The organism is Microcoleus sp. AT8-A3, assembly GCF_036705675.1.
In the GTDB taxonomy this organism is placed as follows: Bacteria; Cyanobacteriota; Cyanobacteriia; order Cyanobacteriales; family Microcoleaceae; genus Microcoleus.
Window position 1 is genome coordinate 403 of record NZ_JAUBVD010000036.1, and the last position, 57,671, is coordinate 58,073.

At 46.0% G+C, this 57,671-nt stretch carries 43 protein-coding genes and 1 other RNA gene (1 of these 44 running past the window's edge); 26 read left to right on the forward strand and 18 right to left on the reverse strand.

The window, feature by feature from the left end; translation table 11 throughout:
* The 4 genes from QUB51_RS19705 to QUB51_RS19720 all read right to left on the reverse strand — a co-directional run.
* A partial coding sequence (locus QUB51_RS19705) for a DUF4347 domain-containing protein (protein WP_333262411.1) occupies window positions 1–3,450 on the reverse strand: 3,450 nt, incomplete at its 3' end.
* A 905-nt stretch (window positions 3,451–4,355) separates the two neighbouring features.
* A complete protein-coding gene (locus QUB51_RS19710; protein ID WP_333262414.1) occupies window positions 4,356–6,467 on the reverse strand; it encodes a prolyl oligopeptidase family serine peptidase in 2,112 nt (703 codons plus the stop codon).
* A gap of 450 nt (window positions 6,468–6,917) precedes the next feature.
* Window positions 6,918–7,511, reverse strand: coding sequence for a recombination mediator RecR (recR, locus tag QUB51_RS19715; protein ID WP_333051368.1), 594 nt, complete (start codon window positions 7,509–7,511; stop codon window positions 6,918–6,920).
* A 276-nt stretch (window positions 7,512–7,787) separates the two neighbouring features.
* Window positions 7,788–8,156, reverse strand: a complete 369-nt coding sequence (locus QUB51_RS19720; protein ID WP_333210938.1) for a translation initiation factor — start codon at window positions 8,154–8,156, stop codon at window positions 7,788–7,790.
* Window positions 8,157–8,556: 400 nt separating this feature from the next.
* Here QUB51_RS19720 and trpB point away from each other — a divergent pair, with 400 nt between their 5' ends.
* From trpB to QUB51_RS19735, 3 genes are all read left to right on the forward strand, one after another.
* A complete protein-coding gene (gene trpB / locus QUB51_RS19725; RefSeq protein WP_333262417.1) occupies window positions 8,557–9,804 on the forward strand; it encodes a tryptophan synthase subunit beta in 1,248 nt (415 codons plus the stop codon).
* Between the two features lie 69 nt (window positions 9,805–9,873).
* Entirely contained in the window at window positions 9,874–10,380 is a 507-nt protein-coding gene (locus tag QUB51_RS19730) for a CAP domain-containing protein (protein ID WP_333051374.1), read from the forward strand.
* Between the two features lie 157 nt (window positions 10,381–10,537).
* Entirely contained in the window at window positions 10,538–11,170 is a 633-nt protein-coding gene (locus QUB51_RS19735; protein WP_333262453.1) for a ribonuclease D, read from the forward strand.
* A 526-nt stretch (window positions 11,171–11,696) separates the two neighbouring features.
* Here QUB51_RS19735 and QUB51_RS19740 read toward each other — a convergent pair.
* Entirely contained in the window at window positions 11,697–12,722 is a 1,026-nt protein-coding gene (locus QUB51_RS19740; protein WP_333051376.1) for a hypothetical protein, read from the reverse strand.
* Window positions 12,723–13,506: 784 nt separating this feature from the next.
* Window positions 13,507–14,634, reverse strand: a complete 1,128-nt coding sequence (locus tag QUB51_RS19745) for a HetZ-related protein 2 (protein ID WP_333051377.1) — start codon at window positions 14,632–14,634, stop codon at window positions 13,507–13,509.
* 145 nt (window positions 14,635–14,779) lie between these two features.
* Here QUB51_RS19745 and glyS point away from each other — a divergent pair, with 145 nt between their 5' ends.
* Window positions 14,780–16,945 (forward strand): glycine--tRNA ligase subunit beta, encoded by a 2,166-nt coding sequence (glyS, locus tag QUB51_RS19750; protein ID WP_333051379.1) that lies wholly within the window; start codon window positions 14,780–14,782, stop codon window positions 16,943–16,945.
* Between the two features lie 696 nt (window positions 16,946–17,641).
* Window positions 17,642–18,988, forward strand: coding sequence for a UDP-N-acetylmuramoyl-L-alanine--D-glutamate ligase (murD, locus tag QUB51_RS19755; protein ID WP_333051381.1), 1,347 nt, complete (start codon window positions 17,642–17,644; stop codon window positions 18,986–18,988).
* A gap of 197 nt (window positions 18,989–19,185) precedes the next feature.
* Here the strand turns inward: murD and QUB51_RS19760 are convergent, their stop codons facing one another.
* From QUB51_RS19760 to QUB51_RS19775, 4 genes are all read right to left on the reverse strand, one after another.
* Window positions 19,186–19,371, reverse strand: coding sequence for a hypothetical protein (locus QUB51_RS19760; protein WP_333233722.1), 186 nt, complete (start codon window positions 19,369–19,371; stop codon window positions 19,186–19,188).
* A gap of 36 nt (window positions 19,372–19,407) precedes the next feature.
* Window positions 19,408–19,767, reverse strand: coding sequence for a hypothetical protein (locus QUB51_RS19765; RefSeq protein WP_333051385.1), 360 nt, complete (start codon window positions 19,765–19,767; stop codon window positions 19,408–19,410).
* Window positions 19,736–19,918, reverse strand: coding sequence for a hypothetical protein (locus tag QUB51_RS19770; RefSeq protein WP_333051386.1), 183 nt, complete (start codon window positions 19,916–19,918; stop codon window positions 19,736–19,738). The genes QUB51_RS19765 and QUB51_RS19770 overlap by 32 nt, the downstream gene beginning before the upstream one ends.
* 172 nt (window positions 19,919–20,090) lie before the next feature.
* Window positions 20,091–20,507: an MAPEG family protein gene (locus QUB51_RS19775; RefSeq protein ID WP_333051388.1), complete on the reverse strand. Its 417-nt coding sequence runs from the start codon at window positions 20,505–20,507 to the stop codon at window positions 20,091–20,093.
* Window positions 20,508–20,668: 161 nt separating this feature from the next.
* Between QUB51_RS19775 and QUB51_RS19780 the strand changes: the two genes are divergently transcribed.
* The 5 genes from QUB51_RS19780 (at window position 20,669) to QUB51_RS19800 (ending at window position 25,523) form a co-directional block, all read left to right on the forward strand.
* Window positions 20,669–20,842, forward strand: a complete 174-nt coding sequence (locus QUB51_RS19780; RefSeq protein WP_333051389.1) for a hypothetical protein — start codon at window positions 20,669–20,671, stop codon at window positions 20,840–20,842.
* Window positions 20,843–21,105: 263 nt separating this feature from the next.
* Complete coding sequence (locus QUB51_RS19785; protein WP_333051391.1) at window positions 21,106–22,026, forward strand: DUF389 domain-containing protein; 921 nt, start codon at window positions 21,106–21,108, stop codon at window positions 22,024–22,026.
* Window positions 22,027–22,060: 34 nt separating this feature from the next.
* A complete protein-coding gene (locus QUB51_RS19790; protein WP_333051392.1) occupies window positions 22,061–23,638 on the forward strand; it encodes a sodium:proton antiporter in 1,578 nt (525 codons plus the stop codon).
* A 527-nt stretch (window positions 23,639–24,165) separates the two neighbouring features.
* Entirely contained in the window at window positions 24,166–24,945 is a 780-nt protein-coding gene (locus QUB51_RS19795; RefSeq protein ID WP_333051394.1) for a class I SAM-dependent methyltransferase, read from the forward strand.
* Window positions 24,946–25,187: 242 nt separating this feature from the next.
* Window positions 25,188–25,523 carry a cupin domain-containing protein gene (locus QUB51_RS19800; protein WP_333051396.1) on the forward strand — a complete coding sequence of 112 codons (336 nt, stop codon included), beginning with the start codon at window positions 25,188–25,190 and terminating at the stop codon, window positions 25,521–25,523.
* Window positions 25,524–25,755: 232 nt separating this feature from the next.
* Here the strand turns inward: QUB51_RS19800 and QUB51_RS19805 are convergent, their stop codons facing one another.
* Complete coding sequence (locus QUB51_RS19805; protein WP_333051397.1) at window positions 25,756–26,457, reverse strand: Crp/Fnr family transcriptional regulator; 702 nt, start codon at window positions 26,455–26,457, stop codon at window positions 25,756–25,758.
* A 45-nt stretch (window positions 26,458–26,502) separates the two neighbouring features.
* On the opposite strand from QUB51_RS19805, the gene QUB51_RS19810 reads away from it, so the two are divergent.
* The 5 genes from QUB51_RS19810 (at window position 26,503) to QUB51_RS19830 (ending at window position 31,896) form a co-directional block, all read left to right on the forward strand.
* Entirely contained in the window at window positions 26,503–27,012 is a 510-nt protein-coding gene (locus tag QUB51_RS19810) for a CdiA C-terminal domain-containing protein (RefSeq protein WP_333051398.1), read from the forward strand.
* 208 nt (window positions 27,013–27,220) lie between these two features.
* Entirely contained in the window at window positions 27,221–28,027 is an 807-nt protein-coding gene (locus tag QUB51_RS19815) for a thiazole synthase (protein ID WP_333051818.1), read from the forward strand.
* A 69-nt stretch (window positions 28,028–28,096) separates the two neighbouring features.
* Window positions 28,097–28,264, forward strand: a complete 168-nt coding sequence (psb34, locus tag QUB51_RS19820; RefSeq protein WP_106333461.1) for a photosystem II assembly protein Psb34 — start codon at window positions 28,097–28,099, stop codon at window positions 28,262–28,264.
* Between the two features lie 563 nt (window positions 28,265–28,827).
* On the forward strand, window positions 28,828–31,098 hold the full coding sequence (locus QUB51_RS19825; RefSeq protein WP_333051400.1) for a hypothetical protein: 2,271 nt from the start codon (window positions 28,828–28,830) through the stop codon (window positions 31,096–31,098).
* Window positions 31,099–31,203: 105 nt separating this feature from the next.
* The gene (locus QUB51_RS19830) at window positions 31,204–31,896 is read left to right on the forward strand and encodes a response regulator transcription factor (protein WP_333051401.1); all 693 of its coding nucleotides are present in this window, start codon (window positions 31,204–31,206) and stop codon (window positions 31,894–31,896) included.
* 118 nt (window positions 31,897–32,014) lie between these two features.
* Here the strand turns inward: QUB51_RS19830 and hemG are convergent, their stop codons facing one another.
* Complete coding sequence (hemG, locus tag QUB51_RS19835) at window positions 32,015–33,502, reverse strand: protoporphyrinogen oxidase (RefSeq protein WP_333262421.1); 1,488 nt, start codon at window positions 33,500–33,502, stop codon at window positions 32,015–32,017.
* 34 nt (window positions 33,503–33,536) lie between these two features.
* Between hemG and QUB51_RS19840 the strand changes: the two genes are divergently transcribed.
* The 6 genes from QUB51_RS19840 to QUB51_RS19865 all read left to right on the forward strand — a co-directional run bounded on the left by QUB51_RS19840 (window position 33,537) and on the right by QUB51_RS19865 (window position 43,411).
* Entirely contained in the window at window positions 33,537–33,674 is a 138-nt protein-coding gene (locus QUB51_RS19840; protein WP_333233720.1) for a hypothetical protein, read from the forward strand.
* 703 nt (window positions 33,675–34,377) lie between these two features.
* Complete coding sequence (locus QUB51_RS19845; protein ID WP_333051404.1) at window positions 34,378–38,613, forward strand: PAS domain S-box protein; 4,236 nt, start codon at window positions 34,378–34,380, stop codon at window positions 38,611–38,613.
* Between the two features lie 76 nt (window positions 38,614–38,689).
* Complete coding sequence (gene corA / locus QUB51_RS19850) at window positions 38,690–39,874, forward strand: magnesium/cobalt transporter CorA (protein ID WP_333051405.1); 1,185 nt, start codon at window positions 38,690–38,692, stop codon at window positions 39,872–39,874.
* Window positions 39,875–40,446: 572 nt separating this feature from the next.
* An RNA gene (gene rnpB / locus QUB51_RS19855) (RNase P RNA component class A) lies at window positions 40,447–40,880 on the forward strand.
* A 295-nt stretch (window positions 40,881–41,175) separates the two neighbouring features.
* Window positions 41,176–41,883 (forward strand): ribonuclease III, encoded by a 708-nt coding sequence (gene rnc, locus QUB51_RS19860; protein WP_333051407.1) that lies wholly within the window; start codon window positions 41,176–41,178, stop codon window positions 41,881–41,883.
* 322 nt (window positions 41,884–42,205) lie between these two features.
* Window positions 42,206–43,411 (forward strand): Gfo/Idh/MocA family oxidoreductase, encoded by a 1,206-nt coding sequence (locus tag QUB51_RS19865; RefSeq protein ID WP_333051409.1) that lies wholly within the window; start codon window positions 42,206–42,208, stop codon window positions 43,409–43,411.
* 31 nt (window positions 43,412–43,442) lie between these two features.
* On the opposite strand, the gene QUB51_RS19870 is transcribed toward QUB51_RS19865, so the two are convergent.
* Both QUB51_RS19870 and QUB51_RS19875 read right to left on the reverse strand, forming a co-directional pair.
* Complete coding sequence (locus QUB51_RS19870) at window positions 43,443–45,488, reverse strand: ATP-binding protein (RefSeq protein WP_333210956.1); 2,046 nt, start codon at window positions 45,486–45,488, stop codon at window positions 43,443–43,445.
* A 235-nt stretch (window positions 45,489–45,723) separates the two neighbouring features.
* The gene (locus QUB51_RS19875; RefSeq protein WP_333233718.1) at window positions 45,724–45,990 is read right to left on the reverse strand and encodes a hypothetical protein; all 267 of its coding nucleotides are present in this window, start codon (window positions 45,988–45,990) and stop codon (window positions 45,724–45,726) included.
* 162 nt (window positions 45,991–46,152) lie between these two features.
* On the opposite strand from QUB51_RS19875, the gene QUB51_RS19880 reads away from it, so the two are divergent.
* From QUB51_RS19880 to QUB51_RS19890, 3 genes are all read left to right on the forward strand, one after another.
* The gene (locus QUB51_RS19880; protein ID WP_333262425.1) at window positions 46,153–46,812 is read left to right on the forward strand and encodes a class I SAM-dependent methyltransferase; all 660 of its coding nucleotides are present in this window, start codon (window positions 46,153–46,155) and stop codon (window positions 46,810–46,812) included.
* Between the two features lie 89 nt (window positions 46,813–46,901).
* On the forward strand, window positions 46,902–48,407 hold the full coding sequence (locus tag QUB51_RS19885; protein ID WP_333051415.1) for a cryptochrome/photolyase family protein: 1,506 nt from the start codon (window positions 46,902–46,904) through the stop codon (window positions 48,405–48,407).
* A gap of 564 nt (window positions 48,408–48,971) precedes the next feature.
* Entirely contained in the window at window positions 48,972–49,229 is a 258-nt protein-coding gene (locus QUB51_RS19890) for a DUF2811 domain-containing protein (RefSeq protein WP_050813024.1), read from the forward strand.
* 399 nt (window positions 49,230–49,628) lie between these two features.
* Here the strand turns inward: QUB51_RS19890 and groL are convergent, their stop codons facing one another.
* Window positions 49,629–51,320: a chaperonin GroEL gene (gene groL, locus QUB51_RS19895; protein ID WP_333262428.1), complete on the reverse strand. Its 1,692-nt coding sequence runs from the start codon at window positions 51,318–51,320 to the stop codon at window positions 49,629–49,631.
* A gap of 614 nt (window positions 51,321–51,934) precedes the next feature.
* On the opposite strand from groL, the gene QUB51_RS19900 reads away from it, so the two are divergent.
* Entirely contained in the window at window positions 51,935–53,683 is a 1,749-nt protein-coding gene (locus tag QUB51_RS19900; protein ID WP_333232791.1) for an ABC transporter ATP-binding protein, read from the forward strand.
* A gap of 367 nt (window positions 53,684–54,050) precedes the next feature.
* Here the strand turns inward: QUB51_RS19900 and QUB51_RS19905 are convergent, their stop codons facing one another.
* Complete coding sequence (locus QUB51_RS19905; RefSeq protein ID WP_333298326.1) at window positions 54,051–55,166, reverse strand: fatty acid desaturase; 1,116 nt, start codon at window positions 55,164–55,166, stop codon at window positions 54,051–54,053.
* A 551-nt stretch (window positions 55,167–55,717) separates the two neighbouring features.
* Here QUB51_RS19905 and QUB51_RS19910 point away from each other — a divergent pair.
* Window positions 55,718–56,185, forward strand: coding sequence for a hypothetical protein (locus QUB51_RS19910; RefSeq protein WP_333051426.1), 468 nt, complete (start codon window positions 55,718–55,720; stop codon window positions 56,183–56,185).
* 135 nt (window positions 56,186–56,320) lie between these two features.
* Here QUB51_RS19910 and QUB51_RS19915 read toward each other — a convergent pair whose 3' ends face one another.
* Window positions 56,321–56,524, reverse strand: a complete 204-nt coding sequence (locus QUB51_RS19915; RefSeq protein WP_333232785.1) for a hypothetical protein — start codon at window positions 56,522–56,524, stop codon at window positions 56,321–56,323.
* A gap of 125 nt (window positions 56,525–56,649) precedes the next feature.
* Window positions 56,650–57,671, reverse strand: the 3' portion of a protein-coding gene (gene thiO / locus QUB51_RS19920) for a glycine oxidase ThiO (protein ID WP_333232783.1). It continues 76 nt past the right edge of the window; 1,022 of the gene's 1,098 nt are visible here — the last part of the coding sequence; its start codon lies off the right edge, out of view; its stop codon occupies window positions 56,650–56,652.

The following is a 57,671-nucleotide window of genomic DNA, read 5'->3' on the forward strand; positions in this document are numbered from 1 at the left end:
AGTTGGACTTGTAGTCGGTGTGGGAGTTGGACTTGTAGTCGGTGTGGGAGTTGGACTTGTAGTCGGTGTGGGAGTTGGACTTGTAGTCGGTGTGGGAGTTGTAGTTGGTGTGGGAGTTGTAGTTGGTGTGGGAGTTGTAGTTGGTGTGGGAGTTGGAGTTGGTGTCAGAGTTGTGGTGAATGTAGATGCGTTGTTGCCTGGAGTGGGGTCAGCGGTAGTTGAGGTACTTCTGGCGGTGTTGGTGACGCTGCCGGATGCAGGTGCGATGAAGCGGACTGTGTTGTTGACGGTGACACCGCTGGCTAAGCTGGGAACGGGCGCGAAGGTGACTATACCTGTAACCCGATCGTAGACGCCGCCGTCGGAGGGGATGACTCCTGTTAAGTCGGGAAGGATGGTGTCGGTAATGGTGACGTTTGCGGCTGTGCTTGGGCCGTTGTTGACTGTGGAAATTGTGTAAGTAACTACTTCACCCGGTGCAGCCGCCGCAGTCCCGGTTTTGGTGGTAACAACGTCGGCACTAGGTGTCAGAGTTGTGGTGACTGTAGATGCGTTGTTGCCTGGAGTGGGGTCAGCGGTAGTTGAGGTACTTCTGGCGGTGTTGGTGACGCTGCCGGATGCAGGTGCGATGAAGCGGACTGTGTTGTTGACGGTGACACCGCTGGCTAAGCTGGGAACGGGCGCGAAGGTGACAATGCCTGTATTGGGATCGTAGACACCGCCGTTGACTTCTGTTGCGCCCCCAACGATGCTGTCAGTAATTGTGATGTTTTCCGCTGTGCTTGGGCCGTTGTTGACTGTGGAAATTGTGTAAGTAACTACTTCACCCGGTGCTGCTGCCGCAGTCCCGGTTTTGGTGGTAACAACGTCGGCACTAGGTGTCAGAGTTGTGGTGACTGTAGATGCGTTGTTGCCTGGAGTGGGGTCAGCGGTAGTTGAGGTACTTCTGGCGGTGTTGGTGACGCTGCCGGATGCAGGTGCGATGAAGCGGACTGTGTTGTTGACGGTGACACCGCTGGCTAAGCTGGGAACGGGCGCGAAGGTGACAATGCCTGTAACCCGATCGTAGACGCCGCCGTCGGAGGGGATGACTCCTGTTAAGTCGGGAAGGATGGTGTCGGTAATGGTGACGTTTGCGGCTGTGCTTGGGCCGTTGTTGACTGTGGAAATTGTGTAAGTAACTATTTCACCCGGTGCTGCTGCCGTAGTCCCGGTTTTGCTGGTAACAACGTCGGCACTAGGTGTCAGAGTTGTGGTGAAGGTAGCCAGCGGATCAGTGCCGTTGTTGTTTTCAGGAAAAGGATCTGGGGTAGCTGAGGTATTTCTGGCGGTGTTGCTGACGCTGCCGGATGCAGGTGCGATGAAGCTGACTGTGTTGATGGCAGGAGGAGCACCGGAAGGCAAGCTGGGAATCGCTGGGAAGGTGACACTCCCAGTCTCTGCATTGTAAACAGCGTCGTTGGGTAGACTAACTATATTTAAACCGGGAACAATGCTGTCGGTAACGGTGACGTTTGTGGCTGTGCTTGGCCCGTTGTTGACTGTGGAAATTATGTAAGTAACTGTTTCACCCGGTGCAGCAGCCGCAGTCCCGGTTTTGGTGGTAACAACGTCGGCAAGAGCAGCAACAATTGTAGTTGAGACTTGAGAGATGGGTTGGGAACTATTGTTGTTAGCTAGATTTGGGTCGAAAGTGCTGGATGTGCTATAGGCAGTGTTGGTTAAGGGAGCTGTGACTGTTGGGGAAACTGTGGCTGTGATGGTGCGGGTTTGGCTAGCACCGTTAGCCAGAGTCGGAATCACCGGCCAGATGACCGTCCTCGTTGTGGGATTGTATGTGGCGAGGTCGGAGGCGCTGACGAAACTTAAGCCTGCAGGCAGGGGATCTTGAATCAGGACGCTTTCGGCGCTGTCTGGCCCGTTATTTGTGGAGGTAATCGTATAGGTAATGGTGCTGTTGGGTGTGGCGAACAGCGGGCCTTTTTTAACAATGGAAACGTCGGCGCGGAGTGCAGGCTCATCTATACTTTGGACGATGACATTGTTAACTTCGTGAATGTTTGTGTTTCCCCCTGTCGAAGCAGCAAAGCCAAATTTAAAAGTACGTGGCACTTCTCCGTTTAGGGCTTCCAAATTTGGTATGTCGATCGGTGTTTCGCCCGCATCATTAAAGTCGCCGTCGCCGGTCAAATCGAAGGCAACTGTAAGACGATGGTTAGGTGTTGCTGAACTCGTCGGGAATAATGTAATTTGGACGCTTCTTTTAGTATTAGGAGTAGTGCGACTGGGCGCCATTGTATTATCTATACCAATGGCAATGGGAGTGCTAGTTAAAAATTTATAAGATGTGTTTTCGCTGCCTCTAATTCCTAATGAATCCGGCCTCTGCCCCGGGCCGCCCACACGCCCTCCCGATCCTGATTGACTGGCAGAAAAAAAGCCAAACTCGTCTAATCCGATACCTAAATAACCTCCTTTAATACCCGGTACAATTCCATCCCTATTATTCTGAGCATAGCCGAGAGAGCCGCCAAAGCCTCCCGCTTGTGTTGGCGTAGCTGTTCCGTCAATGAGGAAAAAACTAATGCCATCCGCACCAAGGAGCTCACCATTCGGATCAGGGACAGTACCTCTGTTATAGGCAAAGAAATCAAAGGTAATTCTCAGACCCTCAGTGGCGGAGATGGGGTTGTTGTAGATTACAAAAGCTGCTTGGTCAAAGGCGTTTGATGTTAATCTCAAAGCACCGGATCCGGGTGGATCGACTGGCCCTCCGACTACACCGGGAATAACGCCGGGGCCGGTGCCTGCGGTTAAGCCAGGAGGTGAACCCTCCGTATTATAAATCCAAGGCCCGATCGCTGTTGGATTTTTAAATTCTTCAGCCGCTAAGGTAGCCAGGACTGATGTGTAGCCTTCTAGGACTTCTTTTTCAAAGGCTATTTCGGTATTTATTTGTCCTGTAGTAATTTCTAATTCCCAGTCGCCGCCTAATGCTGCACTCCCTGTTAGATTGTTGGAAGCTGCAACATTTGCTCCTGTTATTTGGCTGAGTTTTTGTATGAATTTTAGACCAGATTCCCCTGCGCCTGTGTTGCAACTTAACAGCAGAATACTACCTGTTTCGTTGAGAGCTTTACCCCACTGCTGCAATTGGCTGGAATAGGTTTCTATATTGTGAATATTGAGTTCGGCCCGGCCGATTTCTACTGATGCTGATGCGCCGTGAGCAACTATTTGAATGCTGTTGAGGCTGTGCCTTGATGCTGTTATTTCGGCAATTTGTTCGATTCCATCCCGGAATCTATCGAGCAGGATTACTTCTGTATCGCTTTTCACTCCCCTGAGCAACTCTTGGTAGTTTTCTACTTTTGAATCCACAATCGCTAGATTTTTTCGGCTAGCCGTCTCTGCTTTATGGCTAGCTTGTCTCAAGATTTTAGTTTCCATGTTGGTAGATTTCCGTGTTTGTGTAGATGACAAAATTGACAGATTTGGGATGGTTCTTATTGTTGGTTAATTTGGTTGCTAAATCTAAGCTACCCCTTTTCATAGAGGATGATAAACTTTGCAGTATAAAGTTTTGAAAAATATTTTTTTTAGGATATATAATATTTTCCTGTATTTGTTATTTGTGATGTTAGGCAATCATTAGAGAGGAATTGCAGCGATCGCCCTTGGATGTCCTGATGCGACCGATCGCTGCCAATCATAACATGAATAAGGGGTCACAGCCTTCATATTAGCCAAAACCCTCTATTTTTGGGAAAAATGATATCAGGTCTAACGTTAGTTACATGGTAAATTACTTACGGATTTATCAGTACAAGGGGTCTGACCCCTCATGCCGCTTTTCTGAGTCTGGTGATATCGAGGCTGGCTCAGGATCGCGAATTAAATAACTTACAATTTTAATTGTTATTGTGGGATGGGCCTGAAAGCCCGTCATGAGTGGACGGGCTATAAGAGCCCATCCCACTTTCAAGAGTGGAAGTTATTTAATTCTCATTCCTCAGACAGCTTGAACTGTAAATATACTGAAAATATTAATTTCCTAAAAATTGGCAGATTTTGACTTTGAGGTGCGATCGCTCTTGAAAGTTGAGAGTACGGCATTTCTAGAGATTTATACTTATACTACTTTGGGGTGCAGTAAACTCACAGCCATGTAATAATAGCAACTTAAAGCTACAAAATTTAACAAAAAAACCTTGACAAATTATATATGTTAATACCAGGATTGCGGTGACAAAAAAGAACGATCGCCCTTGAATTCAAAAAGTACGATCGTCCTTTACACTCTGTTTATATCTAAATCATCAAACTGCGTCGATCGCACCCTCTAACGCCGCTTGCTAAGCGTCAATATCGAGTTCCCGCACTAAAAAAGCCCATTCATCAGCCAATTCTTCAATCACTTTCGCAGTGGGTTTGCCGGCACCGTGTCCCGCTTTCGTTTCAATCCGAATTAACACGGGATTTTCTCCCGCGTGGGTTTCTTGCAAAGCAGAAGCAAACTTGAAACTGTGGGCCGGAACCACGCGATCGTCGTGATCGGCAGTTGTAATCATTGTCGCTGGATAAGCCGTTCCCGGTTTGAGATTGTGCAAGGGAGAATAGCCGTGAATTGTGGGAAATTCTTCGGGATTTTCCGGCGAACCGTATTCAGAAGTCCAAGCCCAACCAATGGTAAATTTGTGGAAGCGCAACATATCCAAAACGCCGACAGCCGGCAGCGCTGCACCGAACAATTCCGGCCGCTGAGTCATGCAAGCCCCTACTAATAAACCGCCATTGCTACCGCCTGCGATCGCCAATTTTGCAGGTTTGGTATACTTGTTTTCGATCAACCATTCAGCGCCAGCTATAAAGTCATCAAACACGTTTTGCTTGTTCAACTTTTTGCCTGCTTCGTGCCATGATTCGCCGTACTCGCCGCCTCCCCGCAAACAGGCGATCGCATAAACTCCACCCATCTCTAACCACACTATCCTGCTAACAGAAAAACTCGGAGTTAGCGAGATACCAAAACCACCGTATCCGTAAAGGTAGGTGGGATTATTGCCATCCAACTGCAAGCCTTTCTTGTGGGTGATAAACATGGGTACTTGCGTACCGTCTTTGCTTGGGTAAAATACTTGTTTTGTTTCGTAATCGTCTGGATTAAAATCGACATTTGGTTGGCGATAAATCGTACTTTCATCCGTCACCATATTGTAGTGATAGATGATGTTAGGTGCGGTGAAACTGGTGTAAGCATAAAAAGTTTCGGTGTCGTGCCGCTTGCCGCTGAATCCTCCCGCCGAACCGATTCCGGGCAAGGCAACTTCTCGCACGAAAGAGCCATCTAAGTTGAAAATTTTAATCTGGGTGTAGGCGTCTTTCAAGTAGGAAGCGACAAATTGATTGTTCAGGAGGCCTATGCCTTCGAGGGTTTCTGCTGCTTCGGGGATAATTTCTGTGAACCCCCCCTCTCTGGGCGACGGGGGAGTTTCATCACAAGCGAGGGATGAGGGAGGTGGGTTGTTGGTGTCGATCGCAATTACGCGGCCCAGCGGTGCATTTAAGTTTGTTTGAAACCAGAAAATAGAGCCCTCATTGTCGATGAAACTGTACTCAGCCTCGAATTCGCTAATCAGTTCTACAACGGTTGATTCCGGTGCAGTTAAATCCTTGTAGAAAATCAAGTTTTTGGTTTCAGTTCCCTGCCAAACAGAGATAATCAAGTATTTGCCATCTTCGGTGACGCCGCCGCTAAATCCCCACTCTTTTTGGTCGGGTCGCTCGTAGATTAATACGTCTTCAGATTGGGGCGTGCCGATTTGGTGGTAAAACAGTTTTTGGTAATAGTTAACTTCTTCGTGCTTGCTTTTTTCGTTGGGTTCGTCGTAGCGACTATAAAAAAAGCCTTTGCCGTCGTGAGTCCAGGATGCTCCTGAGAATTTAATCCACTTTAAATGGTCTGATAAATCTTCGCCGGTTGCCACATCACGGACTTTCCATTCCTGCCAGTCGGAACCGGAATTTGACAAGCCGTAGGCCATGTATTTGCCGTCTTCGCTGATAGCTATTCCACCCAGAGCAACGGTTCCATCTTCGGAGAGAGTGTTGGGATCAATTAATACTTTGGGTTCGCTGTCGAGGGATGTTAAAGTATAGAGTACAGATTGATTTTGCAGGCCGTCATTCTTGTAGTAGAAATAGCGCTCGCCTTCTTTGAAAGGTATGCCGTATTTCTCGTAATCCCAAAGTTGAGTTAGGCGCTGTTTGATTTTTTCCCGCGCCGGAATTTCGTTGAGGTAGGCAAAAGTGACTGCGTTTTGGGCTTCCACCCAAGCTTGGGTTTCCTCAGAGTCGGGATTTTCCAGCCATCTGTAGGGGTCGGATACTTTGACGCCGTGGTAGTCGTCTGTTTGGTCGATTTTGCGGGTTATGGGGTAGGTGAAAGGTCGATCGAATTTGGTCATGATTTTTTACTACTATCGGTAACTTTGTCCAGTTTACCCTTTCGCGGCAGTGACAGGGGAGAGTAGCTCAATTTGGGATTTGAAATTTTATCCTAAATCTGGGTTAAATAAGTCAACAACGGCTCAAAAAACAGAAGACCAAAACCCCGACTTCGCAGAACTTGTCGGCGTTATAATAAAGGATTTTTGAAAAACCAATATCGTCAACTAATGAGATATATTAATCTTGTTTTAAGAGCAAAATAGCGATTTTAAATAATGACTACATTCCTCCCGACCTATTTGCTAAGAAATACCTAAAATAATTGTTATCGCATCTCTAATAAGGAATGAGAATTAAATAACTTCCACTCTTGAAAGTGGGATGGGCGTCCCGCCCGTCTTTTTTGGACGGGCGGGACGCCCATCCCACAATAACAATTAAAATTGTAAGTTATTTAATTCGCGATCCTAATCCAACTCCCTCCTTCCTTCCAAAGCACGAGCCAATGTAACTTCATCGGCATATTCCAAATCTCCCCCCATCGGCAAACCAAAAGCTATGCGCGTCACTAGGGTAAAAGGTTTTAATAAGTGACCGATATAAAGAGTAGTAGTTTCGCCTTCCACGCTGGGACTAATAGCAATAATTACTTCCTTAACCTTTTGCTGGCTGACGCGCCGCACTAACGGTTGAATGTTCAATTGTTCCGGGCCAATTCCATCCATCGGCGAGATAACGCCGCCAACAACGTGATATTTACCCATGTATTCCCGCGTTTTTTCTAAAGCGATTACGTCGCGAGATTCTGACACTACACAAATGGTATGAGTGTCGCGGTTGGGATTGCGGCAAATTTCGCAAACAGGGTCAGCAGATAAGTGAAAGCATACTTGACAGAAACCTACTTGCTGTTTGGCATCAATCAAAGATTTAGCTAGGGCTTGCACTTCTTCTTCCGGCCTCTTCAAAATATGTAAAGCGAGCCGCTGGGCTGTTTTTGGGCCGACTCCTGGCAAGCGCTGCAATTGTTCGATTAAACGAGCTAAAGGTCGAGTGTACATTAAAAATTGGCGGTAATTGGTAATATCATTTCTAGTTGATTCGCGATCGTATACAGCACTTTCCAGGTAAGTGAAGTACAGAGAAACCGGGTTTCTTGAATAAAACCGGTTTCTGGCGAGAAATCCAGAAGAAACCCGGTTTCTGGGGTGTACTTTATAAACCTGGAATCCGCTGTAATTTGCGCGATGTAGGGGCGGGTTTTACCAAACATCTATGTTTAAAACTAAGTATATCATAAACCCGCCCCGCCCATACACTGAGGAATATTGACTAATTTACCCTCCACTAATTTTAGCTTTGTAGCCTAACTTTGTGATAATTTCTAGCAGCTTTTGCTTGTGTTCGCCTTGAATTTCGATTTCATTATCTTTGACTGTGCCGCCAGTACCGCATTGGGCTTTTAGCTGCTTGGCTAAAGTTGCTAATGTTTCGGGTTTTTCCTGAAAGCCGCTGATGATTGTAACTGTTTTGCCGCCGCGTCCTTTTCGGGATGCTTCGATTTTGAGGTTTTGTTGATTGGGGGGAACTTCGGCAACTCCCCGTTGGAGGGCGGCCGAGTTGTCAACGTTGCCAAACTCGGAGTAAACTATTCGTTTGCCCTCGGTTGTTTTGCTGTCATAATCTTTGCGTTTGGATGCTGCCATAGGTTAAGATGCTTGAACTTTTTTTAGTGGTATTTCTAGTTTTAGCGGATTGGGGTATGGTTGCGATCGCTCGGAATGCGATCCCATCTTCTACTTATTGTATTAGCCCGTCAATCGATTTTAGATTTTAGATTTTAGATTTTAGATTGAAGGATTGAAGGATTGAAGGATTGACCCCGCGGATAGATTCGGGGGGTAAGTTTCTCGGATACAGGTTTTTTATTTCTGGACGGATGAATCGCGTGGCGGGTATCCTGGATGCTTGATTGTCAAGCGTTCAAGGAATTATAATGAAATTTGTTCGATCGCCTCAAGCCCACAAGCAATTTGGTACGATCGACATCAAGCCTCTAGCTTACCCGCCAATCTAAAAAATCTAAAATCTAAAATCTAAAATCAAATGACTGTTACCCCCCTGCATCTCACCACCGAAACCACCGAAACCACCACTCAACGCCCCGACTCCCTCGGCAGATTTGGTCAATTCGGCGGCAAATACGTCCCCGAAACCCTGATGCCCGCTTTATTTGAACTAGAAGCGGCTTTCCACAAATACCGCAGCGAACCGGAATTTCAAGAGCAACTCCAACAACTGCTCAAAGATTATGTCGGCCGCCCCAGCCCTTTGTATTTCGCCGAACGCCTCACCGAACACTACGCTAAAGCAGACGGAACTGGCCCGCAAATTTACCTCAAACGCGAAGATTTAAACCACACGGGAGCTCACAAAATCAACAACGCTTTAGCTCAAGCATTGCTGGCAAAACGCATGGGCAAAAAGCGGGTAATTGCTGAAACTGGTGCCGGTCAACACGGCGTTGCTACCGCCACAGTTTGCGCTCGTTTCGGTATAGAATGCGTTGTCTACATGGGCGTTCACGACATGGAAAGACAGGCTTTAAATGTGTTTAGAATGCGCTTGATGGGAGCCGAAGTACGGCCCGTGGCTGCGGGTACGGGAACGCTGAAAGATGCGACTTCGGAAGCGATTCGCGACTGGGTGACAAATGTCGAAACAACTCATTACATTCTCGGTTCCGTGGCGGGCCCCCATCCTTACCCGATGATGGTGCGCGATTTCCATGCGATAATCGGTGAAGAAACGCGCGCTCAGTGTCAGGAAAAGTGGGGTGGTTTGCCGGATATTTTATTAGCTTGCGTCGGCGGCGGTTCTAATGCAATGGGTCTTTTTCACGAGTTTGTCGGGGAAGAAACTGTCAGATTGATTGGTATTGAAGCCGCAGGCGAAGGTGTGGAAACTGATAAACACGCTGCTACTTTGACTAAGGGAAGTGTGGGAGTTCTGCACGGGGCGATGAGTTATTTGCTGCAAGATAATGAGGGTCAAGTGATTGAGCCGCATTCGATTAGTGCGGGTTTGGATTATCCTGGTGTGGGGCCGGAACACAGTTATTTGAAGGATGCTGGTAGGGCTGAATATTACAGTGTTACTGATGCAGAAGCGCTGGAAGCTTTTCAGCGGCTTTCGCAGTTGGAGGGGATTATTCCGGCTTTGGAAACTTCTCACGCGATCGCCTATTTGGAGACTCTGTGCCCGCAGCTAACAGGCAATCCGCGCATTGTGCTTAATTGTTCCGGACGCGGCGATAAAGACGTGAACACTGTAGCGAAGGTTCTGAATATCTAGGTTAGCGGAATGTGGGGCGATCGCTCTGTAGGAATCGGTAACAATTAACTTTATTTCTCGTTTGATTTCATGTCCAAAGGTTTGATTTCGATTTGCTTGGGATTGTTGACAATCCTGCCTAAGTGTGACACTTCCATTCCTACGCGATCGCTGCCACAAACTCCCATGAATACTAATGTTGCTTCGAGTGCTATTACTGACTTAGAAAAAGCGGTTAACCAACAGATAAATAAATACCGAGCATCTAAAAAGTTGCCGCCGCTGAGTGTCGATCCGGAAATCACTCAGATAGCAAGAATTCACAGCGAAAATATGGCTAACGGTAAAGTCAGTTTTAGTCACGATGGATTTGAGGGGCGGGCGAAAGCAATTACGATTCCTTATCAAAGTGTAGCTGAAAATCTTGCTTACAATATGGGCTACAGTGACCCGGTACGCAATGCTGTTGAAGGTTGGATTAAAAGTGATGGCCACCGCAAAAATATGGAGGGTCAGTTTAATGTGACCGGTATTGGGGTTGCGAAAAATGCCAAAGGCGAGTATTATTTTACTCAGCTTTTTGTCCGCAGTCGATAATTTGAAGGAAGGCACGACACTGATTCGGACACGGATACACGGATTAATTATCGAGTGTGACGTAGATGCTGAAGTTAGAAGGAAGAGGGAAGAGAGAAGAGGGCAGTCAACAGTCAAAAGTCAACAGTCAAAAGTCAACATTCAAAAATTACTAATAATGGAATTTGCAGATTTTCAAGTGTGCGATGGTGATATTCCCGATTCTCTCTTATCTTATTATTTGACTGCGGAGGCGATCGCCGTTGATACGGAAACAATGGGTTTGCTACCTTGGCGCGATCGCTTGTGTTTGGTGCAGTTGTGCAATCCCGAAGGTAAAGTTGCAGTGGTGCGGATTGCCAAAGGCCAGACAGCAGCCCCGAATTTAAAGAAGTTAATGGAAGCCGAAAATATTGAGAAAGTATTTCATTTTGCGCGCTTTGATATGGCAACAATGCGTTACAATTTAAGTATTGACATTGCACCAGTTTTCTGCACCAAGCTAGCTAGTAAAATTGCTAGAACTTATACCAACAGACACGGATTGAAAGAATTAATTCTCGAACTCGAAAAGGTAGAACTAAATAAAACATCTCAAAGTTCCGACTGGGGAAATGCGACGAATCTTTCTGACGACCAACTAAATTATGCTGCTAATGATGTTCGCTATTTGCTGAGCGCTAAACAAAAGTTGACTGCTATGTTGCAGCGAGAAGAACGCTGGGAAATTGCACAGCAATGTTTTCAGTGTTTGCCAGTTTTTGTGAGTTTGGATTTATTGCAGTACAACAATGTTTTCGAGCACGGCTAATACCATTTTAGATTTTAGATTTTATATTTTAGATTGGGAATGAATGATGACTACCAGGGTTTAGATCGCGGGCATACAGTTGCATTATTTTTTTGAAATTGTATAATATTGTGTCATATTATGTCCGATCGATTGACCATAATATCCCGGCCGGGCGGGTTTTTGAGATTGTCAATTATTGGCAGATATTATTGGTGAACCCGCCCCTACCTGATTTCGGGCGAAGCGAAGCGGAGGGAATCGACCGGACTAGGTATCACCTCGCACAACTGCCATCAAATTGTTTTGTAGTGAAGACTTGAGTTATCATAAAACTCGCTTGGACTTGAGTCCTCACTACAAACGTAATTATTATTATTTGACCAGACTTGATGTGATATCAAATCCGGTAGCATCAGAATTATTCCTCTCTGTATTCTCTCCCTCTGCGTTCTGGAGCGCCCTCTGCGGTTAAATCATTCCGATAAAACCGGAAACGATATGAGTTAAAAAAAAAATCAAAACAGTGATCTATTGCTGATTATGGCTAATCGGGATTATGTTCGTGCAGCAAAGCTTCAATTTGGTCGTCAACATTTCTAATCACCTGTTCCAAAGCGGGCAACCCCTCTAAAGGCACAGGAGAAAGCCGAGTTCGATCGCGAATTTGATTCACTTTCCGCTGCAATTCTTCGGCCAGCCGCAGCGCGTCCCGACTCAAAGTAGACAACTGCTGCTGCTGGTAAAACCTCAAAGCTGCCCCCCGCAAAACTTGCAGAGTGGCTTCTTCCTTGCCACCCACCGTCATTACCCGCAAGCGCAACAGCAAATGAGTGTTTTGGTATATGCGCTCAACTTCGACTTGTTTGGCTTGTTCCACCGGGCCAACAGGCATATCCGTCAGCCGTTTCAACTCATCGATGACCTCTTGGAAAAGCACGATATCGATACCTTCGAGCATCGATTTCAAAACGCCGTCTTGACTCCAAAGAATCCGGCCTTGGGACTGGTGCCGCTCAAAAAACAGGCGGCCGATACCCTCTCGCAGCACTCTACCGAGCAATTCTTCCAGCAGTTGGGGCGCGGGCAAAGTTGCCAAAACTTCGACTGGGCTTGACAAGTGCAAGGCCTCGACATTCAAAACCGATACCTGTGTCGGTGTCGGGGGCACCTCAGCGCTAGCAGGTTTAAACCGCTCAGGAGCGGGCCTTGAGGGTTCTGGCACAGACAGCAGCGTTGCTGCATTGGGGCCTGAAGTTGCTGATGGGGGATTTTTGGGTTTTGGGGCTGCGGCGGTTTCTGTCTGGCTGGGTTCTCGGAGCTGGTTGCCGTGCAGCAAGTAAGCTGAGAGCATCGAGCGCTGAGTTTCCGAGGCAATTGGCTCTGTTGTGACTGAGCAATTCATGTAAGCTAAAATCCGCTGCACGTAGTCCAAGGCGGAGTCATCTTGGGCATCGACTACGCCCAATTTAAATAGATTACCTTCTAGAGATAAAGGCAAAACTTGATAATAAAGGCAAGCTTCAAAGGGGACAACTGTGTCGATTAGGTGAAATATTCGATCAGAGTCCATTGTAGCTGCCGAGTGTGTTGAAGATGTATATACCATTAGCTGCTTTGTAGTTGGAAGCGCGATCGAGCGCGACGCACCAACCTGATGCGATAAAATTAAACGCTGCAACTTCCCTGACGGAGGAAGTGGCCTAACAACCGGAAGCTTTTATTAAATAAAAATCCTTAGTCCCAGAATTTTCTCCCTGCTGTATTGCAGCCTCAAATTCTACCAAAAGATTGAGAGCTAGATGATGACTAGCGCAGTCTAGACCCACTATCATCGATCGCCCGAGATTGATGCCCGTGGCTGGCAACAATAGAATTATGTCTTTAATGCACAAGTATTAGAGATGCACCACAACCGATGATTTACGGGCAACCGCTGAATTTAGGATTGGTTAAAAAATCCTCAAAAGTCGATCGTGCTGCTAGTATCTTACCTCAGAGAGTGGGCTGCGATCGTCTCGGAGCGCGATCGTCATTCGATTTTAGATTTTAGATTTTAGATTTTGGATTGACTTGCGCGAGATAAATTCGGGGGCTTGAGGAGTTGAGATTTTCGATTTTGGATTGATTTGCGCGAGATAAATCACGTAGCGGCTACGATCGAGAAACTCGCTTGTCACGGCAGCGCTACAACATCCCGATCGAGCTAACCTGATTGGACACAAGGGGCATCGCGCGGTTTTCCACGGGGAAACTCGCAGTAATCTGTGGCTGTGCGGGAATTGATTTGTAGCGCGGATTCTGAAAAATGCTACCGCCAATTAACAATTAGCAATTGCCCGCCACCCATTACCAATCTACTCGTTGCGGAGCGATTGAGCTGCTAAATAGAGTTTGCTCCACTCGCCGATGACTTGATTGGTTTTCAGCTTTAATTCAGATGCGATCGTCTCTACACTTTTCCCAGCTTTCAGCGATTCTACCAACTGCCGCTGCACCGGCGTGAGGTCTTGTAAATATTGCTGCCACTGGGCGGGAGTCAAGCCCAAACTGTGTTCTTGGAGCGAAGTTTCCAGCCAGTTGGCGACTAATTCCGGTGCTTGTTTGACCGCAAAAACCCGAATCGCGTGGTAACTGACTTTTTCTCGCAAGCGGTAAATTTGCTTGATCGGAACCTTCAACTCCTCGGCAATTGCCTCTTGGGAACGACCTTGCAGGTAAAGCTGCAGCCACCGAGAAGCCAGCGGATCGACTTCAGCAGCCAAGTAATTCTCAAATTCTTGTTGGACAATCTGCCGCTGAGTTTGCTGCTCTTCCCAAGCTTGATTTTCTCGATACTCGGACATCGCCTGTTCGTCTAGCAGACTAAGCGGTTCGTCTGTATCGTCGGGTAGAACCTGTTCCGACACCAGCCGCACCCAGTCTCCCGCAGGCACTTGGGTCAACCCGCCCCGCTGGGCACGCCGCAGGTAGTTGACAAAACGGTACACCAGCAGCGGCTGGTTGCGGATCGGCCGCAAGCAGTATTCTTCTGTGCTCGCTAGCAGCAAAGCATTTCGGAGGCGTCTGTCTGAGGTGCATTCGGCAATCCAGGCGACTTGCTGCTGCAGGTAGCGATCGGAATTGAGCATTTCCTGAATCACTTCTTGCAGTACCTCCACCGCACTCCGCTGTCTGTCGCGACTCAGGGAAACCCACGCTTGGATTTTTTGCCGGAGCACAACCAAACCGCCCAGCCGCCCGATCAAGTTGCGGTAAGCTTTTTCTGGCGGTACTCCCAGATACCGAGAAATCAAAATTCGATATAAAAAGTCGATCGCCCCAGAGGCGACAGACAATTGAGTTGGGCTAAGAGTGTCAAATCTTTCGGGCTTGTCTCCCAACAGCCAGCGGACAACACTCTCGCGGGTGCTAGAATTTTCGTCCGGGCAATCTTGTTCAAGTCGTGACTTCCAATCTTGTGCCAGTCTTTCCGCCAAGGTCATGAGCTGTTGAGCTATTTGTCTTTCACCCCCGATTTTACGTGGTATCCTGGATTTTTGAGTATTTTTCAGATATTTCAGATATACGATCGCGCGATCGGATAAATTACCTTAAATTACCCTAAACAAAATTCCATTACGGTGCGATATGCCTAACTTTTTATTAGAACTCGGTACAGAAGAATTGCCCGCATCTTTTGTCAAAGGCAGCGTCGAGCAGTGGCAGCGACTGGTACCTGCAACTCTGGCAGAAGCATCCTTGACAAATGACTCAATTAATGTATACGCTACTCCGAGGCGTTTGGCCGTTCTCGTGAAAGGACTGCCAGTTCAGCAATTAGACAGAGAAGAAGAGGTAAAAGGGCCACCCGCGAGTTCGGCTTTTAAAGATGGCAAACCGACGAAAGCAGCCGAAGGTTTTGCGAAAAAGCAGGGCGTAGAAATTGATGCGTTGGAAGTTCGCGCTACCGATAAAGGCGATTTTGTGTTTGTGCTCAAAAAGATTCCGGGGCGGATGAGTGCGGATATTTTGACAGAACTTGTGCCGCAGTGGATTAATAAGTTAGAAGGCAAAAGATTTATGCGGTGGGCCGACGGAGATTTGAAATTTCCGCGCCCGATTCGATCGATCGTGGCGCTGTTAGATGATACTGTACTGCCAATTACATTGGTGAGCGGTTCGGATACGGTCAAGAGCGATCGAATTTCCCAAGGACACCGGGTGTTATACACCCCCCCTACACCCCTGGGAGGGGTCTCCATTCCCCAAGCCGAGGATTATGTCGAGTGTCTGCGGGCTGCTTGCGTTGAGGTCGATCGAACCCAGCGCAAAAATCAAATTAAAGCACAAGTAGAAGCCGCAGCGACAAAACAAGGCGGTTACGCCGACATTACCGAAGATTTGTTAGAAGAAGTCACCGACTTAGTAGAATGGCCGAACGCAGTTGTCGGCAAATTTGACGAGGAATTTTTGATATTGCCGCCGGAAGTAATCACCACAATTATTGTTACAAACCAGCGGTATTTTCCCATCCTCAAAAGCCCCGATTATCCAGAACTTCTGCCCTATTTCATTACAATTTCTAACGGAGATCCCGCTAAAGCCGCGATTATTGCCGCCGGTAACGAGCGAGTAGTGCGGGCGAGATTGGCAGACGGTCAGTTTTTCTACAAAGCAGACTTGGCAAAGCCTCTAGAGGATTATTTGCCCAAGTTGGAAACAGTAACTTTCCAGGAAGATTTAGGGACTGTGCGCGCCAAGGTCGATCGCCTGTGCAAGATTGCCAGTCTCATCACCAATCAACTGCAAATCACAGAGGAAGAGCAAGCTGATGTAGCAAGAGCCGCCTTACTTTGCAAAGCCGACCTCGTAACCCAAATGGTTTACGAACTTCCCGAAATGCAAGGAATCATGGGGCAGAAATACGCCTTAGCAAGTGGCGAATCGGAAACAGTAGCCACAGCGATTTTTGAACATTATTTGCCCAAAGGTGCGGGCGACAATTTGCCCCAAACTCTGACAGGTCAAATTGTCGCCATAGCAGACAAATTAGATACATTAGTCAGCATCTTCGGCTTGGGAATGTTGCCGACTGGTTCATCCGATCCCTTCGCTTTGCGTCGCGCAGCCAATGCAATAACTAACATTATTTTGGCGGCTCAGTTGCCACTCAACTTGCACAACTTGCTCGCAGAAGTTGTCGCAGAATTTACCGCAGCGCGCCCCGAAACACCAGCCGAGTTGCTAGATCAGTTATACGATTTTTTCTTGCAAAGAATTCGGACTTTGTTGCAAGAAGAAAAGAATGTAGATTACGATTTGGTAAATGCAGTTTTGGGAGAAAACGACCCAGAATATACTGAACGAGCATTGAGAGATTTGTTGGACGCACTGGAAAGAGCACTTTTCCTACAACAAATCCGCAATAACCAGACTTTGGATCGGATTTACGAAACCGTCAACCGTTCAACTCGTTTGGCGGCTCAAGGTGATTTGGATAAAATACAATTGGAACCGAAAGCGGCGGTGAAACCGGAGTTATTTCAAAAGTCGTCTGAACAAGCTTTCTACGATGCCGTAGTGCAGTTAGTGCCGCAAACGCAGCTATCCAAACAAACTCGGAATTACCAGCAATTAGTAGATAGTTTGACTGAGATTGCTCCAACTGTCAGCAACTTTTTCGACGGGCCAGAAAGCGTTTTGGTGATGGATTCTGACCCCGAAATTAAGCGCAATCGGTTGAATTTACTGGGTTTGCTGCGGAATCACGCGCGGGTGTTGGCTGACTTTGGGGCGATCGTCAATCGATTTTAGATTTGAGATTTTAGATTTTAGATTGCCGTCAAAGGTTTTGATGTAATATCAAATCCATTGGTATCGGAATTATTCATTTCTATCTTCTCTCTTCTCCTCCTCTGTGCCCTCTGCGCCCTCTGCGGTTAAATCATCCAAAAAAAACCGTAACCGAAATCGATTTTAGATTTGAGATTTTAGATTTTAGATTGCCGTCAAAGGTTTTGATGTAATATCAAATCCATTGGTATCGGAATTATTCATTTCTATCTTCTCTCTTCTCCTCCTCTGTGTCCTCTGCGCCCTCTGCGGTTAAACCATCCAAAAAAAACCGTAACCGAAATCGATTTTAGATTTGAGATTTTAGATTTTAGATTGCCGCCAAAGGTTTTGATGTAATATCAAATCCATTGGTATCGGAATTATTCATTTCTATCTTCTCTCTTCTCCTCCTCTGTGCCCTCTGCGCCCTCTGCGGTTAAATCATCCAAAAAAAACCGTAACCGAAATCGATTTTAGATTTTAGATTGTGGATTTTAGATTGCCGCCAAAGGTTTTGATGTAATATCAAATCCATTGGTATCAGAATTATTCATTTCTATCTTCTCTCTTCTCCTCCTCTGTGTCCTCTGCGCCCTCTGCGGTTAAACCATCCCCAAAAAACCGTAACATATAAGAGGAAAAAACCAAGAAAATTCGCTCCATCACACACAACTTATGCCGATCGCTCATATCATTGGACTAGGAAAATCAGGAATTGCCGCCGCCAGACTGCTAAAACGCGAAGGATGGGAAGTAACGCTGAGCGATCGCTCATCTTCCCCAAACTTGCTCGAACAGCAACAGGAATTCGCTAACGAAGGAATTAATGTTGAGTTAGGTAAATCCTTTGAACCAGTCGAATCTATAGAATTAATAGTAGTAAGTCCGGGCGTTCCCTGGGACAGTCCAGCATTAGTGCGCGCCAGAGAGTTAGGGATTGAAACAATCGGAGAAATGGCTCTCGCGTGGCGTTACCTCAAATCTCCTTGGGTGGGAATTACCGGCACTAACGGCAAAACTACTACTACTGCTTTAATTGCGGCTATTTTTGCAGAGGCCGGGCTTTACGCTCCCGCTTGCGGCAATATTGGCTATGCTGCGTGCGAATTAGCTTTAGGCGAAAAACAGCCGGATTGGGTAATCGCAGAAATCAGCAGCTATCAGATAGAATCCTCGCCGTTTGTAGCGCCGCGCATCGGAGTTTTGACGACTTTGACGCCGGATCACCTCAGCCGCCACAAAACTTTAGAAAATTACTACAACATTAAAGCGCATTTGCTGAAAAAGTCGGAATTGCAAGTAATCAACGGCGACGATCCTTGTTTGCGGCAACAAGGAGTTGACATTTGGCCCGATGCGTGTTGGACGAGTGTCAAAGGTGAAAAAGATTTGTTGGGAAATACAGATTTTGGAGCCTATATTCAAGATGGTTGGGTAATAGCTCAAGGCGAGAAAATTCTGCCTGCTGATTCTTTGCGGATGGTGGGAGAACACAATTTGCAGAATTTGTTAATGGCGGTGGCGGCGGCTAATTTGGCGGGGATAGATAAAAGTGCGATCGCCCAAGCCATTGCCAAATTCCCCGGAGTTTCGCACCGCCTGGAACACATCTGCACTTGGGAAGGCATAGATTTCATCAACGACAGCAAAGCTACTAATTATGACGCCGCCCAAGTCGGGTTGGCTTCTGTTAGCGCACCGGCGATTTTAATTGCGGGCGGCGACGCCAAAGAAGGGGACGATCGCGCGTGGATTGATACAATCAAGGCGAAAGCTGCTGGGGTGTTGCTAATTGGGGATGCGGCAGGTATTTTTGCCGATCGGCTCGAACAAGCAAATTACAACGCTTGGGAAATAGTCGAAACAATGGAACGAGCAATCCCGCGAGCAGCAGAATTAGGCAGACAAAACAACGCTAAAGTAGTGCTGCTTTCCCCAGCCTGTGCTAGCTTCGATCAATACCAAAACTTCGAGCAACGGGGCGATCATTTCCGCCAATTATGCCTCGAATCCCTGATTTAACGAACATCAATCCTGTAGGGGCGGGTTCACCAACAATTTATGGCTAAAACCAATAATCTCGTAAACCCGCCCCCACCCAACAGACTAAAACCAATAATCTCGTAAACCCGCCCCCACTCAACTGTCAATCACAATCTACCGCTTTCAAGATACAAGAGGCGGGTTCACCAACATCTTTAATTGGCTAACCATAATCTTCATAAACCCCCCGTCCATACTGTCTTCCAAATATCCTTAATTCTAGCCTGCTCTTCCCATTCTAGCTCCTGAAAAGCTATCATTATCTCCTCATGAGTATAATCAATAATGATTGCCGCCAAATGAGCAGCGGTTTCCGCTTCCAGCATGGCTGTTTTTAACTTTGCCATTGCCTCTTTATCCATTAGCACTAAACTTTGAATATTGACCTCACTTTCATTTTAATTGTGTCTGCAAATGTCTTTTAATTGGCTCTGAAAATCAGCAATCTGAGCAGCACTTATTGTATCAGAATGCGACGACGATATTTTAAATTGGCTACAAAGCTGAGAGCGCAATTTTTCATCAATCTCCAGAATATTGCCTTGGGAAGCGACGTTTTTTTGCAACAAAATTGCGATTTCCCTTTCCAGTTGGCGATTTCCTTGCTGAAAGAAGTCTTGAGAGTTAGAACGAAACAAACCGCTATTGACTTGCTGAATTTGGCTCGGTGTCAGCGATTGAGCCGAGACAGCAGCCGGAAATGCCAAAGATGCTGCTAGCCACCAGCTATAAATTATCTGTTTGAGAATGCTGTTCATCACTGTCTGGAGGAGTTATCACCTCAGTTGGTTTCTCGTTTTCTGACTCGCTTGCTAATTCATCTTCTCGTTCAAGTTTTTCTTGCCACTCGACAAGCTGCTGAAAAAGTTTCGGGTTAATTTCAAATACGGGTTTGTTGGTTTCTGACATATTTACTCCTAACATTTATTACATTTAACTGGTTTCCGAACTCTGCCTGCGAACCGCTGTCCAGAGAATATGCCTCGTTTTTTCAACAGGAAAAGTGGAGGCATATCCTCCGGATATGCGTAACCAGGCAGAGCTTGGCAACGAGTAGAAAAACAAGTATGTCGATCGGAAGTTACGCTCCCACCTTCAGCAGCGACATAATTATGCCTGTTAATGAACCACCAAGCAAAGCTAAAGTAGCTAAGGTACTAATGCCAAATCCTGCCGCTCTTTTTTCGGCAGCTTGATAGTAACCCCAAGCAAACAAAATACGTCCAATTATCCAAACTGCGCCGATACCGGCGGCCCAAATTGGGCTGATAAATTGCGAGAACAGCCACAGCGAGGGCAAAAATAGAATCATTTGCTCTAAGGTATTTTGCTGAACTCGCACCACTCGCTCAAAGTCTGGGTTTCCTGTCATCTGCGGGGGAGAAACTTTATATTTGAATCTAGCTCTGCCGACGTTGATGGTAACAACGAAGTAGAGAATTAATGCTGAAACAGTAATTAGACTAGGCCAAAGTGTGGCGTTTGCTTCTGCGAGCATGATTCGGTATTATTGGGGTGGACTATATATAGCAATCCTCGCATCGTTTGTGTAATTATTGTAGGGGGCAAACCCCCCGTGGTTGCCCCATGAGGCCGAGGTAAGCAAAGAAAGGCATTACCCCTACATCTTTTTACGACTCCTGCAAGGATTGGTATATCTTGATTATAAATCAATTATTGCCGATCGCGTTATTCATCGCCATCCCGTCATTCAAGGCAGGGGATTTGATGCAACTGCTGGGTATTAGTGGCGCGACAATTGCTTTCGGATTCTGGGACATCCTCGAAAACTTGCTGGCTGGGATTTTGATTCTTTTGCTCGCACCTGCATAGGGATACCAGCCCCCGACTCTTGTCGTGAGTAGCCCAAATTTTAGACTTTTGTTCAACCTCCCAGATTCCTCAGTGTAGTCAATCTAAAATCTAAAATCTGTGGAGTAAATTTAAAATCTAAAATCTAAAATCTAAAATCGTGTGACGGATACAAGCCCCGACTTAAGGAGATTATTTTGCTCAACAATATTCGAGACAGTCTTAAATATTTCACTAGGAGCAGGATTCCTCGAGAGCATCTAAAGCAAATACGAGTTGACTTGTTGGAAGAATCAACCCTAAATATTAACTATCTTGTCTTAATTCTCGGTTCCTGTATAATTGCCACCTTTGGACTGCTTTCCAACAGTGCAGCCGTCATTATCGGTGCTATGATCGTTGCGCCTCTGATGTTGCCAATCCGAGGGTTAGCATTTGGAGCGGTAGAAGGTAACGTTATCATCTTCCGCAAAGGTTTAGTTGCATTAGCAGTCGGGACGGTGCTAGCAATTTTTTTAGCTTGTTTTCTGGGCGCTTTGGTACAAATTCCCGACTTTGGAAGCGAAGTTTTAGCTCGTTCTAAACCTACATTACTAGACTTGGGAATTGCGATCGCCGCTGGGGGAATCAGTGGCTATGCAAAAGTTCAGCCCAAAGTTTCTGCTACTCTGGCGGGAACGGCGATCGCCGTGGCTCTGATGCCACCAATTTGTGTTATAGGTTTAGGCTTATCTCAAGCTAATTGGTCGCTCAGCCTGGGAGCAAGCCTCCTGTATCTTACTAATTTGCTGGGAATTACTCTCTCCTGTATGCTAACCTTTTTGATGGCCGGCTACACCCCCCTGCATCGGGCCCGTAAAGCCATCTTTTGGGCGCTAGCATTGACGGCTATACTTGTAATTCCTCTGGGCGTGAGTTTTGCGGAATTGATCGAGCAAGCGCAACTTGAAGCTAGTCTGAAGCGGGCGTTGCTTAACCGAACTATTACTTTTCAACGGGTGGAACTGATTGCAACTGATACTAACTGGTTGACGAAACCGCCGGAAGTGCGTCTGATTGTTCGCAGCAGCGAAGCTTTGACACCCAAACAAGTCCAGCTTTTAGAAGCATTTGTCGAAAAAGAAATGGGTCAACCATTTACCTTAATTTTTCAAGTGAGTCAAGTTGAAGAAGTGCGGCGATCGACGCTGAATAAGTCCCGCTAAAAACCGAATCCTTAACTATTTTATTCCTAATTATATGACCCCAGAAGCTGTAATTAACCAAGTGACTATAGAGGGCAATCTGAAGCAATTTCTCTTAGTGCTATTAGTTTCCTTAAGTGTGGCGGTGCTGCCGCAAATATGGGGCTGGTTGCGCCAAATTCCCTACACGCTGCTTTTAGTAATTGTTGGGTTGGGTTTGGCTTTTATAGATGTGCGATTGGTGTCGCTATCGCCAAAACTGATTCTGTTGATTTTTTTGCCGCCTCTGTTGTTTGAAGCTGCTTGGAACCTGGAATGGCCTAAACTCAAGCGGGATTTAGTGCCGATCGCTCTTTATGCGGTTGTGGGTGTTGTTATTTCCGTTGCTGGCGTGGCTTTTGCTCTCAACCAAATAGCGGGAGTTTCTTTAGCGATCGCCCTGTTGGTAGGAGCTAGTATATCTGCTACAGATCCTGTTTCAGTTATTGCCTTGTTCCGGGAACTGGGAGTTGAAAAACGCCTAGCTTTGCTGGTGGAGGGAGAGAGTTTATTTAATGATGGCATTGCTATTGTTGCCTTTAGTTTTTTGGTGGGATTCTCTCTAGGGACTGATGAAGTTGGCATCCCAATTCTGATTGCGCGTTTCTTAGCTTTTGTGGGAATTGGGGTGGTTGTCGGCAGTTTAATCGGTTTTGGAGTTTCTTATCTGACTCAACCATTTGATTTACCTTTGGTGGAGCAATCGTTAACCTTAGTTTCAGCCTACGGCACTTATATAATTGTGGAGGAATTGGGTGGTTCTGGGGTGATTGGTGTGGTGGTGATGGGCTTGATATTTGGAAACTTCGGCTCTCGTATCGGTATGCAGCCCAGTACCAGACTTGCGGTGACACAATTTTGGAATTTTTTGGCGTTTTTTGTAAATTCGATCATGTTCCTGCTGATTGGCGATCAGATGAGGTTTGCTGATTTGGGAACGAATTTAGGAGTGATTGGCATAACTGTAGTGGCGATGTTTGTGACGCGAGCGATCGCTATTTTTGGTTTAGGATGGTTGAGCAATTGGTTAGGACACTCTGAAATTTCATTGCCCGATCAAACTGTAATTTGGTGGGGAGGATTGCGGGGTTCTGTCTCGATTGCTTTAGCTTTGAGCGTACCCCATGTTCTGCCCGATCGACCAAAAATTATTGCGATCGTGTTTGGTGTAGTTTTATTTACGCTGCTAGTACAAGGTTTAACCACCAAGGCGCTGCTGGAAAAACTGGGCTTGTTGAACAACCAGGAGTTGCGCCAGGAGTATCTGGAGGCGATCGCCCAACGTGTTGCTCTCAATCGGGTTCTCAAGCATCTATCTGAAGTATCGGGCGATCGTAAAATCGAGCCTGAGTTTTCCAATCATCTCGTGAGTCAGCTTCAAGAAAAATTAAACTTGCTGCAAGCAGGAATCAATCAAATGTACGATCGATCTCCTGAACTGCGGCAGATGACTATCGACAAACTCGAAGGGGATTTGGAGGCAATAGAGGCTGATACTTATGCTGAATTTGTGCGATCGGGTCAATTGAAGGAGCTGCCTGTTTCTGTGTTGCAGCAATGTTTTAAAGAGCGGAATGAGACAATTGTTTCTTAAAGCGAATTCGGTTGCAGGATAAACAGAAATAAGTTGTAAGCTGAAGTGCATTTAAATTGTTGTATAGTCAAATTTAAGAAAAGTCTTGTGGGTGGGCCATAAAGCCTGCCCAAAAATACAATTTAGATGCCCAACAGCTTAGGAATGAGAATTAAATAACTTCCACAAGTTTGTGTGTGGGATGGGCTCTTATAGCCCGTCCACTCATGACGGGCTATAAGAGCCCATCCCACAATAACAATTAAAATTGTAAGTTATTTAATTCGCGAGCCTTACTATAACGAGGACGGGTTTTGGGCTTTCGACAGAAAGTATTGTTGGCAATCAAAAACAGTCCGAATTGTTGAGGGGCGGACATGGTATAATTCCTGATATTGTAGGGTGCGTCAGCCTCATAAATTTTTACAGTTATGTCAAAAATTGATCGAGCTGACGCACCCTACGAGAATTTGAATATGAGCTAGATCATAGAAAGATTAGGCAGAATTGGGTAAACTGAGATTAAGGTTACATAGGAGGTCAATTTAATGACCAATACTGCTCTCAATTTTAAGACTGCACCCGGACATGAAGTTCTGGCCGCGGCGGGTAAGAAAATGTTGAGGCCGGGGGGGAAACTTGCTACGGAACAGTTATTTGAATGGGCGGATTTTCAGCCTGGGGAGACTGTTTTGGAGTTGGCTGCTAGTTTTGGATATAGTTCGATCGCCCTTGTTGAACGTTTTGGCGTAAAAGTAGTGGGAGTTGAGAAAAATCCCGACAGTGTGGCCCGCGCTCGTGCTAATGTTGCAGCAGCCGGTTTGAGCGATCGAGTGGAAATTGTGGAAGGAGATATTTTTCACTTGGATCGGATTTCCCAACAGTTTGATTGGGTATTGGCTGAAGCTATTCTGACAATGCAGTCACCGTCGGGGAAAGCTAAAATTGTATCGGGAATTTGCGATCGTTTAAAACCAGGCGGCAAGTTTCTCTCTCACGAACTTTTAGCTAGAAACCGAGAATCAGAAATTCAAAAAGCTTTATCAGAAGTGACTCGGGCTAATTCAACGCCTTTGTCTGAGTCGGGCTGGATTGCTGCTTACCAAAAGGCGGGTTTGCAAGTAGAAAAGTGTCAAACCGGGGCGATGGGACTCCTAAATTTGTCGCGAATGCTGCAAGATGAAGGGTTTGTGGGTACTGTGCGGATTGTGTGGAATATTTTAAGTCGATCGCAAATTCGCGATCGTATCTTAGCAATGCGTCGAGTTTTCCAGCATTACCAACAGGATCTAGGCTACATCGTTATCTCTGCCAAAAAACAATCTTAACCGACTCAATCGATTTTCGATTTTCGATTTTTGATTTTCGATTGAAGAAAGTGAAGCCACTGATAAATCCGGGGGTTCATGACCAAATTAATCGATTTTTGATTTTCGATTGAAGAAAGTGAAGCCACTGATAAATCCGGGGGTTCATGACCAAATTAATCGATTTTCGATTTTCAATTGAAGAAAGTGAAGCCACTGATAAATTCGAGACTTGTGACCAAATTAATTAATTGTCAAAAACTATGACTACTACTCTTTTACCGCTACAATCTTCAGCAATCCAACTCCGAGACGCAATTGAATATCCCGCCGCCGGAGTGCTTAACAAAATTTTAGTCAAAGACAAAAATTGTCAGTACAGTTTATTTTGTCTGGCTGCAGGAACGGAAATTTCGGAACACTCTTCGGCAAGGAATGCCACAGTTAATGTCATCGAAGGAAAGGGTATTTTGACTCTTGAAGGCAAGGATATTGTTTTGGAACCGGGGGTATTTGTCTTCATGCCCGGTAAAGCTCTTCACGCTTTGAAAGCCGAAGAAAATTTGGCGTTTATTTTGACACTTTCCGAGGCTCATTAATTTCTGCAATATTGCTTGGGGGGCGGGTTTTATACTTGCCTAAAATCAATAATCTCATCAACCCGCCCCGATTCACAGTAGGGGCGGGTTTTACCAACCATAATTGCCTAAAATCAATAATCTCATAAACCCGCCCGATTCACAGATTGTCGGGGGCGGGTTTATGTAGATAGTGAGTTGCAGTCAAATATTGTTTGTGAAACCCGCACTACAAGAATTGGGATTTTAACATTTAGTCTATTTCTTCTCCAGAGGCGGTATCCTCCAATTTTTCCCAATCCAATACAATAATTTTACCGCCTCGACTGTAGGAGACAAACGGCTTGAGTTTCTTAAATAACCGCACGCATTCTTCGTAGGTAATTCCAATGCTGCGAGCGATTTGATAGTAGGGAAAACGTTTTTCTAAACATACACTATTATCAGCAAGCTTCGTACCTTGCTCGACGCCAAAGTAATGAATAAATCGGGCTAGTCGCACGATCGCCCTTTCCGACACCAACCCGTGCACAGTCTCGTGCAGTTGCTGCAACCGCTGATTAAAAACCGCCAATATTCGCAAAGCAATCTCAGGATTTTCCCGAATAGCTGCTAGCAAAAATTCCCGTTCTGTGGTAAGAACTTGCACATCAGTTTCTGCAGTCACCGTTGCGGGGGCAATGCCGTTGCCTAGCAAAGCAGGTGCAGCAAAAATATCTCCCTGAAACAAAGTGCGGAGAATTGTTTCTTTGCCCGCCGTCGCTGTTTTTGCAACCCGTAGAGAACCGCTCAAAAGAGTGTATAATTTTTCGGGGATGCGATCGCCCTCATACATCACAACTTCTCCCTGTCGGTAAGTGCGAATTGCTGTATGTTCTTGCAATCGCTCTAATTCAGTTTGGTTTAAGCTGGTAAATATTCCAATTTTAGCCAGTTGCTCAACAGTTGATTTCATACTTTTAACTCTACCCGCTCGGAGTCTATTTACAGTATAATAACGGTGAATTCAGAATATATCGAAACAAGCAGAGCCATCTACGAAAATGCAGAACCAGAATATCGGCGATATTATTTTGATGAGATAGCTGGCGGATTTGTGCTAATTCACCAACAACATAATCTTAATAATTCGGAAATCTTTATTGCTGAAGTTTTGGCTAAAATAGGGAAGAGAGTTAGAATGTTGAGCGAGCAAGCAGCAGAGGGTGTCAGAACGCCAGATGCTGAGATAGACGGTGAGATTTGCGAATTTAAGGAGTTGACAGAACAGACTCAAAACATCAGAGACCGAGTGCAAGAAGGCATCAGTAGAGCAAAAAAACAAGGTGCAGTAACGGTTATTTTTCACGTAAACCGAAAGAGTTACGAGTTTTGGAAGGTAAACGACGGCATCAGAAAAGCTTTTTATTGGGACGACACACAACGGATTCAGAGCATTATATTAGTATTCAATAGCGAAGAATCTCAAGAAATTACTAGGGAGGAATGGGAAAATGGAAGACGTTTTTAATGAGTTTGAAGAAATTATACAAAGAGGATTAAAAAATAATATGCCGCGAGATGCCAAATTGATAACTGTTGGGCAAATTCTTTATGCAGTTACCCGCGATGAGCTGACAAATAAAGAAGGTTGGCAGCTTGAAGCAATGCTGGGAGGCAGAAAAAACTGGGAAGAGGCACTTGAGTACAGCATTTTTGGCTATCCAGTAGATACAGAAATGCCATCTTTAGACAAACCTCTAATTATTGCCGGCAAAACTTTTCATTCTCGTTTGATGACGGGGACGGGAAAATATCGCAGCATCGCAGAAATGCAGCAAAGTGTCAACGCTAGCAGGTGCGAAATTGTGACTGTAGCTGTGCGGCGAGTGCAAACAAATGCTCCGGGGCATGAAGGATTGGCAGAGGCTCTCGATTGGACTAAAATCTGGATGCTGCCAAATACTGCCGGTTGTCAAACTGCGGATGAGGCGATTAGAGTAGCTCGTTTAGGGCGGGAAATGGCGAAACTTTTAGGGCAAGAAGACAATAATTTTGTCAAATTAGAAGTGATTCCCGATGCTAAATATTTGCTGCCCGATCCGATCGGCACTTTGGAAGCTGCAGAACAATTAGTCAAAGAAGGTTTTGCCGTTTTGCCCTACATCAATGCCGATCCCCTGCTGGCAAAACGCCTAGAAGAAGTCGGTTGTGCGACAGTCATGCCTTTAGGTTCGCCCATCGGTTCCGGGCAAGGGATCAACAATGCGGCCAACATTCAAATAATTATTGACACGGTGAAGGTTCCTGTGGTAGTCGATGCGGGTATCGGAACCCCCAGCGAAGCGGCGCGAGCAATGGAAATGGGAGCAGATGCACTGTTGATTAATTCGGCGATCGCCAATGCCCAAAATTCCCCGGCAATGGCAAAAGCAATGTCCATGGCAGCAGAAGCGGGGCGGATGGCGTACTTAGCAGGCAGAATGCCGATCAAAGATTACGCGATCGCCTCTTCCCCCCAAACAGGCACCGTCACATCCAAATAAATTCCTGAATTTTCCTGGGCGCTTTTTTGGTAGAGTTGTAAGCATCAAAAATATTAAGGATTGTGACTGATGCCTTACATCAAAGATGACGATGGACGCCTGAACAACTTTGCTAAAGAGCCGAAGGTGTATGAAGCCGTACCTCCCAACAAAAATCAGCAACGCAACTACATCATCATGGGTATTGCAGCAGCCATGTTAGTCGCCGGTTTGGTGTACGTGGCTGCCTCCGTCTGAAAACTGGCCTGAGACTCAAAGCTGCTTCAAATCGCAATTTTAAATAATCCTTCGAGAAACCATGTTTTCCTTTCCCAAGGAAACATGGTTTTTGTGTTTCAATACAAAGCAGGTAGTTGCGACAATCCTGAAGCGTGCCGAGCGAGCCCGAAAGCTAAATAAGACCAGCATAAATTTGGTGTTTTCCTCTCTGCTGTTGGGTTCAGGGACTTGGGTTGCAAATACTAACACGGGTTCGTCACTCACATAAAATTGCCAATTGAAAATCTACAATCCTTTAGTCATCACCGGTGCGATTGACAATTCCCGCATCCAGGATACCCGCCACGTGATTCATCCGTCCAGAAATAAAAAACCTGTATCCGAGAAACTTGCCGAACGTATTTATCTCGCGCAAGTCAAGGCTTCAATCTAAAATCTAAAATCTAAAATCTAAAATCGATTGACTGCCTTTGGGGCGCAAGTTGTGAGTTATGAGCGATCGAGATTTCAACTTTCAACTCTACAATCTAAAATCTACAATCCAAAATCTAAAATCTAAAATCTAAAATCGGCTGATCCTGATGTCTATTCCTTCCCAAAAAGTTTCTAGCTCGAACAAGCTGATCTACCAACGCTTGAAACAGGCGATCGACCTCAATTTACGCCGTCAAATTTTTATTGCCGCCTGCGACGACTTGTGCTTGCGAGACTGTCTGGCAGCCCGCTTGCAGACAGAATTAGCCGCAGAGAGCGCAGGCTCCGATCCTCGCTCCCCGATCGACTACCCCCGATTTGTCAGCTTGGAACTCGACTTGAGCGATCCAAATCCTTGGGGTTCGATCGCCGCGTGGCTGACTCAACACCCACCGCCCCAAAACAGGGGCAGCTACAGCCCTTTGCCGGGATTTCAAATTATCGGGGCAGAACACCTGACAAGGCAGTCAGCAGCCGTGCAGTGGTCGTTCCTGAGCTATTTGAGAGACATCGAAGCAAACCTGCAAATGTGCGAGTCTACTCTGTTGCTGTGGGTGTCGCGCCCCTGGCTGAGTTCGATCGAGCAATCGGCCCCAGAATTTTGGCACTGGCGAACCGGAGTATTTGAGTTTGAAGGCGAACCAACTCCAGCTAAGGAAGACTTCGGGCACTTTGAGGACTTCGGAAACTCAGGAGACTTGCGAAACCTGCGCGACAGCGGAGACTTTGGCAACAAACTTTTAATATCTTCTTTGTCTGGACAATCCCCAATTCCCGACGAACAATTCCCAATTTCCTATCCCCCGTCTCCAGCCCCTGATTCTAAATCCGTCCAACTGGCAGATGAGGAACAATCCCCAATTTCCTATCCCCCGTCTCCAGCGCCAGATTCTAAATCCGTCCAACTGGCAGATTTGGTTTTAGCAGCAGCTTCTGAGGATTTGGCAGCCGAAAATAATCCCGCATCAGAGGAGAATTTTCTGCCGCTGCAAACCCTGCAATACATCGAACTGCTGCAAGAACATCAGTGTTGTTGTGAAGCATTAGCTTTGGCTTATCACGGTTTGGGAAATTACTACCGCGATCGCATTCTGGGCGGAGACATTTCAGAGCAAAACCTGACCATCGCCATTGGTGCGATCGAACAAGTGATTGCGTATCTCGAAGTTGACAGCAAGTCGCAGCAAAATCAACCACTAACTGAGGAATGCGCGCGGCTGATTGCCCAATTGACACAAAATTTAACTCAGTACGCCCAGGAGTCCCACAGCCTACCGCCAATTTCCGATCTGCTCAACGATCTCGGCACTCTCTACTGGATGCTATCGCGCGATCGCACGCAGCATAACGCCTCAGATCCAGTATCCAGCCTTGAACGCAGCATCGCCCTCTACCTTGAAGGTTTGAACCGAACAGATGCCGAAACCGTACCCCAAACCCGCGTTAGATTAAACAAAAATTTGGGAATCGCCTCGGCAGATTTAGCTCGCTATCGAGACAAGACAGAGAACTTGCAGCACGCAGTTGCAGCTTACCAACAAGCGCTGCTGGATCTCGATCCCGCCGTGGAGCCCCAGCAGTACGCTGCAGCTCAGAATAATTTGGCGACAGCATACTGGAATTTAGCTCAAGATGGTGAGCCGATCGTATATCTCAAAAGTGCGATCGCAGCTTACACCCAAGCCCTCTCCTGTTACAGTCCCGAACGAGAACCCCTCAACTATGCCGGAGTGCAAAACAACCTCGGTACCGCCTGCTGGAACCTCGCCCAGCACCAACCCTCAGAACCCCTGCTAGTCAGGGCGATTTCCGCCTACCGCGAAGCCTTGAAATACCGCACCAGAGAATTAGTACCCGCAGCAGCAGCAGCCACCTACAACAATCTCGGTACCGCTTATTGGCATTTGGCGAACCAGTTTCAGCAGAAACAGGCGCGGACGGAATCATTGCAGCAGGCGATTACCGCCTACGAAGCCGCCTTGGATATCGCCGGAAAGCTCGATCGAACCCAACTCACCTTTGACGCCTTGGCCGCCCGCAACAATCTCGGACTAGCCCACTATCAACTAGCCACCGACCCAGATTTCGCCACTAACAAAGTCGCACAGACAAGCCATCTAGAAGCAGCACTGCACCACCAGTTGCAAGTGTGCGCCGAATGGGGACAATATCTCAATGACAAAGGGTTAATATATGGGGATAAACTCAACCTGCAAGCCACGGCAAACTCCCAAGCTGCTGATTCCCGGCAAACAGCATTGAGCTATATTGTCAAAACGATTAGAGCTTTCTATAGTGAATGTGGGCTGCCAGGCCAAAATTTAGCCTTATCCAAAGTTCCCGGAGATTTATTGCCCGAAATCTTGCGTAGGTTATAAATATGGCTATAACTATTAAAAGCTCAATTTTTTCGAGATTTGTATCCAGTTTTCTATTATTATGGCTGAATATTCTTGCCTAATTCTTCAAGCAAACTTGTGGTCATGGCCCCTGTAAAAATTCTTGTGGTTGATGACGACCCGGCAATCCGAAATTTAATTCACCGTTTTTTGAGCCAGCAAGGTTATCAAGTTGAGTCTGGCGAGGACGGTCAGACTGGTCTGGAATTATTTGAGCAACTCAATCCTGACTTAGTAGTTCTAGATGTAAATTTACCTGATACAACTGGCTATAAACTGTGTCAAGAAATGCAAAGACGCACGGGCGTGTTTGTGTTGATGCTGACTGCCCGAACCGATGAAGCTGACAAAATGAAAGGGTTTGCCGAAGGTGCTGACGACTACATTACTAAACCTTTTAGTCTTGTAGAGATTGGAGCTCGCGTTGCAGCAATTTTGAAGCGTAAACGCATTGTTACTCCCGCGGAACAACAAAGTCTTACTTTTGGAGAGCTACTAATAGATCCGGTTCGCCGCGAGGTAATTCTCGGCAGCCAGATAGTTGCTTTGACTGCTTTAGAATTCGACCTGCTGTACTGTTTGGCTAGCAAACCCGGTCGCGTGTGGAGGCGATCGGAATTGCTGCATGAAGTGTGGGACTACGAGTATGTAGGAGCCGATCGCGTGGTGGATGTTCATATCGGTCAAATTCGCCGCAAAATTGAACTAGATCCCAATCAAATGCCGATGATTCAAACCGTCAGGGGGGTGGGTTACAAGTTTGAGCCAACAACCTAGTAGCATTCGCCGGCACGTCCGTCGGCACACCAGGCAGAAGGCAGTATAGGGGCGGGTTCACCAATATCTCTGATTCACATCCTCGATATTTGTAAACCCGCCCTCCCCACACAAGAATTCAGATCGATCGAGTATCTGATTGTTTTTTCTGCAAATACTCGCCCACTTCTCGTGCACGCTCAAAACCCCTTCGCACGCAATCTCCCAAAGCCACGCCGCCAACGTAGTTACTGCACAAATACACCCCCGGCAAAGATTTTAAGCCCTCATCGATTTGTTGCAGGCGATCGAAATGCCCCAAATTGTACTGAGGAATCGCCCGCTTCCACACATTCACCGCTAAAACTTTTGGCTGTGGCACATCTGGTTTCAGCAAAATCCGAGACAAATCTCGGTGCACCTCCCGAACGATTTCTTCTGAGTCGAGATTGCCAATTTCCGAGTCTGTTGCCCCGCCGATGAAACTGGTGAGAGTGTGCCAGCCTGCAGGCGTGCGATCGGCAAATAAACTTGATGTCCAAATCGTCCCCAGAGTGCGAATTCCCTGCCCCCTCGGAATTAAATTTCCAAAACCTACTAATTTACTCTTGACATCTGAGTGCGGATATGCTAAGACAACGCAGGCAACCGTAGGATAAGTAAAAGCTTGTAAAGCAGTGCTAACTTCTGGTTGCAGAGGCTGCAACAAATCGGCTGTAACATAAGCCGGCGTGGTCAAAACCACGGTACGCGCCTCAACTTCCTGCTGTCCGTCGGGCGTCGAGAATACAGCAATGTAAGTTTCGCGTTCTGTACGATCGAGGCGAGTCAGATGCCAGTTGAGTTTCAGTCGATCGCCCAATTCAGCAGCGATCGCCTCTGGCAAAGCCTTCAACCCCTGTTTAAACGAACCCAACTCCCCCGGCCTAGTAGACGGCACATTCGGGTCTGCAACAGTCTTTAGCCCCCCCTTGGTAAGGGGGGGTTGGGGGGGTCTTTTCCTAGCAGAAAGCAGCGCCCCCGCCACCAGCCCGCCACCCAGATCGGCCATCTTTGCTACCCGGCCAAAAGCCGCCGCTGCGCTAAGTTGTTGCGGATCGCCCGCATAAACCCCAGAAACAAAAGGTTCCACCAACCGCTGCATCACTTCCGTCCCCAGATGACGGCGGAAAAATTGAGAAACAGTTTCCTCGTTACCCTGCTGCGAAAGTCCAGCGCCCATTGCCGGCGCGACAAACCCCAAAGCCCCGAACAACGCCCGCAGTTTCCCCGGAAAACTCAGTAACTGAGACTGAATCATCGCCGGTGGAGTCATCGGCACCGGTTGCAGCTTTTTTTGCCAATACACAAAACGAGGCAATTTGCGATCGGCAAAAATCAACTCCTGCTTCAATCCCACATCCACAGCCAACTTCATCAATTCTGGCGTCGGCGAAAAACTGTTCGGGCCCTCCTCCCAGAGAAACCCCCCCGCTGTCACAGTGGTGATGTTCCCGCCCACACGTCCCTGACTCTCAGCGACTAAAATCTTCAGCGAGGATGGACTCGTTGCTTCCTTGTGAAGTGCGTGCGCCAAACTCAAACCGCTAATACCTGCACCCACAATCAAGGTATCTAATAGTTCCATATTACATAGAAAAATATCGCAATCTTTATGTTACATGGCTTTGCACGGCTTGCGTTCTTTGCCTCGCGTACTGCCAAACCGCTTTCAGATTAGCGAATTGGGAATTGGGAATCGGGAATTGGGAATCGGGAATTGGGAATTGGGAATCGGTAAGCTGTCGGGCATTTCTTAAGCATTTTTCTCGCAGGTTGTGGATTAACCTCTGCCCGTCTCCCCGTCTCCCCGTCTCTCCATCTCGCTTTTGTATCCGCTGGGTCTGCTTTAAAAAAAGAGCATCTGCTTTAATTAAGCTATATTCCCAAAAATACTATTTGTTTAAAATTTTTGTATTATAGGGAACAGCGCCGAAAATTGCACCGGGAAACGCAGCAGTACAGTGTCCAAAAAGATTTGACTGGGTTAAACTAACTTTAGGAAAATTGGAGAGCTTAAGCAAGTCAGCACCCCGCTCGGAAGAGATGGGGCTTTATGCCCTAATCAAAAGACATAGTTGACCAGCTATCGTCTTAACTGATTAGGTTATCAAAAATATGGGTGTAGCTCAAGCTGCTATGAGATAGCGGGTGAAATATTTGAAACGGTAATTGTTCCGTGGAAAGTAGATCGCAAAAGTACCAAGTGACCAAGTAGCCCTGTGTAGTAATAATCAATATTCAAGGCGGTTAAAACTGCCTGATGAGTGCTACCTCGATCGGTCTACTCACATCTTGCACCATTCTCGCTTAACAGGCTTTCCGGCTTGTTCCACAAAGATTTAATTTCTTGTGGGTTTGGCATCCTGCCCGCTCATAAAAGCTTATTGAAAATGGTGCAACATATGAGCCTAAAGACACGAGGTTTCCATAATACTAAGCTTTTCTCATGAAAAAATACCCATGCAGGAAGTTATCAACTCGTTTCAGTCTTTTTTCTCTAACTCTGTTGATGCTTTCCTAGAGTGCGATCGACAGCAAAAGTACCTATCGATAAATCCAGTCGCTGCTGCTTGGATGGGATTGGATCCGGCTGAAATAGTCAACAAAACTAATCAGGAATTATTAAAATTATATCCCAATAATGCTGCTGTTAAAAATATAATCTCGCAGATTGATTCTTGCCTGCAACAAGTATTTATTACCGGGGAAAAACGGCTGGCAATTCATGAGGTGACGACGGCAGACGGCGGGATTAAAATTTACGAAACTGCTTACACGCCAGCGGTGGATGCCTCTAGCAAGCAGATGCGGGTTTTGGGCGTCGGTAGAGATATCACCAGGCATTACCGCTGGCAGCAGCAGAAAACTCAACAGTTGCGCCGATCGAACCATTTACTGTGGTTGAATGCAGCTAACAGTCCCCTGGCAATGGTAGGCTGGGATGAAGATTTTCGGATAGTTCAATGGTCGAAACGCGCCGAAGAAATCTTTGGCTGGACATCCGATGATATGATGGGCAAGCAGTTCGGCGATTTAGATTTGGTTTGCGAGGAAGATAGAGAGACTGTAAGCGCGATCGAGCTTGAACTAGCCACTGGCAACGGCAATACTTCAATTAACCGCAACTATACTAAAAGCGGACAGGTAATTTGGTGTCGCTGGTTCAACTCGATTATTCGCAGCGGCGACACTTTTACTGTGCTTTCTTTGGTGGAAGATATCACCGATCGCAAACGGTTGGAAGCAGAAAAAGCCCAAGCTTCTCGCCTCACAGCAATGGTAGCCGATGTGGGTATTGCCCTCACCAGACACCCTCAAGATATCCTGCTTCCATGCTGCGAGGCACTGGTGCGAAATCTCGATGTCACTTCGGCGGAAATTTGGACTTTCAACACTCAACATAATGTTTGCCAATTGCAAGCAGTATCGGGAATATACAGCCGCACAGACGATCGCGCTAGCTTTATTGAAAGTAAGGTTAACTCGATCGCCAAACAGCAAAAACCAGAGTTTGACTGCGGATTTGAACTGAACAATTTTGGACTCCCAGAGGAAGAATCCCCGAAAGCAACAGAGGCGCAAAAGTCCGAAGTAGCCATTATCAACACCAGTCAAAAGCCGACAAATTGCCAAATTCCCAACCAAATTATAACCTTCGCCGGCTACCCTTTGATAGTCGAAGAACGGCTGGTGGGAGTCATGGTAATTATCAGCCGCCAGCCGCTGAGTGCACCTTTTCAGGAAACTTTAGCATCGGTTGCTGATGTCATCGCTTTAGGCATCGAACGCAAGCGTGCCGAAGCTGAATTACAATCAGCGAGAGGGTTCCTCAATTCCGTAGTAGAAAATCTGCCGGTGGGAGTTTTTGCTAAAGATGCTTCTTCGCTGAAATTTGTGCTGTGGAATAAAGCGGGAGAAACGATCGCAGGTGTTACCTCTGATGAGGCGATCGGCAAAAATGACTACGATATTTACCCCAAAGAACAAGCTGATGTTTTTACTGCTCAAGACAGGGAAATATTGACAGGCGATCGCAACCAATCTAATGTTAAAGACATAGCCGAAGAGCCGATCCAAACTCGCCACAAAGGTATGAGAATACTGCACACCCGCAAAGTGCCAATTCTCGACGCCGCAGGCCGTCCTCAGTACGTTTTGGGGATTACTGAAGATATTACCGAACGCAGGCAGGTAGACGAAAGCGTGCGCCTCTACGACCAAATTGTGGAGAATATGCAAATTGGTTTGTACGTCTACCATTTAGAAAATATAGACGATGATAGCACTCTCAGGGCGATCGCCTCCAATCCTGCAGCTACCCTATTTACCGGATTAGAAATGGCTGATGTTTTGGGAATGACAATCGACGAGATTTTTCCCCACCTGCGATCGAAAAACATTCCCCAAGCATTTGCTTCGGTAATTCGCACCCAGAAAGCCGTAGAACTTGAAGATATTGACTGCGATGAAGGGGGTCGAATAACTCGCGCTTTTTCTATTAAAGCTTTTCCATTACCCAACAACTGCGTCGGTGTTGCTTTTGAAAACATTACTGCTCGCAAGCGCCTAGAACTAGAACTGCAGGTAGCTTTGGAAAAAACCGAACGTTCCGAACAATTCCTGCGTACAGTTATAGACAAAACCAGCGACTGGATTTTTGCCAAAGACAAAAATTTTTGCTATATTTTGGTCAACAATAGTTTCGCTCGATCGATTGGTAAAACAGTCGAAGAAATCCTTAGCAAATCTGATTTAGACTTAGGGTTTTCAGTAGAGCTAGTGTTTGGAAATTCTGCCAAAAATATCCGAGGATTCCGCACAGACGACTCTGCTGTACTGGCAGGCGAAATTATCCACAATCCCTGCGATATGGCTACTGTTGCAGACGGTTCAGTACATATTTTGGACACCCAAAAACTTCCCCTGCGCGACGCTGAAGGCAATGTATTTGCAGTGCTAGCTTTCGCTCACGATATTACAGAAAGACATGAATCGGAAGCAGCTTTGCGTAGAAGTGAATCAAGATTTAGGTCTTTGGTAGCTAATATTCCCGGAGTGGTTTATCGCTGGAAGTGCGATTTTTCGACTAATTTTATTAGCGATGCCGTTTACTTATTAACTGGCTACCATGCGGCAGATTTTATTTGGGTTTTGGACAGGAGAAGCCGGACTTTTGCTAGTATTATTTACCCGGAAGATTTGGCAAAAGTAGAAGAAACTATTCGGCAAGGCATAGAAAACAAAGAGTCTTATAACTTGGAATACCGCTTGCTCGCAGCAGACGGCACGGTTAAATGGGTTTGGGATAAGGGTTCTCCTGTGTTCGACGCAGAGGGAAACGTTTGCTATTTGGACGGGGTGATTTTTGATATTAGCGATCGGTACTACGCAGAGGAAGCATTGCGCCAAAAAACTTTAGAGTTAGAAGCTGTTTTTCGCGCTTTACCTGATTTGTATTTTCGACTAGATGCTGACGGTAAAATCGTGGATTATTTGTCAGGAACTTCCTCGGTTTTATACGTGCCTCCCGAACATTTTATTGGTCAACGAATGACAGACATATTGCCACACAATGTCGCCTGCCAATTTACCCAAGCAATCTTTGAAGTTTCCGAAACAAGAAATTCCATCGATATAGAATATTCGCTTTCCATGTCGGAAGGAGAAACAACTTATGAAGCCCGACTGTTGCCGTTTAATTCAGATCAGATTATTATTCTAGCTCGCAATATTACCAAGCGCAAACAAGCCGAAGCTCAATTAAAACATAAAAATCGCCAGCTAGAGCAAACATTGAAACAATTAGGCCGGACTCAAGCTCAACTAATTCAAGCGGAAAAAATGTCTGGTTTGGGACAGCTAGTGGCGGGAATTGCTCACGAAATCAATAATCCTGTTAGTTTTATTTACGGTAATATCACTTACGCTAGTGAGTATGCCAAAAACTTGCTGCAACTGTGCAGTTTGTACCAAGCACACTACCCGGAACCTGTGGCGGTTATCCAAGAATTGGCAGAAGAAATAGAACTGGAATTCATGAAAGAGGATTTCCCGCACCTGCTGAGCTCAATTCAAACCGGAGCAGATAGAATTCGCCAAATAGTTCTGTCTTTGCGTAACTTTTCGCGCCTGGAAGAATCCGATCTTAAGCGTGTTAATATTCACGAAGGAATAGACAGTGCTCTGTTGATTTTGCAACACAAGATTAAAGAAAATGGCAGAAATCGTCCTATTCAAATAGTTAAAGAATATGGGAAACTGCCGCAGATACAGTGCTACGTGGGACAGTTAAATCAAGTGTTTATGAATATTTTAAATAATGCTGTTGATGCTTTAGCAGATGTCAGGCAGCGGAAGTTGGAATTGTCTAGTTATTCGGAAGAGGAGCGGCAAGATTTTCCTAGTTTACCTTTAAGTTGCGCGGCATTGCCGTGGATTCGGATTCGCACGGAGTTGCTGGAGAACAATCGGGTGGCGATCGTAATTTCAGATAACGGGTATGGCATGGCAGAGCCTGTTAAGTGTCGGGTATTTGACCCGTTTTTTACTACTAAACCAGTAGGCAAAGGTACAGGTTTGGGACTGTCTATCTCCTATCAGATTGTGGTGGAAAGACACGGAGGGACGCTGCATTGCATTTCCGCGCCTGGAGAGGGAACTGAATTTGCGATCGAGATTCCAATTCGGCAGAGGTAATTAGTCATTGGTAATTGGTAGTTGCACCAGAAAAATGATAATCTAATTAAAGGTTCTAAAAGTCAGGAATATTAGCATGGTATACAAAAACATACATACTTCTAGTGCCGTTGCCAAACAAATTAAAGAAGAAGAAGATAATGATGATGATTCCTATGTTGACTATTTTTATGACGATCAGGGGGCTCCGCCGGGAACTCTCGACTTAGAACCCGATGCGCCGCCTCCGGAGATTGTATTAATTGACTATTGCGACACAGCAGCTACTCGCGCCCACTTGGCAAATCCTCAAAAAGCGGCTGCGTATTTAGATACAGCATCTGTTTCTTGGGTTGATATGTTGGGATTAGGAAACAAAGAAACTTGGCGGCAAATGGCCGAAGTATTTAATTTGCACGTAATGGCTCAGGAAGATGTAGTTAATGTTCCCCAGCGACCGAAAGTAGTAGACTATGAAGAACATCTTTTAATCATTGCTTGGATGGTGATGCTGCATCCAGAATCAGATACTTTTCATAAAGAACAAGTAAGTTTTATTTTGGGCAAGCATTACCTGCTAACTGTTCAGGAAGAACCGGACTATGATTGTTTTGAACCAGTGCGCGATCGCATTCGTAAAGGACAAGGAATGATTCGCAAACACGGCGCAGATTATCTGGCTTATACTCTGTTAGATTCGATTATAGATGGATTCTTCCCTGTATTAGAAGTTTACGGAGAGCGCATTGAAGAATTAGAGGATGAAGTGGTGGTGAACCCCACCCGCAAAACCCTGGAAAAAATCTATAAAATCCGGCGAGAATTGCTGACGCTGCGCCGCGCCATTTGGCCGCAGCGGGATGCAATTAATGTTTTGATTCGAGATAGTAGTGATTTGATTAGTCCAGAGGTGCGAATTTACCTGCGGGACTGTTACGATCACACGGTGCAGGTGATGGATATGGTGGAAACCTATCGAGAGTTGTCTTCTGGTTTGATGGATGTTTACTTGTCTTCGGTTGGTAATAAAATGAATGAAATCATGAAATTGCTGACGGTAATTTCGAGTATATTTATTCCTCTAACTTTTGTGGCGGGAGTATACGGGATGAATTTCAATACAGAGAAATCGCCCTTGAATATGCCGGAGCTGAATTGGTATTTTGGCTATCCGCTGTGTTGGGCTGTTATGGTAGGAATCGCATCTGGTTTAGTTTACTTTTTCTGGCGCCGCGGCTGGTTTGATAATTTTTCTACTATCAAAGATGACTCATTAAAGTAACCGAATTGAAGATTTGAGATTGGGTATTAAAGATTGAAGAATTCAAAATCCTGTTAGGTGAAAAGGTTTCCTGCCCCTAGTTGAATCCGTGCGATAAATCCTTGGATGATAATTGCCAACTTTTGTGCCCCCTGATTCATCCGTGAGTGATTTTAAGGGAGTTGCAGGGAAATTTACAGCATATTCCATATATGTGTAGTACAGAGAAACCGGGTTTCTTGAACAGAATCAGTTTAAAGGCTAGAACTGTAAAGAAACCCGGTTTCTGAGGTGTACTTCACAAACCTGGAATATGCTGTAATTGTTGGGCGGGCTTTCGGGCCCACCGTACAAGAGTTTGAATAAACACAAATGTTGCACCATTGTCAAGAACAGGCTTTCCGGCCTGTTCCACAATAAAATTCATCTCTTGTGGAACAGGCCGGAAAGCCTGTTCATAAAAAGCTTATTGACAATAGTGCCAGATGTGAGAGTAAACACAAATGTCCAAGTTAAGTGGGCGACAATTTAAAATATTCAATCTCAAATCCCAAATAGATTGACGAACGATCGCGTACAATAAATCTGGGGAAAAAGTAGGCGCAGGCGGTTGCGGATTAGCGAAAGCTTGTCTGAGGAAAGTCCGGGCTCCCGAAAAACCAAACTTGCTGGGTAACGCCCAGTGCGAGCGATCGTGAGGATAGTGCCACAGAAAGATACCGCCAATTAGTCATTAGTCAGCAGTCATTGGCCATTAGTAAGTAACTGAGGATTTTTGACTGGGAAGCAACAACTAATTTGGTAAGGGTGCAAAGGTGCGGTAAGAGCGCACCAGCAGCATCGAGAGGTGCTGGCTCGGTAAACCCCAGTTGGGAGCAAGGTCGGAGGGACTATGGTTGGTTTTTTACCAGTTCCGTTTTTTGGTACCGCTTGAGGCGTCTGGTAACAGGCGTCCCAGATAGATAACTGCCCTCGAAAACTGCTTGCAGTTGAGAGAACAGAACCCGGCTTATGTCCGACTTTTTCCTCCCCCCATTTAATTAAAACTACCGCTTGGGAATCAGGTCAACAAATCTTTTCGACCTGTTTTATGTTGGGAAAGGTGTGCACTGCACACCCGGAGGAAGATTTTGGGTAAGGTGCACCATAAGCACCCGGAGGAATATTTAGTCTTTCAACTAAATTTTTTTTATTAATATGAATCTGATACCTGTTAAAAAAAATAATGCAACTTTTGAAAAGCTCCAAACCCGGATAGTCATCCGTGATTCCCACTTCTAAAATCTAAAATCTAAAATCTAAAATCTAAAATCTAAAATGGTATGATTTATCCGGGTCGCCAAAAGCAACTTGAAACATTAATTGAAAAATTGGGACTGACGAAGAATGCTTCGATAAAATGGCATCTCGTCGATTTAGCTTTGACTCATGCGAGCGCGTCAGCTAAGGCGAATTACGAGCAACTAGAGTTTGTCGGGGATGCAGTAGTGCGGCTGGCTGCGTCGGAATTGTTGTTTGAGATTTATCCTGACTGTACAGTGGGAGAATTTGCTGCGATTCGATCGATCTTGGTGAGCGATCGCATTCTTGCTAAAATCGCTGAAAGTTACGGGTTCGATCGCTATTTAATTGTTTCCAGCAGCGCCGCTGCAGACAAAACAGGCGCTGAGCCCCGGCTGGCCGATGCTTTGGAAGCGGTACTGGCTGCGCTTTATTTGAGTACCCAAAGCTTAGAATTAATTCGCCCTTGGCTAGATTCTCACTTTCAACGCTTAGCGGCGGAAATCCGCAGCGATCCGGCTCGCCAAAACTACAAAGCTGCTCTCCAAGAGTTGACTCAAGGCAAATACAAAACTTTGCCTAAATATAGCGTGCAAGAAACTGGGACAGTGCAGGGCGGAGAGGATCGTTTTACCGCAGAAGTTCTCATTCAGGGAAAGTTGGTAGCAGAGGGAAAAGGTCGATCGATCAAAGCGGCCGAACAAGCAGCGGCTCAGGCAGCTTTCAATAAATTAGTTGGTAGTGAGTAGTCAGTTGACTGTTGACTGTTGACTGGTGTTATCAGTTATTGGTTATTTGTTAGGAGCGCGAATTAAATAACTTACAATTTTAATTGTTATTGTGGGATGGGCTCTTATAGCCCGTCCAAAAAGGATGGGCGTCCCGCCCATCCCACTTTCAAGAGTGGAAGTTATTTAATTCTCATTCCTTAGCTGATACCAATAACCAATAACCAATAACCAATAACTACTGCAAACAGTCAACAGTCAACAGTGATTTTTTTGAGTTAAAACATAGATAATAATAACAAAATATGCTAAAATTGCTGTGCGATTTTTGAACTTATAATTAATGAAAATCGGAATAGCTGTATTGGGTGCAGGCCGCTGGGGAGTTAACCTAATTCGCAACTTTCTCGAACATCCCAACAGCCAAGTTTTAGCGGTGGTAGACCCGAATCGAGATTCATTGGCTGCCGTTCAAAAACAGTTTAATCTTGATGCCTCGGTGATTCTAGCTACCGATTGGTCTCAAGTGCAAGCCTTGCCGGGACTGCAAGCTGTGGCGATCGCCACTCCAGCTTCCACACACTACACCCTCGCAGCCGCAGCGCTGAAACAAGGCTACCACGTCTTAGCAGAAAAACCCCTCGCCCTCAACCTGACTGAAGCAATAGAACTCTGTCAATTAGCCGAAAAACAACAGCGGCAACTCTTCGTTGACCACACTTATCTGTTTCATCCAGCAGTCGATCGAGGCCAAAGAATTATTCAACAGCATCAACTTGGAAAATTGCGCTACGGTTACGCCCAGCGCACCCATTTTGAACCGGTGCGCCATGACGTTGATGCCCTTTGGGACTTGGCTATTCACGATATCGCTATTTTCAATACTTGGTTGGAACAAACGCCAATTGAAGTAAGGGCGATCGGCACTGTTTTTCCGAAGGAAGAGGGAAGTTCGGCAACGGATTCTGTAACGGATGTAACGGATGTAACGGATGTAATGGATGTCAAAAAGAAGGAAGAAGGAAGAAGAAATAGGGAAGAAGGAATAAATCAAGAAGCAGCAGAAATTGAAAATCAATTTTCTCCTTCACTGCTGACTACTAATCCTGCAGAAAAACTAGCAGATTTAGTTTGGGTAACGCTCACCTATCCCGACGGATTTCAAGCATTTATTCACCTGTGCTGGCTAAATCCCGACAAACAACGGCGCTTAACAGTTGTTGGCAGTTTGGGAACCTTGATTTTTGACGAAATGTCGCCAGAAACTCCCCTGATTGTGCAGCGTGGGAATCCAGATTGGGGAGGCGAAGAGAATAACTCTTTTGAAAGTGCGATCGCGCCGCAGCCAAAGAGCCTCAGACACCGCGAAGTGTTGAGTTTAGAACAAGTAGAACCGCTGAGGCGAGTGTGCGATCGCTTCCTCAATTCCGTGCAAACAAATACCCCCTGTCTTACCTCTTCGGGCACCGCCTCCGTCGAATTAATCCGCATTCTCAGCACTTTGAGCAAATCCCTCGAACTCGGCGGACAGCCCCTAATACCATTTTAGATTTGAGATTTTAGATGGGGAACATCACTCCTCAATTTTTAAAACTTCCCTTTTCCGTTACTAAGTCGGGGCTGTGAAAATAAAAACTTGACTGCTGATTGACAGGCAAAGAAATCATCACCGTAGTACCTTGATTCACGCCCGCGCTGTGCAGGGTAATGCTTCCGCTCATAGATTCCATTATCCTTCGCGAGATAGCCAAGCCCAAACCGTTACCGCCAAACTTGCGAGTTGTAGAACCATCAGCCATCACAAAAGGTTGAAACAATTTCTGCTGGTGCTCGGGATCGATACCAATTCCCGTATCTTTAATTGTCACCACCACCCAATCGCTTTGACCGCTGGGGCCCGTCGTACTTTCAGCACTGCCGTTAAAACTACCAGAATTAGTTCTCGACTCTAGTCGCACAGATATATTAATGCTGCCCGACTCTGTAAACTTAACCGCATTGCTCAAAACATTTAAAAACACCTGTTTTAGCTTCTCCGGATCGGCATGAACAATAATCGGATCGTGAGGAGCTGGCAAACTTAACTTCAAGCCTTTTTCCTCGATTGGACTCGCTTGCAAATCAATCGCGTCTTCAAGTACCTGAGTAATATCAACTACTTCTAACATCATGGAGAACGTGCCGGATTCTATTTTAGCAATGTCCAAAATATCATTAATAATATTGAGCAATTGCATTGACGAGTCGTGGGCCCGCTGTAAAAATTCCATTTCTTCATCTCGGTCATCGCAGTAGCCGTCCCGCACAATTTGAATAAAACCAATAATTCCGTTGAGCGGCGTTCTCAATTCGTGAGAAATATTCCCCAAAAATTCATTTTTTAATTGATTGGCAACTTGCGCTTCTTTGGTGGCGACTTCCAATTCTTTTGCCCAGGATCTAAGGCGCTGCACCATGCTGTTGAGTGCTTCTGATAGTTGATTGAATTCCCTAATTTGGAAATCTTGGGGCACTGTCTGCGACGCTTCTGTATCTACTTTCATCGCGTAGTCTCTCAGTTTTTCCACAGGACGCGCCAAGTCGCGAGACAGATATAAAGTGGCGATGATACTAGCAGCAACCAAACCTACAATTAAATTAAATAAAACTTGCTGAATTTCTTCCAAACCCGACAGAGCGTAATCTAAACGAGAGACAGCTAAAATAATCCACTTGCTGTTCTCCTGTGTAGTTGAAGGACTCGGGATAGCGGCGTATCCTGCTAGCAACTCTACACCATTTCTTTCAAAGGAAAATAGGTGGAGAAAAGCTGTTCCGCCGGCGATCGCCCTTCTGACAATACTTTTTAGTCGAGCGGCATCTGCCTCTTGGTCAATATTGCGGCCCACGCGATTGATATTCGGGTGCGCCAAAATCGTCCCATCTTGGTCGATCGCCACCGTATAGCCAGCTAAAGAACCCTTGGGAGCGCTGGTTTGGACAGGCAAGGCCGACTGCAAACTCAAAGCATAACTCAACTGCAGGGTATTGCCCCGACGAATGTAAACAGGAGCGCTCAACACCAAACTCGCTTGGCTATCGCGGCCTTCTTTACCCGCATCGGGAAAATCCTCAGCCCCCAAAGTCACATTCTGATCGTTTGCTGTCCCCTGTCGCTGCGGAGGTAAGGACAGACTGATGTAAACGCTCTTGTCGTCCAGCAGCGTTTGCTGCTGCTGTACGGGCGGCCAAAATTTTGCCGGCAACGACTGAATCGGCTGCTGCCCGCAAGTGCTTGCTATCACTTGATTTGTCTTTAAATTAGTCAATTGCAAGCAATCAACCTGCGCTGGCAACCGCTGCCCTAATTGGGCAATAAACTTTTGATAATCCTTCGGATCTACCGACTGCAACATCGAGCTTTCCGAAGCGCCGATCAGATTCGACTTCAGCGATTTCGCCCACTGTTCAATAGTGTCTGCTTTTCTGACTGCACTTTCTGTCAAGTTTTGACGAGCAGTTTCCAGAAGCGTCGAGCGTGCCTTGCGATAGGTAACATACTCCCCCACCAGTAGAACAGGTACGCTGAGCAACAAAATCCGCGACAGTAAAATACGGCGAAAGGAGGATTGACCTAACTTAACCATAGGAAATATCTAAATTAAGGTGCAACACCCAACAGCGACCATTAAAGTGAAATAAACCAGACCGAAAGCATGAATCTGTCTAGGGGGCTCTGCTGACTGGACAACACAGCTTCCGAACAACATTTAAACACAATTATAGAAGCCACTGTAATAATCTCGATTCTAAGTGTGTGGGGCCAAAGATGCTCAGCAATTTGTTTCGCAAATGCCTGTGATTTCGGTCACACTTCCCTTCTCAATTCTCGGAACGACTGGCATCCAATCGCCCAGGTGCCATTTTTTCAGGCTGCAAAAAGCGTCGGGTGGACATACCGCCGTTGCTTGAAGCTAGAATCGCATAGATGCACTCGCCCCCAATTAACAGGCAAAAAGTTCGGTTTCCGGCTAGTGTACAGAGATCATTCTTGTTCGATCGGACTTTTTCTTTCCCAATGCCTTCGAGAGGTTGGCCAGAGATGGGCGATGTGAGATTTGGCACCCTGTCAAAGATTTGTTTTGCCATCCGATTGATTCAGTGAAAATAATTCACCTGTCAAACAAAAAGAATGAGACGATCGAGCTGCCGATCGACTCTGACAACCGTAATGTGGGGAACCTTGGCCCAAACAGTGGACCCACGCTCGGTAAATTCGCGGTCTCGGCAATAATCTCCATAGCTTAATCGATGAAAAAAAACTTTACCAATTATACGTATTATTACACAAACAACCGTCCGAGATATCATCACGCATATTTGATATCTCCCCTTTTAGAAATGCTGGCGACACTTCAGCATACCAGCAAGACAAAACTCCGAGTTTTGGATCTCGGCTGCGGCAATGGCAGCCTCAGTCACGTTATCGCAGAGCACGGCTGCGAAGTTGTCGGCGTTGACACTTCAGCGGCCGGAATTGCCATCTCCCGTCAAAGTTTCCCCGATTGTCAGTTTATCGAAGCAGATATTTACGACCTTCCAGATACCGATATTTTGAACTCATTTGATGTTGTCTTAGCTATTGAAGTAATCGAACACTTGCTTTATCCTAAAGAACTAGCAAAAACTGCAAAAAGATGCCTCAATCCGGGAGGAAGATTAATTATTTCCACACCATATCACGGCTATTTTAAAAATCTAGTCTTAGCGATTTCTGGCAAACTAGATCAACATTTTACCGTGCTTTGGGATAACGGTCACATTAAATTTTTTTCAGTAGATACGCTGACCAAGTTATTAACATCTGAAGGATACACGGACATAAAATTTAAATTTGCTGGTCGGTGTCCCTATCTTTGGAAATCAATGTTATGCTCTAGTAAGTTTTCAGGTTGTCCTGAAAACTTATGAGTTGTGAGTTGTCAATAAATTAAGTTTCTTGACTAGACCACCAGGCATCATAAAAAGTAAAAAATAAGTTTCACTAAAAAACAAGTAAAATGACTGTTGGCGTTTGGATATTAGGCGATCAACTGTGGGAGAACCAAGCTGCTCTCAACCGCACAGATGATAAACCCTCCCTACCGATAATTTTAATTGAATCTTGGCAGCACGTTCAACAGCGGCGCTACCACCAACAAAAATTAGTATTAATTTGGTCGGCCATGCGGCACTTCGCTAAAGAATTGCGCGGCAGTGGATGGCAAGTTACTTACACAAAATCGGAGGACTTTGAAGCACCTCTCAAAGCTTGGATACAAGCTCACAACATCACCGAAGTGCGGGTAATGGCTCCGAACGATCGACCTTTTTTACAGCTCGTTCAAAACTTGCAACTCCCCTGTCCAATAACCATAATTCCCAACAATCAATTCCTCTGGACACAAACAGAATTCAAAGATTGGGCTTCAAGCCGCAAACGTTTGTTAATGGAAGACTTCTATCGAGCCAGCCGCCAGCGTTTTCAAGTTTTAATGGATAGCAGCAATAAACCTGTGGGAGGGAAGTGGAATTTTGACAAAGAAAATCGTCAGCCACCCAAAGGAAAACTGGATACCCCGAAACCTCTCTGGTTTGAACCGGACGCCATAACTCAAGAAGTTATCGCACAAGTTAAATCTCTATCTTTCCCAACTTACGGAAACATTGAACCTTTTCGCTGGGCGGTTACACGAGAGCAAGCACTGCAAGTATTAGATAATTTCATCCAACAGTGTCTCCCCGCTTTTGGCCCTTATCAAGACGCGATGGTAACGGGGGAGGAAACAATGTGGCATTCCCTAATTTCTCCGTATCTCAATATTGGATTACTTCATCCTTTAGAAGTTATTCAAGCCGCCGAAACAGCCTACCTCGAAAAAAACTTAAATTTAAACGGCGTCGAAGGTTTTATCCGCCAAATTCTGGGCTGGCGAGAATACATTCGCGGTGTGTATTTTTACGTGGATGCTGATTATTTTGAAAAGAATTGGTTCAACCACACTCAGCCGCTGCCGGAGTTTTTTTGGGACGCTAGTAAAACAGATATGAACTGTTTGCGCCAAGTTTTAACTCAAGTCGAAGGCAGCGGTTACGCGCACCATATCCAGCGGTTGATGATTTTGAGCAATTTTGGTCTAATTGCGGGAATCTCGCCCCAGGAGCTAGAAAAATGGTTCCACAGTGCGTTTGTGGATGCCTACGACTGGGTAATGCAGACTAATGTGCTGGGCATGGGTTTGTTTGCTGACGGCGGTGTGTTGGCCTCGAAGCCCTATGCTGCTTCTGCCAATTACATCAATAAAATGAGCGATTATTGTCGGGGGTGCAAATTCGATCGCACTGTGCGATCGGGCGAAAACGCCTGTCCCTTCAACTTCTTCTACTGGGATTTCCTAGCGCGCCACCGGGACAAACTTCAGTCGATCGGTCGCATGAGCTTTATCTTAGCCAATCTCGACAAAATGCCGCCGGCAGAATTGGCAACCATCCGCCAAAAAGCAGCAGAGTGGCACTTAGTCAGTTGACTGTTGTCAGTTGTCAGTTGTCAGTTGTCAGTGGTTAATCCTTTGCAGTGGCTAATAACAAATAACCAATAACATTAATCAACAGTCAACAGTCAACAGTCAACAGTCAACAATGCCCCATGCCCCATGCCCCATGCCTCATGCCCCATGCCCTTTGCAATTCTTATTTTTTCCCTGACTTTTCCCTAAACATTCCACAGCGTTTCCACAGGCAAGTCTGAGGTTTTCCACAGATCCGACAAAGTTTTCCACAGAAATTAACGGCACGGTAGCATCTTGCTGCGGAATTGGGGATTTCCTTAACTTGCTGGCTAATTCCTCATAAACCCCCCAACACATAAAGATATGTAACAAAAAAATCCCTGAAAAGCTGATTATTTGGTAAACCTTTTTTTTATCTAAAGGACTTTGTAATATTTCGCAACATTGACAAACCCACCCCCCCATAGCGCACAATGATGCGACCGACCTAAAAAAAAGCGCTCTGATTTCGGCTGTGCCTGCACCTGTATCCGGCCGAAGGGGGGTTCTGTTTTCAATTTATTAGCGAGACTAAACAAAATGATCAACCCAACAGTCAGTATTTTTGCTGAAATTCCCGAAACGCTGCACGATTCTCTCAAAACTTACCTGGAAACCCATCCTGAATGGGATCTAGACCGAGTATTTTGCGCCGCCCTGTCGCTGTTTTTGTTGCAGAATGCCGATAGCGGTACGCCTGAAGCTTCGCGCAGTTATCGCCAAGCTGCGAGAGTTTATCTCGAAACTCTGTTTCAATCTCCTCAAGACTTGCACAGCAACAATGTAACTCCGTCCTCTTAAAGGATCAGGGGAGAGGGGGAGACGCGGTTTCTGGGAAGGATGTAACTTGACCGAGAGGGCCCGCACTGCATAGGTGGCAACTTCAGCTTAAAATCCCTGAGAACTATCGCTTATAGCTTAATGCCGAGCCCCATTGCATCTCCCTTAAGAAGCAGGGCTGTTTCATTCTCATGAAAATCAGGCTTTTGTAGGGGTAGTGCCCGTGCCGACCCCCTCCACGGACGAGGGAATCGGTGTTTCAAATATTGGGGCAACCACGGGGGATTGCCCCTACAAGAGAATGAAAAATCCCCCCGGACTATCAGGATGCCGGGGGGATAAGCTGCCTTAATCGTCAAACAGTAGACGGGTAGTACATAAGACGCGCTTGTTTACACGCATGGTGCTTATGGCTGAAGACTACATCATGCCCATGCCGCCCATGCCGCCCATGCCGCCCATGCCGCCCATGCCGCCCATGCCGCCCATGCCGCCCATGCCGCCCATGTCGCCCATGTCGCCACCGGCTTTTTTCTTCTCGGGTTTTTCGACAATCACAGCTTCAGTGGTCAACACCATGCCAGCAATGGAACCGGCATTTTGCAAAGCCGATCGCACTACCTTAGCCGGGTCAATAATCCCGGCGGCAATCATATCTTCGTACACGTCGGTAAGAGCGTTGTAGCCAACGTTGAACTCGCTCGCCCGCACTCGTTCGATGACGATGGAACCTTCAACGCCGGCATTATCAGCGATTTGACGCAAAGGTGCTTCCAAAGCTTTCTTCACCAAGTCAGCGCCTACTTGTTCTTCGGTGTCTAAAGTATTTCTGATCGCATCTATTTTTGTAATCAGGTGAATTAGGGTCGTGCCACCTCCGGCAACGATACCTTCTTCCACAGCAGCTTTAGTAGCGTTCAGAGCGTCTTCAATACGCAGTTTACGGTCTTTGAGCTCGGTTTCGGTAGCTGCGCCGACTTTAATTACAGCGATGCCGCCGGCGAGTTTGGCGATGCGTTCGGTTAGCTTTTCCTTGTCGTAGTCGGAATCCGTCGCTTCTAGCTGTTTGCGGATTTGCTCGATCCGTTTTAGCACGTCAGCTTTGTGTTCGTCGCCAGCAACAATGATGGTGTTTTCTTTGTCGATCGTAATTTTGCGGGCGGTACCGAGCATTTCTAGGGTTGCGGTATCGATGCTGAGTCCGACTTCTTCAGAAATCAGTTGACCGCCGGTGAGTACGGCGATATCTTGAAGCATAGCTTTGCGTCGATCGCCAAAACCAGGAGATTTGGTTGCTGCGATGTTCAATACGCCGCGGGCTTTGTTGACTACCAGAGTTGCCAAAGCTTCGCCTTCAATATCTTCGGCGATAATTAGCAGCGGTTGACCTGTGCGGGCGATTTTTTCGAGAACTGGAATTAGTTCTTGAATTGAGCTAATTTTTTTGTCGGTAATCAGGATGCGAGCGTTTTCGTACTCAACTTCCATGCGATCGGTGTTAGTGACGAAATACGGAGAAAGATATCCGCGATCGTACTGCATCCCTTCGACCACTTCCAATTCCGTTGTCAGAGATTTCGACTCTTCAACAGTAATTACGCCGTCTTTCGTGACTTTTTCCATTGCTTGGGCAATCATGGCGCCGACTTCTTCGTCGTTACCGGCGGAGACAGTGGCGACCTGAGCAATGGCGCTTCCTTCGACGGGTTTGGCCAATTTCTCGATTTCCAGCACCAAGTGGGCGATCGTTTTTTCAATACCCCGGCGCAGCGCGACTGGGTTTGCGCCTGCTGCGACATTCTTCAAACCTTCGCGAATGAGGGATTGAGCGATAACCGTTGCGGTTGTTGTGCCGTCGCCTGCGATATCTTTAGTTTTGGAGGCGACTTCTTGAATTAAGCGAGCGCCAGCATTTTCCAGGGGGTCTTCGAGCTCGATATCCCTAGCAACGGTGATACCGTCGTTAACGATTTGGGGACTGCCGTATTTCTTTTCCAATAGGACATTCCGGCCTTTCGGGCCCAAGGTGATGCGGACAGCATCGGCGAGTTGATTGACGCCGCGTTCTAGTGCCCGGCGAGATTTGTCGCTAAATGCAACTATTTTTGTCATGTTTGTCTCCAATCGCTTACATTAGCAAATTTAGCACTCTCTGAGTCTGAGTGCTAAGTCGATCGATTTTTGATTGTAGCGCGCCTCAACCGTGTGGGGGATTGGGGGGGCGGATGGGAGATTTGGGCGATCGTTCCGGGTGGCTAAGGACAAGGCAATGCCGTGTCCCCACATATCTCGTGTCGCCACAGATATAATAATGTGGTTTGTTACATATCGATATAATCAGGTTTTGGTTCAGGCCTAAACCCAATTTTGATGGCGCGTTATCCCAAAGCAGATTTTTTATTAAAAATTTCTTAACTTGTGTTTTCGGTCATCTACCTTTCGATAGAGCTTCTATTATTTTTTCAGATTTCTACCTTCTATGGATCGTCAATTAAATAATTTCCCTTTTTTCTTGTGGGATGGGCGTCCCACAACAGTCATGAAAAGTGGATTTTATTTAATTCTCATCCCTATAGCAACCGCCAAGACTATTAGCACGTTCTTAATTGCTGAAAACCTTGGGGAAGACTCCTTCTTCCTTCAGCATCCATCCGTTACATCCCGTACATTGCTCGTTGCCGAACCTTCTTCCTTTCCTCAATCAATCTCAAATTACGCACTAACAAATGGCTCGTTATTCTCGACTGCAAAAACTCGGCTCTTATATGCGCCCGCACTGGAAACCAACCTTCTGGGGCGTTTTTTCACTATTAGTTGTCAATGCTGTGGGCGTTTACATCCCCCTGCTGATTCGGAATTCAGTTGACACTCTGCAAGTGGCGACTAAATTTGACGAAGTTTTCAATTTCGTGGCACTAATTCTGATTCTCGCCTCAATCATGTGGGTGATTCGGATGGCGTCGCGGATTTTGCTGTTTGGCGTCGGGCGTCAAGTCGAATTTGACCTCAAACAGCAAATATTTAATCATTTATTAACATTAGAACCGTCTTATTTTGCAGCCAATACGGTAGGAGATTTAATTAACCGCGCTACTTCCGATTTGGACAATATTCGGCGCTTGGTGGGGTTTGCGGTGCTGAGTTTGGCGAATACGGCATTTGCCTATGCTTTGACTTTGCCGGTGATGCTGGGGATTAATGTAAGGCTGACACTGTTTGCGATCGCAGTTTATCCTTTAATGCTGGTTTTGGTACAGTTATTTAGCGACAAACTTCGCATCCAACAGTTAGCCGTGCAAGAGGAATTGTCGGCGATGAGCGATTTAATTCAAGAAGATATGAGCGGGATGTCCGTAATTAAAATCTACGCTCAAGAAGAAAACGAACGCCGAGCTTTTCGCAATTCCAATGCGAAGTTGCTATCAGCAAATTTGGAATTAGCAAAAACTAGAAACTTTATTTTTCCGCTGCTGGGCGGTTTGGCAAGCATTAGTTTGTTGGTGCTGCTTTCTGCTGGTGGCGGGGCAATTGCTAATGGTCAAATTAGCATTGGCGATTTTGTAGCGTTGCTGATTTATGTGGAGCGTTTGGTGTTTCCGACGGCGCTGTTGGGTTTCACAATTACTGCTTACCAGCGGGGAGAAGTGAGTGTCGATCGCATCGAATCAATTCTGACGGTGGAACCGCAAATTAAGGATGCTCTCGATGCAGTTGAACTTGCAACTCCAGTCAAAGGCGAAATTGCGGCTCGCCATCTAAATTATACTTATCCGGGCGCTAAGACACCCGCGCTTAAAGATGTTGATTTTACCATAAAACCGGGAGAAACTGTCGCAATTGTTGGGGCGATCGGCTCAGGAAAATCAACTTTAGCTAATGCGCTGCCACGCTTGCTAGATATCGATCCGGGCGAGTTATTTGTAGACGGACAGGATATTACCAAGGTAAAATTGACCGAATTGCGCGGGGCGATCGCCTACGTTCCGCAAGAAAGCTTTCTGTTCGGCACTACCATCAAGAATAACATCCGCTACGGAAACCCTTTAGCGGAACAGCCGGAGATTGAAGCGGCGGCCAAACAAGCACAAATTCACGCCGAAATCCTCAACTTTCCGCAGCAGTACAAAACAGTTGTCGGCGAGCGCGGCATTACTTTATCCGGTGGACAGCGGCAGCGGACAGCACTTGCTCGCGCTTTGTTAGTTGACGCCCCGGTGTTAATTTTGGATGACGCTCTTTCCAGTGTTGACAATCAAACTGCTACCGACATTTTGCGAAACTTGGCAACGGGAACCGATCGCAAAACAGTAATTTTTATCTCGCATCAAATGTCGGCGGCGGCTAGTGCCGATCGCATTTTTGTGATGGAGCAAGGAGAAATAGTTCAGAGTGGCACTCACCTTGAATTGGTAGGGCAAACAGGGCTTTATCAGTATTTGTGGAACCAGCAAAAATTAGAGGAATTGCTGCATTGACAAGTGACAGATACTTTGAGTGATCTAGAGTTAGACCCTAGATAAATAGGCAGGTGCAAATAAACTGGTCACGAGGAGGGCGGGTTTTGTCAGAATAAACTGGCTGCTAGCATAGCTCCCGGCTAAACCCGCCAGACCCATCTAATGTTTATTTGTAACCACCTACTTAACTATAGCAATCCTAAATCATTTGTGAATTTCTTACTCCCTCCCCTTAGTAAGGGGAGGGTGGGGGTGGGGTCAAAAATTTACGACTCCTGCGAGGATGGCTATAGGAAAGTTACTGTTAAAATTTCTCCCACTCGCTGCATCCCTAATCATAGGATTTTGGGGAGCAAGAATCCACCAAATTTATTGCCCCCCGATTTTAATTAGCTACATTACTGAAGGGAATTTCTTCTTGTTGCTGAAATAATTTAATCGATTGCAGACTATCTGAAGCAGCATCCCAAAGAATGAATTGGAAGCAGTCAGGAATATCGCGGATTGTCAGTGATTTTGAATTAGCAAGCAGGTGAATATTAGCATTGTGACAAGCCCGAAGATTATAGTTAGGTATTCGCTCAGAGAGATGATGAATATTGTGGTAAGCAATATCAGCAGAAAACCAATTGAGAATACTCGGTAATTTGAGGTAACTACTGCCTTCAATTGCGCCCAGAAGATAGTCCCAACCTTCGGCTTTATGAGCGTAGGAACCCTCAAAATTATGCTGAACAAAGAAAATACAGATAAATATTGCCGCCGAACAGGTCATGACAATTGAGTAAACACTCCAGAAAAAGCCAAACCCCAGTAAGTTGCTCAGATAAATCCAGCTACCAACAACACAAATATTGTTGAACAGTAAATCCCAAAATTCAGCCGTCGTATACCAATGTTTGGATTTATAAGAAGCAATGATTGCAGATAAACCCATGCCTAAATCTTGATTGAGACAAGCAAAAATATGTCGGATAAAACCCGTAGTTCCCAATATCAGTGCGAGTCTTGGTTTAATAATTAGATAGAAAAAACCACCGGGAAACAGCATCAATGGGTGTCGGAGTAACTGATACATCTTTTTACTAAATGGACTTAGCGCCGCAAATTTTTCGGTGGATATCAACGCCGAAGGGCCGCGGTACATATCCCAATTACCATTATGTTTGTGGTGATAAGCGTGCCCCCTCGACCAGGGGTACTGAGGAATCGCATTGATGATACCTAGCAGGAAACCCATAATGCGATTGACTTTTTTGGAACTAAAAAGAGAATAGTGTCCGCAATCGTGCATCAAAGAGAAACAACGTCCTGAAAAAAGTGTCATCAACACCATTATCGGCGGAAGAAGGAATACAGAAATGGCAGCAGCTTTAAATGCTAAAAACCATAAGCATATATAAGGAACCACTGTATTGAGTATTTGGCAACTAGCTTTCAAGTTGTTGCTCTTCATATAAGGAGCTAGCACAAAATCCGACTTTTTGATCGCGCTTTTCATTCAGTATGTTTATGGTGTGTGGATAAGTGCTTCGCTTAGCATCACAGTTGCGGGACAGCGGCGGATTTACCCCGGACTTTCCCCGTTTCTTCCCAAAGTTTTGTTGGAACCGATTTTTGCACATTTATGAGGTTATCACAACTCTGCTTTGTTTACAGAAAAAACTGTGAAGCCTGTCAACAGCCGAACAAATCGCTGCACCGGAAGGCATTAATATGATTGGTTGGTTGCAGGCTATTCAGTAATTTATGCCACTATTTTTGCTTGCATCGTCTGTGGCACACTTTATTGTACCGGGTTGTAGCCCAACTCGATCGCACGCTCAAAAGTTGGGCTACTGGCGAAAACTTTTTATGGGCGGGCGATAGGGGCGATCGACAAACCGCCCGCCCCGGAAACCAAAGCTGACACAACATCCAGAAGCGCAGAGGATTTTGGATCAACTCCTTGAGACGAGAATTTGAAGGACGATCGCAATTGGCTGCGTTTTTTGTGCTCGGAGATAGCTCGGATTTGCTACAATCTAATCGCACACGCGATTAGAAGGGATTATGACCGAACTATTAGATGAGGCGCTTTCTATTGAAATGGCGACTCGCATCAAAAGCAACCGTAAAAACTGCTTTGACAACGCCTGTAAAGCAGCGTTAGCCACCGAGGGCGCAATTTATGTTCAAGGCTTTTTAGCTGTGCCCGGAGTGCCATATAAACCCATCGAGTATAGCTGGATTGAACTCGACGAGCGAATTGTTGACCCAACATTTCCCCATCTCGGTTTCATCGCTCAAGACATTCATTACTTCCCAGTCCAGCGCTTCAGCGTCAAGAAACTCAAAGCAATCCTAGAAGAATCAAAAGAAGATTATCCTGAAGACGACCCGCTGCCGATTTATGGCAATCAACCTTATGAATATTACGGCGATTTGATGTTAGGCGGTAGCGATTACCAAAATGCTTACGATTTGGCTGCCGCTAAATGCAGGGAATTAAACCAACCCAAAAAACAGGATGCAAACTAATTGAGGACTTACAAAAAAATGGTTAGGCGCGCTACTTACAGCGGTACTTTAGCCACTGTTGTGTCGATTAATATACTTCATGATGACTTCCCAAATCTACAAACACGGCTTTTCCGTCTTCTGTAAAGTAGAAAATTACTCTTTCGTCACTCGGAGTTCATTGATGTTAGCGAAAAATTTCAGTTCACCTTTTTGTTGTTCAATCTGCCCTGACTTAAAGTTTTGATATATCTCTTCGCGACGTTCTTCCCGGAGATATTGCTTCAACAACAGTTGAAGCTCTTGCTTTTCGTCAGTAGAAAGATTCTTGATCGTCTCGACCACATCACTGAAAGTCATAACTTACAAAACCCTATTGTGCTGATTAGATTATAGCAAAAAATATCCTTTTGGTTGACTTTCGTTTCTCGTTATGCGGCTCTGCCTCGTCTTAAAAAAAGCAACAAATCTCACTATTTACCATTTTAAACCTTCCAAGATTCAGGAAATCTCGAATAATGAAAAGCAGCCAATAACGGATCTGATTTCTGATTCCCAATCAAATCAGCCAACAATTTAGCCGTCACCGGAGCCAATAAAATGCCGTTGCGGTAATGCCCCGTAGCCCATGTCAAATTCTCCCAAGCACTAGCACCCAAAATCGGCAATTCATCGGTCGTAGTCGGCCGAAATCCCCACCAAAACTCCAAAATCGGATAATTTTGTAATTCGGGATATAACTTAATCGCTCCTGCTAGCAAACTTTGGATTCCCGCAGGCGTATTTCCCGGCGTGAAATCCACATTTTCGCTAGTTGCGCCAATAATAATTCTGCCATCTTGACGTGGCACAATATAAATTCCCGTCCCGAATAGAACGGTTTGCAGGGGCTGGATAACTCCACAATCTTCTGGTACACATACTGACAGCATTTGTCCCTTTCTTGGAAAAACAGGAATATCCAATAATTTCTCAGACCAAGGGCCCGCAGCCAAAACATAACGGTCAGCTTGTAATTTTCCTGCCGTTGTTTCCACTCCAAAAACTCGGTTTTTCTGCCGAATGATTTCCTCTGCACTGCCTTGAATAATCTCAATCTGCAATTCTTTAGTTGCGGCCTGAAGCGTCCGAAATAAAGCGCGGTTGTCTACTTGAGCGTCGTCAGGATACCACCAACCGCCAATTACTTCTTGACCTAATCCAAACTGGTGCTGGCGAACAGTATCTCTGTCCAACCATTGATAATTAAGGTTGGCCAAAAGCGGCTTTTCTTGAGGCTCATTTTGACAAAGTGGTGCGAGAATTCCCGATCGCCAATATCCCGTTTTCAATCCGGTAATGTCTTCTAGCTGTTCCACCCAGGCGGGATACAGTGCGCGGCTTTGCAAGCACAAATCTAGCATCGGACTGGGGGGAATTCGTTCGGCTTGCGGGGCAAGCATTCCAGCGGCAGCCCGGGTAGTCGGTTGTTTATAATCGGCGGTGAGAACCGCGACAGATGCACCTC

Coding starts and splice junctions, on each gene's coding strand:
- QUB51_RS19710 (WP_333262414.1), bottom strand. CDS start 6,467: ATGACCAAATTCGATCGACCTTTCACCTACCCCATAACCCGCAAAATC.
- recR (WP_333051368.1), bottom strand. CDS start 7,511: ATGTACACTCGACCTTTAGCTCGTTTAATCGAACAATTGCAGCGCTTG.
- QUB51_RS19720 (WP_333210938.1), bottom strand. CDS start 8,156: ATGGCAGCATCCAAACGCAAAGATTATGACAGCAAAACAACCGAGGGC.
- trpB (WP_333262417.1), top strand. CDS start 8,557: ATGACTGTTACCCCCCTGCATCTCACCACCGAAACCACCGAAACCACC.
- QUB51_RS19730 (WP_333051374.1), top strand. CDS start 9,874: ATGTCCAAAGGTTTGATTTCGATTTGCTTGGGATTGTTGACAATCCTG.
- QUB51_RS19735 (WP_333262453.1), top strand. CDS start 10,538: ATGGAATTTGCAGATTTTCAAGTGTGCGATGGTGATATTCCCGATTCT.
- QUB51_RS19740 (WP_333051376.1), bottom strand. CDS start 12,722: ATGGACTCTGATCGAATATTTCACCTAATCGACACAGTTGTCCCCTTT.
- QUB51_RS19745 (WP_333051377.1), bottom strand. CDS start 14,634: ATGACCTTGGCGGAAAGACTGGCACAAGATTGGAAGTCACGACTTGAA.
- glyS (WP_333051379.1), top strand. CDS start 14,780: ATGCCTAACTTTTTATTAGAACTCGGTACAGAAGAATTGCCCGCATCT.
- murD (WP_333051381.1), top strand. CDS start 17,642: ATGCCGATCGCTCATATCATTGGACTAGGAAAATCAGGAATTGCCGCC.
- QUB51_RS19760 (WP_333233722.1), bottom strand. CDS start 19,371: ATGGATAAAGAGGCAATGGCAAAGTTAAAAACAGCCATGCTGGAAGCG.
- QUB51_RS19765 (WP_333051385.1), bottom strand. CDS start 19,767: ATGAACAGCATTCTCAAACAGATAATTTATAGCTGGTGGCTAGCAGCA.
- QUB51_RS19770 (WP_333051386.1), bottom strand. CDS start 19,918: ATGTCAGAAACCAACAAACCCGTATTTGAAATTAACCCGAAACTTTTT.
- QUB51_RS19775 (WP_333051388.1), bottom strand. CDS start 20,507: ATGCTCGCAGAAGCAAACGCCACACTTTGGCCTAGTCTAATTACTGTT.
- QUB51_RS19790 (WP_333051392.1), top strand. CDS start 22,061: ATGACCCCAGAAGCTGTAATTAACCAAGTGACTATAGAGGGCAATCTG.
- QUB51_RS19795 (WP_333051394.1), top strand. CDS start 24,166: ATGACCAATACTGCTCTCAATTTTAAGACTGCACCCGGACATGAAGTT.
- QUB51_RS19800 (WP_333051396.1), top strand. CDS start 25,188: ATGACTACTACTCTTTTACCGCTACAATCTTCAGCAATCCAACTCCGA.
- QUB51_RS19805 (WP_333051397.1), bottom strand. CDS start 26,457: ATGAAATCAACTGTTGAGCAACTGGCTAAAATTGGAATATTTACCAGC.
- QUB51_RS19815 (WP_333051818.1), top strand. CDS start 27,221: ATGCCATCTTTAGACAAACCTCTAATTATTGCCGGCAAAACTTTTCAT.
- psb34 (WP_106333461.1), top strand. CDS start 28,097: ATGCCTTACATCAAAGATGACGATGGACGCCTGAACAACTTTGCTAAA.
- QUB51_RS19825 (WP_333051400.1), top strand. CDS start 28,828: ATGTCTATTCCTTCCCAAAAAGTTTCTAGCTCGAACAAGCTGATCTAC.
- QUB51_RS19830 (WP_333051401.1), top strand. CDS start 31,204: ATGGCCCCTGTAAAAATTCTTGTGGTTGATGACGACCCGGCAATCCGA.
- hemG (WP_333262421.1), bottom strand. CDS start 33,502: ATGGAACTATTAGATACCTTGATTGTGGGTGCAGGTATTAGCGGTTTG.
- QUB51_RS19840 (WP_333233720.1), top strand. CDS start 33,537: ATGGCTTTGCACGGCTTGCGTTCTTTGCCTCGCGTACTGCCAAACCGC.
- QUB51_RS19845 (WP_333051404.1), top strand. CDS start 34,378: ATGCAGGAAGTTATCAACTCGTTTCAGTCTTTTTTCTCTAACTCTGTT.
- corA (WP_333051405.1), top strand. CDS start 38,690: ATGGTATACAAAAACATACATACTTCTAGTGCCGTTGCCAAACAAATT.
- rnc (WP_333051407.1), top strand. CDS start 41,176: ATGATTTATCCGGGTCGCCAAAAGCAACTTGAAACATTAATTGAAAAA.
- QUB51_RS19865 (WP_333051409.1), top strand. CDS start 42,206: ATGAAAATCGGAATAGCTGTATTGGGTGCAGGCCGCTGGGGAGTTAAC.
- QUB51_RS19870 (WP_333210956.1), bottom strand. CDS start 45,488: ATGGTTAAGTTAGGTCAATCCTCCTTTCGCCGTATTTTACTGTCGCGG.
- QUB51_RS19875 (WP_333233718.1), bottom strand. CDS start 45,990: ATGGCAAAACAAATCTTTGACAGGGTGCCAAATCTCACATCGCCCATC.
- QUB51_RS19880 (WP_333262425.1), top strand. CDS start 46,153: ATGAAAAAAAACTTTACCAATTATACGTATTATTACACAAACAACCGT.
- QUB51_RS19885 (WP_333051415.1), top strand. CDS start 46,902: ATGACTGTTGGCGTTTGGATATTAGGCGATCAACTGTGGGAGAACCAA.
- groL (WP_333262428.1), bottom strand. CDS start 51,320: ATGACAAAAATAGTTGCATTTAGCGACAAATCTCGCCGGGCACTAGAA.
- QUB51_RS19900 (WP_333232791.1), top strand. CDS start 51,935: ATGGCTCGTTATTCTCGACTGCAAAAACTCGGCTCTTATATGCGCCCG.
- QUB51_RS19905 (WP_333298326.1), bottom strand. CDS start 55,166: ATGAAAAGCGCGATCAAAAAGTCGGATTTTGTGCTAGCTCCTTATATG.
- QUB51_RS19910 (WP_333051426.1), top strand. CDS start 55,718: ATGACCGAACTATTAGATGAGGCGCTTTCTATTGAAATGGCGACTCGC.
- QUB51_RS19915 (WP_333232785.1), bottom strand. CDS start 56,524: ATGACTTTCAGTGATGTGGTCGAGACGATCAAGAATCTTTCTACTGAC.